The 57,671-nt window shown below is 55.6% G+C and carries 48 protein-coding genes and 1 pseudogene (2 of these 49 cut by a window edge); 24 read left to right on the forward strand and 25 right to left on the reverse strand.

The genetic code is table 11. The features are described from left to right. Positions 1-237, reverse strand: partial view of a heat-inducible transcriptional repressor HrcA gene (gene hrcA, locus JTM80_RS10160; RefSeq protein WP_172358215.1) — the 5' portion only. It extends 858 nt beyond the left edge of the window; 237 of the gene's 1,095 nt are visible here — the first part of the coding sequence; the start codon lies at positions 235-237; its stop codon lies beyond the left edge, outside the window. A 483-nt stretch (positions 238-720) separates the two neighbouring features. Between hrcA and puuE the strand changes: the two genes are divergently transcribed. The 5 genes from puuE to JTM80_RS10185 all read left to right on the forward strand — a co-directional run bounded on the left by puuE (position 721) and on the right by JTM80_RS10185 (position 5,220). Next, positions 721-1,650 (forward strand): allantoinase PuuE, encoded by a 930-nt coding sequence (puuE, locus tag JTM80_RS10165; protein WP_205371115.1) that lies wholly within the window; start codon positions 721-723, stop codon positions 1,648-1,650. 287 nt (positions 1,651-1,937) lie between these two features. After that, positions 1,938-2,237 (forward strand): ferredoxin, encoded by a 300-nt coding sequence (locus JTM80_RS10170; RefSeq protein ID WP_068507500.1) that lies wholly within the window; start codon positions 1,938-1,940, stop codon positions 2,235-2,237. Between the two features lie 632 nt (positions 2,238-2,869). Further along, positions 2,870-3,352, forward strand: coding sequence for a Dps family protein (locus JTM80_RS10175; protein WP_172358213.1), 483 nt, complete (start codon positions 2,870-2,872; stop codon positions 3,350-3,352). Positions 3,353-3,739: 387 nt separating this feature from the next. After that, the gene (locus JTM80_RS10180; RefSeq protein ID WP_172358212.1) at positions 3,740-4,234 is read left to right on the forward strand and encodes a hypothetical protein; all 495 of its coding nucleotides are present in this window, start codon (positions 3,740-3,742) and stop codon (positions 4,232-4,234) included. A 329-nt stretch (positions 4,235-4,563) separates the two neighbouring features. Then, a complete protein-coding gene (locus JTM80_RS10185) occupies positions 4,564-5,220 on the forward strand; it encodes a hypothetical protein (RefSeq protein WP_205371117.1) in 657 nt (218 codons plus the stop codon). A 37-nt stretch (positions 5,221-5,257) separates the two neighbouring features. Here JTM80_RS10185 and JTM80_RS10190 read toward each other — a convergent pair whose 3' ends face one another. Next, positions 5,258-6,784 (reverse strand): YifB family Mg chelatase-like AAA ATPase, encoded by a 1,527-nt coding sequence (locus JTM80_RS10190; protein ID WP_205371119.1) that lies wholly within the window; start codon positions 6,782-6,784, stop codon positions 5,258-5,260. 310 nt (positions 6,785-7,094) lie between these two features. Here JTM80_RS10190 and JTM80_RS10195 point away from each other — a divergent pair, with 310 nt between their 5' ends. Further along, entirely contained in the window at positions 7,095-8,648 is a 1,554-nt protein-coding gene (locus JTM80_RS10195; protein WP_172358209.1) for a phospholipid carrier-dependent glycosyltransferase, read from the forward strand. A 63-nt stretch (positions 8,649-8,711) separates the two neighbouring features. Here the strand turns inward: JTM80_RS10195 and trmB are convergent, their stop codons facing one another. After that, the gene (gene trmB, locus JTM80_RS10200; protein WP_205371121.1) at positions 8,712-9,356 is read right to left on the reverse strand and encodes a tRNA (guanosine(46)-N7)-methyltransferase TrmB; all 645 of its coding nucleotides are present in this window, start codon (positions 9,354-9,356) and stop codon (positions 8,712-8,714) included. A 99-nt stretch (positions 9,357-9,455) separates the two neighbouring features. Further along, the gene (gene chlG, locus JTM80_RS10205) at positions 9,456-10,514 is read right to left on the reverse strand and encodes a chlorophyll synthase ChlG (RefSeq protein WP_205371123.1); all 1,059 of its coding nucleotides are present in this window, start codon (positions 10,512-10,514) and stop codon (positions 9,456-9,458) included. A 290-nt stretch (positions 10,515-10,804) separates the two neighbouring features. On the opposite strand from chlG, the pseudogene JTM80_RS10210 reads away from it, so the two are divergent. Further along, positions 10,805-11,392: pseudogene (locus tag JTM80_RS10210) on the forward strand (Uma2 family endonuclease). 95 nt (positions 11,393-11,487) lie between these two features. Here JTM80_RS10210 and JTM80_RS10215 read toward each other — a convergent pair. The 9 genes from JTM80_RS10215 to JTM80_RS10255 all read right to left on the reverse strand — a co-directional run bounded on the left by JTM80_RS10215 (position 11,488) and on the right by JTM80_RS10255 (position 23,747). Further along, on the reverse strand, positions 11,488-12,246 hold the full coding sequence (locus JTM80_RS10215) for a HEPN domain-containing protein (protein ID WP_172358204.1): 759 nt from the start codon (positions 12,244-12,246) through the stop codon (positions 11,488-11,490). Continuing rightward, positions 12,230-13,300, reverse strand: coding sequence for a ParA family protein (locus JTM80_RS10220; protein WP_205371124.1), 1,071 nt, complete (start codon positions 13,298-13,300; stop codon positions 12,230-12,232). Before JTM80_RS10220 ends, JTM80_RS10215 begins: the two co-directional genes overlap by 17 nt. A 300-nt stretch (positions 13,301-13,600) precedes the next feature. Further along, positions 13,601-16,873: a glycoside hydrolase family 15 protein gene (locus tag JTM80_RS10225; RefSeq protein WP_172358202.1), complete on the reverse strand. Its 3,273-nt coding sequence runs from the start codon at positions 16,871-16,873 to the stop codon at positions 13,601-13,603. A 420-nt stretch (positions 16,874-17,293) separates the two neighbouring features. Continuing rightward, positions 17,294-17,503, reverse strand: coding sequence for a hypothetical protein (locus JTM80_RS10230; protein ID WP_172358201.1), 210 nt, complete (start codon positions 17,501-17,503; stop codon positions 17,294-17,296). Positions 17,504-17,670: 167 nt separating this feature from the next. Next, positions 17,671-19,080, reverse strand: a complete 1,410-nt coding sequence (gene rlmD, locus JTM80_RS10235; protein WP_172358200.1) for a 23S rRNA (uracil(1939)-C(5))-methyltransferase RlmD — start codon at positions 19,078-19,080, stop codon at positions 17,671-17,673. A gap of 19 nt (positions 19,081-19,099) precedes the next feature. Further along, complete coding sequence (locus JTM80_RS10240; protein WP_205371125.1) at positions 19,100-20,794, reverse strand: tetratricopeptide repeat protein; 1,695 nt, start codon at positions 20,792-20,794, stop codon at positions 19,100-19,102. 5 nt (positions 20,795-20,799) lie between these two features. Then, on the reverse strand, positions 20,800-22,230 hold the full coding sequence (locus tag JTM80_RS10245) for a hypothetical protein (protein ID WP_225906819.1): 1,431 nt from the start codon (positions 22,228-22,230) through the stop codon (positions 20,800-20,802). Between the two features lie 198 nt (positions 22,231-22,428). Continuing rightward, the gene (locus tag JTM80_RS10250; protein WP_172358199.1) at positions 22,429-22,857 is read right to left on the reverse strand and encodes a hypothetical protein; all 429 of its coding nucleotides are present in this window, start codon (positions 22,855-22,857) and stop codon (positions 22,429-22,431) included. 689 nt (positions 22,858-23,546) lie between these two features. Next, positions 23,547-23,747, reverse strand: coding sequence for a hypothetical protein (locus JTM80_RS10255; RefSeq protein ID WP_172353199.1), 201 nt, complete (start codon positions 23,745-23,747; stop codon positions 23,547-23,549). A 447-nt stretch (positions 23,748-24,194) separates the two neighbouring features. Here JTM80_RS10255 and JTM80_RS10260 point away from each other — a divergent pair, with 447 nt between their 5' ends. The 9 genes from JTM80_RS10260 to JTM80_RS10300 all read left to right on the forward strand — a co-directional run bounded on the left by JTM80_RS10260 (position 24,195) and on the right by JTM80_RS10300 (position 34,551). After that, positions 24,195-26,192: a phosphodiester glycosidase family protein gene (locus tag JTM80_RS10260; RefSeq protein WP_205371126.1), complete on the forward strand. Its 1,998-nt coding sequence runs from the start codon at positions 24,195-24,197 to the stop codon at positions 26,190-26,192. Positions 26,193-26,719: 527 nt separating this feature from the next. Further along, positions 26,720-27,079 carry a cupin domain-containing protein gene (locus JTM80_RS10265; protein ID WP_225906850.1) on the forward strand — a complete coding sequence of 120 codons (360 nt, stop codon included), beginning with the start codon at positions 26,720-26,722 and terminating at the stop codon, positions 27,077-27,079. Between the two features lie 247 nt (positions 27,080-27,326). Continuing rightward, complete coding sequence (locus tag JTM80_RS10270; RefSeq protein ID WP_172358197.1) at positions 27,327-27,659, forward strand: iron-sulfur cluster assembly accessory protein; 333 nt, start codon at positions 27,327-27,329, stop codon at positions 27,657-27,659. A gap of 117 nt (positions 27,660-27,776) precedes the next feature. Further along, positions 27,777-28,163 (forward strand): 30S ribosomal protein S12, encoded by a 387-nt coding sequence (gene rpsL, locus JTM80_RS10275; protein WP_068507464.1) that lies wholly within the window; start codon positions 27,777-27,779, stop codon positions 28,161-28,163. A 377-nt stretch (positions 28,164-28,540) separates the two neighbouring features. Beyond that, positions 28,541-29,011, forward strand: a complete 471-nt coding sequence (rpsG, locus tag JTM80_RS10280; protein WP_172358196.1) for a 30S ribosomal protein S7 — start codon at positions 28,541-28,543, stop codon at positions 29,009-29,011. A gap of 185 nt (positions 29,012-29,196) precedes the next feature. After that, entirely contained in the window at positions 29,197-31,317 is a 2,121-nt protein-coding gene (gene fusA / locus JTM80_RS10285; protein WP_172358195.1) for an elongation factor G, read from the forward strand. Between the two features lie 26 nt (positions 31,318-31,343). Continuing rightward, entirely contained in the window at positions 31,344-32,573 is a 1,230-nt protein-coding gene (gene tuf / locus JTM80_RS10290) for an elongation factor Tu (protein WP_172358194.1), read from the forward strand. 125 nt (positions 32,574-32,698) lie between these two features. After that, positions 32,699-33,016 (forward strand): 30S ribosomal protein S10, encoded by a 318-nt coding sequence (gene rpsJ / locus JTM80_RS10295; RefSeq protein ID WP_068507455.1) that lies wholly within the window; start codon positions 32,699-32,701, stop codon positions 33,014-33,016. A gap of 221 nt (positions 33,017-33,237) precedes the next feature. Then, positions 33,238-34,551 carry an NF041680 family putative transposase gene (locus tag JTM80_RS10300; protein ID WP_205369863.1) on the forward strand — a complete coding sequence of 438 codons (1,314 nt, stop codon included), beginning with the start codon at positions 33,238-33,240 and terminating at the stop codon, positions 34,549-34,551. 198 nt (positions 34,552-34,749) lie between these two features. Here the strand turns inward: JTM80_RS10300 and JTM80_RS10305 are convergent, their stop codons facing one another. The 5 genes from JTM80_RS10305 to JTM80_RS10325 all read right to left on the reverse strand — a co-directional run bounded on the left by JTM80_RS10305 (position 34,750) and on the right by JTM80_RS10325 (position 40,900). After that, positions 34,750-35,523, reverse strand: coding sequence for a glucose 1-dehydrogenase (locus tag JTM80_RS10305; protein WP_172358193.1), 774 nt, complete (start codon positions 35,521-35,523; stop codon positions 34,750-34,752). A 56-nt stretch (positions 35,524-35,579) separates the two neighbouring features. Then, the gene (locus JTM80_RS10310) at positions 35,580-36,284 is read right to left on the reverse strand and encodes a gamma-glutamyl-gamma-aminobutyrate hydrolase family protein (protein ID WP_172358192.1); all 705 of its coding nucleotides are present in this window, start codon (positions 36,282-36,284) and stop codon (positions 35,580-35,582) included. An 86-nt stretch (positions 36,285-36,370) separates the two neighbouring features. Further along, positions 36,371-38,311 (reverse strand): ATP-binding protein, encoded by a 1,941-nt coding sequence (locus JTM80_RS10315; RefSeq protein ID WP_205371127.1) that lies wholly within the window; start codon positions 38,309-38,311, stop codon positions 36,371-36,373. A gap of 293 nt (positions 38,312-38,604) precedes the next feature. Beyond that, the gene (locus JTM80_RS10320; RefSeq protein WP_172358190.1) at positions 38,605-40,239 is read right to left on the reverse strand and encodes an ATP-dependent DNA ligase; all 1,635 of its coding nucleotides are present in this window, start codon (positions 40,237-40,239) and stop codon (positions 38,605-38,607) included. Positions 40,240-40,246: 7 nt separating this feature from the next. Further along, positions 40,247-40,900: an HAD hydrolase-like protein gene (locus tag JTM80_RS10325; protein ID WP_172358189.1), complete on the reverse strand. Its 654-nt coding sequence runs from the start codon at positions 40,898-40,900 to the stop codon at positions 40,247-40,249. A 348-nt stretch (positions 40,901-41,248) separates the two neighbouring features. Here JTM80_RS10325 and JTM80_RS10330 point away from each other — a divergent pair, with 348 nt between their 5' ends. After that, positions 41,249-42,373 carry a site-2 protease family protein gene (locus JTM80_RS10330; protein ID WP_172358188.1) on the forward strand — a complete coding sequence of 375 codons (1,125 nt, stop codon included), beginning with the start codon at positions 41,249-41,251 and terminating at the stop codon, positions 42,371-42,373. Positions 42,374-42,594: 221 nt separating this feature from the next. Then, positions 42,595-43,449 carry a TIGR02281 family clan AA aspartic protease gene (locus JTM80_RS10335; protein WP_172358187.1) on the forward strand — a complete coding sequence of 285 codons (855 nt, stop codon included), beginning with the start codon at positions 42,595-42,597 and terminating at the stop codon, positions 43,447-43,449. Positions 43,450-43,456: 7 nt separating this feature from the next. Here the strand turns inward: JTM80_RS10335 and JTM80_RS10340 are convergent, their stop codons facing one another. Continuing rightward, on the reverse strand, positions 43,457-43,849 hold the full coding sequence (locus JTM80_RS10340) for an SH3 domain-containing protein (protein ID WP_205371128.1): 393 nt from the start codon (positions 43,847-43,849) through the stop codon (positions 43,457-43,459). A gap of 344 nt (positions 43,850-44,193) precedes the next feature. Next, the gene (hemL, locus tag JTM80_RS10345) at positions 44,194-45,495 is read right to left on the reverse strand and encodes a glutamate-1-semialdehyde 2,1-aminomutase (protein WP_172358185.1); all 1,302 of its coding nucleotides are present in this window, start codon (positions 45,493-45,495) and stop codon (positions 44,194-44,196) included. 148 nt (positions 45,496-45,643) lie between these two features. Here hemL and JTM80_RS10350 point away from each other — a divergent pair, with 148 nt between their 5' ends. Both JTM80_RS10350 and JTM80_RS10355 read left to right on the forward strand, forming a co-directional pair. Further along, the gene (locus JTM80_RS10350; protein WP_172358184.1) at positions 45,644-46,006 is read left to right on the forward strand and encodes a cupin domain-containing protein; all 363 of its coding nucleotides are present in this window, start codon (positions 45,644-45,646) and stop codon (positions 46,004-46,006) included. Positions 46,007-46,206: 200 nt separating this feature from the next. Beyond that, a complete protein-coding gene (locus JTM80_RS10355) occupies positions 46,207-46,764 on the forward strand; it encodes a glutathione S-transferase family protein (protein WP_172358183.1) in 558 nt (185 codons plus the stop codon). A gap of 30 nt (positions 46,765-46,794) precedes the next feature. On the opposite strand, the gene JTM80_RS10360 is transcribed toward JTM80_RS10355, so the two are convergent. After that, positions 46,795-47,235: a VOC family protein gene (locus tag JTM80_RS10360; RefSeq protein ID WP_172358182.1), complete on the reverse strand. Its 441-nt coding sequence runs from the start codon at positions 47,233-47,235 to the stop codon at positions 46,795-46,797. A 395-nt stretch (positions 47,236-47,630) separates the two neighbouring features. Here JTM80_RS10360 and metG point away from each other — a divergent pair, with 395 nt between their 5' ends. The 3 genes from metG to lptC all read left to right on the forward strand — a co-directional run bounded on the left by metG (position 47,631) and on the right by lptC (position 51,530). Then, a complete protein-coding gene (gene metG, locus JTM80_RS10365) occupies positions 47,631-49,232 on the forward strand; it encodes a methionine--tRNA ligase (protein ID WP_205371129.1) in 1,602 nt (533 codons plus the stop codon). A gap of 325 nt (positions 49,233-49,557) precedes the next feature. Beyond that, positions 49,558-50,166: an NYN domain-containing protein gene (locus JTM80_RS10370; RefSeq protein ID WP_172358180.1), complete on the forward strand. Its 609-nt coding sequence runs from the start codon at positions 49,558-49,560 to the stop codon at positions 50,164-50,166. 227 nt (positions 50,167-50,393) lie between these two features. Beyond that, entirely contained in the window at positions 50,394-51,530 is a 1,137-nt protein-coding gene (lptC, locus tag JTM80_RS10375) for an LPS export ABC transporter periplasmic protein LptC (RefSeq protein WP_172358179.1), read from the forward strand. A 73-nt stretch (positions 51,531-51,603) separates the two neighbouring features. On the opposite strand, the gene JTM80_RS10380 is transcribed toward lptC, so the two are convergent. Next, entirely contained in the window at positions 51,604-52,929 is a 1,326-nt protein-coding gene (locus tag JTM80_RS10380) for a D-alanyl-D-alanine carboxypeptidase (RefSeq protein ID WP_205371130.1), read from the reverse strand. A 385-nt stretch (positions 52,930-53,314) separates the two neighbouring features. On the opposite strand from JTM80_RS10380, the gene JTM80_RS10385 reads away from it, so the two are divergent. Then, positions 53,315-53,707, forward strand: a complete 393-nt coding sequence (locus JTM80_RS10385; RefSeq protein ID WP_172358177.1) for a hypothetical protein — start codon at positions 53,315-53,317, stop codon at positions 53,705-53,707. Between the two features lie 916 nt (positions 53,708-54,623). Here the strand turns inward: JTM80_RS10385 and JTM80_RS10390 are convergent. The 3 genes from JTM80_RS10390 to glmM all read right to left on the reverse strand — a co-directional run. After that, a complete protein-coding gene (locus JTM80_RS10390) occupies positions 54,624-55,178 on the reverse strand; it encodes a hypothetical protein (protein ID WP_172358176.1) in 555 nt (184 codons plus the stop codon). Positions 55,179-55,592: 414 nt separating this feature from the next. Next, positions 55,593-56,825, reverse strand: a complete 1,233-nt coding sequence (locus tag JTM80_RS10395; RefSeq protein WP_172358175.1) for a DUF445 domain-containing protein — start codon at positions 56,823-56,825, stop codon at positions 55,593-55,595. 425 nt (positions 56,826-57,250) lie between these two features. Then, positions 57,251-57,671: the end of a phosphoglucosamine mutase gene (glmM, locus tag JTM80_RS10400; protein WP_205371131.1), read on the reverse strand. Its footprint extends 1,034 nt past the window's final position; the window shows 421 of its 1,455 coding nt (coding positions 1,035-1,455); its start codon lies beyond the right edge, outside the window; its stop codon occupies positions 57,251-57,253.

A 57,671-nucleotide genomic window follows, 5' to 3' on the forward strand; every position in this document is an offset into this window, starting at 1 on the left:
ATACACCCGATAGCCCGAATCGGACGGCACGCGCCCCGCTGAGGTGTGGGGCTGATAGAGCAGACCCTCGCGCTCCAGATAGCCCATCACATTGCGAATCGTCGCCGAACTGACGCGGGGATTAAATTCTTCCACCAGCGCCTCAGAGCCAACGGGTCGAGCCGTGACAATATACTGACGCACCGTAGCGCTGAGTACCTGCTGCTGGCGATTATTAAGCTTGACTGGAGTAGCCATCTCAGCCTGATTTCTTATGGATTTCTTAACGTATTGATGTGATCGTAATTTAGCGCCTCCGAGATTGTCTATGCGTAGCCAGACATACTAAGCCAGAGATCCGCAGAAGAAAAGGCAGAAGCGGGAAGGAATCCCCAAAGATCTGACAAAAACAAAATTGCCTCTCGACGGTGTGGCACAATACCTGTCTAATTGGGCCCTAGAATCCATCTTTTAAAGCGCAATGTGCAACTTTCAAGCCCTCATCCCCCAACCCCTTCTCCCAGGTCGGGAGAAGGGGAGCAAGAGAGGCTTGAAGCCCCTCTCCCAGAGCGGGGGAGGGGCTGAGGCCTTCGGCATACCAGAAAAGGGTGAGGGGGATCGGTAAAGTTGCATATCCCGTTCTTTATCTCAAGGTTGCTGAGGCAGTCTGGGTCGGCCGATCTATTGCTTTGCGACTCCAAACCTCTTCTGAACTTCTTCCCAATATTGCTCTAAGTGCTTATGTCTACCCCTTATCCCCGCGACCTGATCGGCTATGGCCGCCACACGCCCGATCCACGCTGGCCCAATCAGGCCCGTGTGGCGGTGCAGTTTGTAATTAATTACGAAGAGGGCGGCGAAAACTGCATTCTGCACGGCGATGCGGCATCGGAAGCGTTCTTATCAGAAATTGTGGGTGCGTCGCCGCTGCTGGGGGTGCGCCACATGAATATGGAATCGATTTATGAATATGGCAGTCGGGCGGGTTTTTGGCGGCTGCATCGGCTGTTTACCCAGCGGCAACTGCCTGTGACGGTCTATGGCATTGCAATGGCGCTGGAACGTAATCCAGAGGCAGCGGCGGCAATGGTGGAAGCTGGATGGGAAATTGCCAGCCACGGCTATCGATGGATCGACTATCAATATGTCAGCGAAGAGGTGGAGCGGGAACACATCCAAAAGGCGATCGCCATCCAGACCCAGGTCACAGGCAGCCGGCCCCTCGGCTTTTACCAGGGGCGCATGAGTCCTAACACGCGGCGACTGGTGGTGGAAGAGGGGGGCTTTCTCTACGATGCCGACAGCTATGCCGACGATTTGCCCTATTGGGTGCATGACTATGGTCGCCCCCACTTGGTGATTCCCTATACCCTCGACAACAACGACATGCGGTTTGCCACTGCCCAGGGTTTTAACTCTGGCGACCAGTTTTTTGCCTACCTGCGCGATGCCTTCGATGTGCTGTATGCCGAGGGAGCCGACGCGCCCAAGATGATGAGCATTGGCCTGCACTGTCGGCTGGTGGGCCGCCCTGGACGCGCCGCCGCCCTGGCCCGCTTCCTTGACTATGTGATGCAGCATGATCGGGTGTGGGTCTGTCGCCGGATTGATATTGCGCGGCACTGGCACGAGCATCATGCGCCCGTCTCTCTGATAAACCGATCTCTGTAAACCGATCTCTGTAAACCGATCTCTATGTAAACCTGTTTCTGGATAAACCTGTTTCTGGGTAAAACGGTTGCAGAGTTAACAGCTTGTCTCCAGGTATAAGCAATTCCGGGTTGAAGTTGAGTTTTTCATTACGAATCCAATTCGACCTGAGGGGCGATCGCGGTTGCAGGGCAAAAGTTTTCCCGTAGTATCAGAAATAGGGTTAGCCCGTAGGCAATTATTGCTATCGGATTCTAGAACTGGGCGACCCCCTACTGCCGTTTCAAGTATTTTGAGAGGACTGTTGCATGGCAACCTACAAGGTTACGCTGATCAACGAAGCCGAAGGGCTGAATACCACGATCGAAGTGCCCGATGATGAATACATCCTCGATGCGGCGGAAGAGCAAGGCATCGACCTGCCCTACTCCTGCCGTGCGGGTGCTTGCTCGACCTGCGCTGGAAAAATCAAAGAAGGCACCGTAGACCAGTCTGACCAGTCTTTCCTGGACGACGACCAAATCGAAGCAGGCTACGTGCTGACCTGCGTTGCCTACCCCACGTCTGACGTAGTGATTCTGACCCATCAGGAAGAAGAGCTGTACTAAGCTGCTGGCTGTTTTTGAATTGGTTTTTGAACTTAAAACGGGCTGTCTTTTCGAGCAATTAGCTCTGTGAAAAGGCGGCCCTTTTGGTTTTAATTGGGCTGGGTTGGCGGTTTAACTTCGGAACAGGAGTTGTCAAAACGAACTCATAACGAGTATGATTTAGAAAGATTGTATCGAGAAGGTTGCATTCGGGATGGTTCAGGATCACTGGGTCAGGATCTCTGGGGGCGATCGCCCTTCCTAGACTGCCTGCCAGCAGCGACTACCTGCCAGTAACGACTGCCTGCCAGCAACGCAATGAAGCGGTTTCTGGTCGGTCAACTGACGCGAGGTAGAGCCGTAACCCCTGGCAAACGTCTCTTTGGAAGGATGAAGATCTCATGAAAGTGCTGGAAACTAGAATCAACTGAAGATTTTGGAGCAGTGCGGTTGGGTTGTGAGTGTGTTGGCTCTGGGGGGTTGATTTGTGAGGGGAGGGGTTCTTCATTGAGAAGATGCCTTTGTATCCCTGAGCCGCTGCCGGACTGCTCTGTGTCGCTCTATCAGTGACTAGCTAAGGGTTCTGGATCATTGCTTGAGTTGCTGAACGTTTGGACTGAATTTGGATAATCGTTAACTAGCGAGGTTTGCGTATGACAACGACACTAGAGGCTCGTCAAACTGCTTTGGTTAAGGCGCTGAATCGCGAGCAAGCGAATACGCTGGTCGCCTATTTGAACTACAAAAAGTATCACTGGATGACCTACGGGCCGCTGTTCCGTGACCTGCACTTGCTGTTTGAAGAACATGGCAACGAGATTTTTGCCATGCTAGACGAGCTAGCTGAGCGGAGCTTGATGCTGGATGGCACGCCGATTGCCGATCCCGCAGACTATCTGCCTGCGGCTACTGTGAAGCCGTCTAAGGGCAAGCTAAAGGTGCGGGAGATGGTGGAAGAGGCGATCGCCACTCACGAACATATCATCACGGAAATGCATGAAGATGCTGAACTAGCGGATGATGCGGGCGATATTGGCACTGCCGACTTGCTGACCCGTCTGGTGCAGGTTCACCAAAAGCATCGCTGGTTCCTGAAGGAGATCTTGAAGCAGGGCGATGGCCTGCTGGATAACTAGATCCGTATTTTGGGTTGACTTTTGATTGTTGACTTTTGATTAGTGCGATCGCCCAGATAGCTTGCCAAGCAGCAGGTTCGTCTGGGCGATCGCGCTTTTTTGCGAACCCTTGTGCGCCTTTTTCTCGCATTTCTACGGAGGGCGATCGGATCTTTTTTGAAAAAAGGGCGATCGCCTCCGAAATTCTACGAAGCCCTGGTGAAGTTAATCCCTGCGAGGCACGATAGCTTCGCAGCATACACAGCCGTTACGTTTTCGATACGCATACCTTACGCATACCTTACGCATATCTTACGCATGGGCTACGCATAAGCCGCGTACTGTCTACGCAACGTCAAACTTACCCATACAAAAGTACCCATACATAGGATAAGGAGTCTGCACCTTATGGTGACTATTCAAGAAAAGCGCGAATTGGTGAACCAAACCCGCGAAACCAACCGTGCCGTTCAGGTTTACGACTATGCCGACCTCAGTGGCGTGGCGATCAACCTGCCTTCTAGTCAGCGCGTGAAGCTGACGGGGATCGTCGGCGACGGACGGGCCCAAATCAAAGAGCCTGTGATTGGCTGGGTCAACGCGACTTTCCTCAGAGTCCCCACCGAGATCCGCAAGGGCGCACGCTATCGGGTTCGGATGACCAGCGCACCCAACGGGCTGCTGGCCTACTGGGAGCCGGGCAAAGCCCAAAACGACGGCCCCGCAGGTGGCGCAACGGTATTCCTGACGGAGCCGCAGGATAGCTACGTCGAGGGTGGCCGCAGGTTTGTTCGCGTGTTTTATACGGGCAAAGCCAATAATGAGCGCATTGGCTATGTCTCTCAGGGGCCCATCGGCAGCACCTTGGGACAGCCCAACAGCAACTTTGAGGGGCCGCTGTAGGCGCTCGCCTTTGCCCATCAAAGTTTGATCGGAAGTTCAACTGATTTAACTCATCCAGTTCGGTAGCGCCGTTGGGTCTTGCTCTCTCAGACTCCGACGGCGCTTTCTTTTGGAACTTATGCAGTTGGAAGAATCTCTCGCCCGATTAAACCTGAAATTTAATGAACTCGCGTCAATTTACGTGATGGATTCCTCACTTGTGGGAGATTCGGCGCTATAGTCAGGCGGGGGAGAATGGTATAGGGTTTAGATCAAATAGCATGGCACGCAAGCGAGTTAAGCCGCAAAGACGTTTTACTGCGTCGAGTAGGGCATGGGAGAAAAGCAATATGGACAACCAGACCGACACGAAAACCACCTCCACCCTGGAGCGAACCGACGCATCAGCACCGGACCCCGTGGCAGAAAAAGGCGCTGAGACGGCGAGTGCTGAGGCGGCGAGTGCTGAGATGGAGCGTGGGGCGATCGCCCCTGAACCTGCCCCGGAACCCGCCCCTGAACCTGCTCCCAATGCAGTGCCCGATCTGCAAGCTGCCCTGGAAGCCTCGCAGGCCAACGAAGCCATTCTCCAGCGCAAGATTGCAGCCCTAGAGACCGAGCTAGCCGCCCAGCAGGCTCAGATCGACCAGCTTAAAGCAGAAGCCGCTGCTGCCGCCCAACTCAAGACTGAACTGGATGAAACCAAGCGCGTCATCGTGCAACTGACAGAGCTAAACGCCAAACTCAGCGAAGAAGCCAAAGCTGCTGCCGCTCCCCAGCCCCTTGCCGCCGCCGCCGCCCAGCCCGCGCCTCAATCCGCGCCCAAACCTGCCGAACAATCTGCGCCTGCTCCTCCAGTCTCTGCCCCCCGCAAAGAGGTGCATCCGGGACACGAACCGTCGCAAACCTCCCAGCTAGAGCTACGGCGCACGCTGCAATCGCCCCCGCCGCTGCCTGGCCCCGTCGCTCCATCTATCAGCAATGACGAAATTGGCTGGGTGGACTAAAACCCATCGGTTGGTGACGAAGGCGGGTTGGCTTGCCCTACTGCATTCGGTCAATAGTGCGGTACTGAATTGCTTCGGCAACGTGAGCAGTTTGCAACCCCTCTTCGCCCGCCAGATCGGCAATCGTGCGGGCAACTTTTAGGATGCGATCGGTGGCGCGGGCCGACAGCCCCAGCTTGCGAATCGCCCCTTCCAGCAGGGCTTGCGTGGTATCGTCCAACTGACACCATTTCCGCAGGTGGCGGCTCTGCATCTCAGCATTGCAGCGCAGCCCTTCGCTTTGGAGCCGCGCCTGGGAGCGACTCCGCGCCTGCTGCACCCGCTGGCGCACCGTCTGAGAATCTTCGCCTTTAGGCTGCTGGATCATTTCCTCTGGCTTCAGTCGATTCACCGCCACTTGCAGGTCAATCCGATCCATCAGCGGCCCCGACAGCTTGGCCCAATACTGCTCGCGTCCGCGAGGAGAGCAAGTACAGGCCTGCACCGTGTCGCCAAAATAGCCGCAGGGGCAGGGGTTGGTGCTGGCGACCAGAGTGAACTGGGCAGGAAAAGCGACGGACTGGCGCGTGCGGGAGATGGTGACGCAGCCATCCTCAAGCGGCTGTCGCAGAAACTCTAGGACATCCCGCTTAAATTCTGTGAGTTCGTCCAAAAAAAGCACGCCTCTATGGGCAAGGGAGATTTCTCCGGGGCGAGGGAAACTGCCGCCGCCGACCAGCGACGGGCCCGAAGCAGAGTGGTGGGGACTGCGAAAGGGGCGATCGCACACCAGGCTGCCTCTTTCCTTCAGCAGGCCGGCGACGGAGTGGATTTGCGTCACCTCCAGCGCTTCCTCAAAGCTCAGCGGCGGCAAAATGCCGGGAAGCCGTCGGGCCAGCATGGTTTTGCCACTACCCGGCGGGCCCACGAATACCAGATTATGCCCCCCAGCGGCGGCGATTTCTAGGGCGCGGCGGGCCTGGGCCTGACCTTTCACGTCTTTGAGGTCTAGACCCGTAAAGGGCGATCGCGCGAGTTCTTCCGTCGCATTCACCTGGAGCGGCTGATAGCGATCGGGATGGTTTAGAAAATCTGCCACCTCCGACAAATGCTGGAAGCCGTATACGTCGATGCCCTGCACCAGGGCAGCTTCGCGGGCATTGTCGGCGGGCACCACGATGCCGCGCATTCCCAGTTGCTTGGCCGTAGCGGCGATCGCCAGCACCCCCGCCACAGCCCGCAGCGACCCATCCAGCGACACCTCCCCCAGCAGGATAAACTGCTCTAACAACTGCACATTCACTTGCTCTGATGCCGCCAAAATGCCCATGCTAATCGGCAAATCGAAGCTGGGCCCCTCTTTTCGCAAATCCGCCGGGGTCAGGTTAACCACCACCCGCCGCATCGGAAAAGCATAGCCTGCGTTCTTCAATGCCGCCTTAACGCGCTCTTTGGACTCCTGCACGGCTGTATCGGGTAGCCCCACCACCACGATCGCAGGTAGCCCCCCAGCGATATCCACCTCCACGCCTACCTTCATCGCGTTGATGCCGATCAGCGAAGCGCTCCAAACTCTTGCTAGCATGATCCACCCTGTTGTCTTCAGTCCTCAGAATTCCCGAAAGGGTAGGTCGGGGAACAGGGGTGATGACTCCGTAGCGCCAGCGCCAGAGAGGTTGGGGGTTGCCCAGCGCTGAGTCTTTTGGCTGGGGCGATCCTCTTCCTTCAGTCCCAACTTGCCAAGCCCACGATCCAGATGAAATCGCTGGAAGCCCTGCAGGCCATTGGACGCGGAATCCAAAATCGCCCATCTAAAATCCAAAATCGATCCAACGGTGGGTTGTTTATGATGGTTGAGACATGCCCTCTGAGAAATGCTTTCTCTCCGATTCCCTATGAGCCGCTCTGTTCGATTGTCCAAGCGTTTTCAATCCAAGCGTTTTCAATCCAAGCGTTTCCAACCTGCTGCGTCGTCCTCCTCGCTGCCGTGGTACGGGCTGGGGCTGGCGGGCATTTTTGGGGTGTCGCTGGCGCTGCGGCTGTGGGGGCTGGGGCGGTTCAATACGCTGGTGTTCGACGAGGTGTATTACGCCAAGTTTGCGGCGGCGTTTTTGCAGGGACAGCAGGAGTTTGGCGGCCACCCGCCCCTCAGCACGTACCTGATCGCGGGCGGCATCTGGCTGTCGGAGCGACTGGGCTGGGGCGGCCCAGAAACCTACAACGGCCTCAGCGGGCTGTATGTTTCAACCATTAGCTATCGCTGGCTGAACGCAGTGACCGGGGCGGTGATTCCGCTGGTGTTGGGGGCGATCGCCCACCTGCTGACGGGGCGAAAGGCGATCGCCCTGCTGACGGCGCTGTTGGCAGCCTGCGAAGGGTTCTTACTGGTCGAATCGCGCTATGCGTTGAATAATGTCTATCTAATCTTATTTGGGCTATTGGGCTGGTGGTGTTTGCTGCGATCGCTCCACAGGCTGCATTCCGCCAACAAACTCACCCCCGTTGTCTGGCTGAATCTGGTGCTGGCGGGCATAGGCTTCGGCGCGTCGGTGGGGATCAAGTGGAACGGCGTAGCGTTTCTGGCGGGGGCGTACCTGCTGTGGATAGTGGCATGGGGAATGCAGCGGTTGCAGCAGCACGGATTGCCCAGCCTGCCCTTTGCCCCGCCGCTGTCGAGCCTGTCTCACTTAAATGCGGGCGTGTGGGCGCTGAGCATGGCGGGAATTCCTTTTCTGACTTACTACCTGAGCTGGCTGCCCTATATTCAACTCGACCCCAGCACCAGCTTTGCAGGCTGGCAAAACCGCATTTTGGACTACCACAGCCGCGTCGGTGGCATGGACGCTCACCCCTACTGTTCGCCTTGGTATACCTGGCCGCTGATGCTGCGTCCGGTTGCCTACTTTTACAAAACAGCGGTGCCGGGCGATCCCGTCCCTGTGGTCGGGCCCGATGCGCCCACGGCGGCTGGAGACTTGATTTACGACGTTCACGCGATGGGCACGCCGACCCTGTGGTGGCTCTCGACGCTGGCTGTGGCGCTGCTGGCGGGTGCGGTGGGCTACTGGCTGTGGCACTGGGGGCGATCGCTCTGGGCTGCCCGGTCGGGCCAGACCGAACCACTCCTGCTGCCACCAGCGACGCAAGGATATCTCAGCGCTGCGGCGTTTGTGGTGGGCAACTGGGCCGTGCAGTGGCTGATGTGGATGCGGGTCACGCGCTGCACGTTTCTCTACCACTACATGAGCGCGGAACTGTTCACGGTGCTGGGGCTGGCGCTGGTGCTGGATCGCTGGCTGCGGAATGCTCAGTCTGGGTCGCGTTGGCTGGCGCGGGGGGCGATCGCCCTCGTGCTTCTCGGCTTTATCTTCTGGATGCCATTGTTTCTGGGACTGCCCCTCTCTGCGGACGGGCTACAGATGCGCCGCTGGCTGCCGTCATGGATTTGAAACTAAACGCTCTACCCCTCTTCCCTCTTCATTCTTCGTTCTTCGTTCTTCCCTCTTCCCTCTTCATTCTTCTTCTGCACCTCTGATAAACAGAGCGCGAAACACAGGCTCCCGTCGAGCAAGGGTGGACGACTCACGCTCGGTGGCAACGGGCAGCGGGTTGTCGGGGAGCCATTCGGCCGATTGGCGCTGAAATGCGGGATGTTCTTGGAAGCGATCGCACATTTCCGCCGCCACTGCTTCGACATCCGATTGCAGAAACACCACACCGCCGGAGGGCATATGGTTCGCCAGTGTTCGCACCATGCTGGGCTGCACAACGCGCCGCTTTTGGTGTCGCTTTTTGAACCAGGGGTCGGGAAACTGGATGCTGACGCGCTGGAGGCTGCTGGGTGGGAGCGATCGCAGCAGGGGTTCCAGCGAGTTGCTGGCGTTGCAAAAGAGATAGTGCAGGTTTCCCAACGCCTCCTCGTCGCGCCATTTCAGCGCTTGCTCGACCAGCGGCTCACGAATCTCCAGCCCCAGGAAATTCCAGTCTGGCTCGATTTGCGCCATTTTTAGCAAAAACACGCCCCGCCCACAGCCAATGTCCAGATGCAGCGGTCGAGCTGGGTGAGTGAAGACTTGCGACCAGTCTGGCGGCTGGATGGGCTGCTGGTACTTTTGGCTGAGCGGGTTGACGTGCTGGCGAACGCGGACAACGGGCATGGGAAAGGATGCCGATCTTGGATTTTGGGATTTTGGATTTTAGAGTTTGGGCGGCGGCAGGGTGAGGGATTGAGCAGGGATTGAGCAACGATATACGCCTTATACGCCTGCATGGCCGATGGCCAGCGCGGCGACCAGCATCCCCAACACCAAAAACGGCTGGGCGCTGGCTTGATATTTCACGTCGTTTTTCAGCGGGTCGCGCAGAAAGTACATATCCTGAAACACGATTTGCGGAATCACCAGCAAAATCAGCAGCACGGCGTAGAGATTTTGCCCGATGCTCATCAGGTACGCCGCGATGCCGCCCTGAAATACGTCAATCATCAGGACGCAAATCCACGCTGCTGTGCCGATACCAAACATCACGGGCAGCGACTTTAGACCAAGCTGGCGATCGCCCTCCACGCTTTTGAAATCGTTGACCACGGCGATGCCCAAGCCTGCCAGACTATAGAACAGCGTCAGCACCATCACCGTCGGCGACAGTCCTCCAAATAGCGCCTGGCCCGCCCACCAGGGTAGCGCGATATAGCTAGCCCCCAGCGCATAGTTGCCCAGCCAGCCGTTTTTCTTTAGCTTCAGCGGTGGCGCGGAGTAGATATAGCTGAGGAAGGAGCCAAAGAGGGCGATCGCCGTGATTTGCGGAAACTCGTGCCCGGCCCATTGGTCGAGTGCGTAGGCGAGCGCCAGCCCTGCAAACAGCAGCACCAGAATTTGCGCCTTTACCTGCGGCACCGAAATTGCGCCAGAGGGAATCGGACGGTAGGGTTCGTTAATCGCGTCGATGTCGCGGTCGTAGTAATCATTAATGGTTTGCGTGTAGCCTGCCAGCAGCGGCCCCGAAAGCAGCATACAGGCCGCCGAAATCAGCACATTCTCCAGCGTCCAGGTGTAGTTGCCCGACGCGGCCGCACCGCACACCACACCCCAGATCAGCGGAATCCAGGTAATCGGCTTCATCAACTGGAGGCGGATCTTCCAGATATTCGTCTCGCCCGACTTTGCGCCCTTCATGCCCAAAAGCTGACGCGCCGCCGAACCCGCCTCGCTAGCGACTTCTGATGCACCGTTCGATGCCCCATCTGCTGCTGCTTCCATCGGCGACATCGGGGCTTCAGATTCGGGAATCGAAGAAGGGGTTGTGGACTCGGACATAAGGGTTTATTGGGTTAGGGATTCAGAGGTCAGAATTCGGGAAGCGGGCTGCAAAACTGGCATCCTGCACCCGATACTTTACCCGACACTTCATAATATTGCGTTTAGATTGCGTTTAGTTCACCGATTGGGCGTTTTCAGGTAGCCCACTGTCTCCATCGTCTATTGTGAAGCTATCCCCGCCGCTTTGCCAGCGCTCGGCCGAAATTTTGCCTGCCGACTCTCATCTCTCAACCCCTCACCCCTCGACCCCTCAACCCATGCAGTCTGAACGTTCCACCCCAAGGGCGATCGCCCCTGCTGCGTTCACCGTCCACCTGCCCCCGTCGCTGCCCATGACCGACGAGCAGTTTTTTGAGTTTTGCCAGGTCAATCGCGACTTGCGAATCGAACAAAATGCAGATGGAGATCTAGTGATTATGTCGCCTGTTGGTTCTGGCACTGGCAATCGCGAAGCAGGCATTATTGGTCAGCTTTATGTTTGGAACGAGCAAACTGGGCAGGACGTTGTGTTTAGCTCCAGCGCGGGGTTCAAGCTGTCTACCGGGGCAAAGCGATCGCCCGATGCGGCGTGGATTCGGCTGGATCGGTGGAACGCGCTGACCCCAGAACAGCAGGAGCAATTTGCGCCGATTTGTCCCGATGTGGTGATTGAGCTGCGATCGCCCAGCGACAGCCTGGAAACCCTGTAAGCCAAAATGCGCGAATATCAGCAGGAACCGGGCTTTCAGTTGGGCTGGCTGCTGGATCGGGGCGATCGCCGCGCCTATATCTACCGCCCCAGTGAGTCGGTGCAGATTCTAGAAAACCCCGACTCCCTCAGCGGCGACCCCGTGCTGACAGGGTTCCGGCTGGACTTGAGCAAGGTTTGGGGATGAGCTGAACAATGCACAATAGTTAATAGTTAATGCGGCTAGAGAAGACCAGCCAAAGCTTTTTTCAGCCTTTCTCCAGACAGATCAAGCCAGTTTGTTTACTGTACTTGCAACGCTTTGTGAATACTCTCAACAAGCCTCTCAATAAAGTCAACCGCATCACCAACTAGCACCTCATCAATATTCCATCGACTGCCAATATTAAAAGTTGGGTCAATGTCAGCTTCATGAGCAATTTTATTTCTTCGATCAACGATCGAATTTAACTCTTGTTTGATATCTTTTGCAGGCTTACTCATTTGAATAGCTACTTCGTCCCACAATTTTTTATCTGAAATGTACCTGATAGCTTCAGCAATTTTGTCTGCTTGCTGAAAGCTTTGATATCCTAAACGCTCTCTAATTTCACTTTCTAGCCAAGACGTATTATTCAACTTATTAAGAATACTGCTTGATATTATGGGAATCAAATCTGAAATTGTATGAGACTTCTGGAGAAACTCATACCCCTGAATTTGCTGCATTTCAGCCTCAAGCCAAGAAGCAATATCAATTGCTGTCAATCGATCTTGACGCGCACCACCCAGCGAGACTTGAAAGCGTGAGAACGCTGATTGAGCAGTGTTTGCCGAAGGTGCTGGCTCAGAGCGATTTCCTCGATGAATTTCTAGCATTCCCAACGTCACAACTTCATGCACGTAGTAGTCTAATGCGCTTACAGCAAGAACGAGCGCAGCACGCAACATATCTGATATATCAAGTGCGCCAGTGGCTTGAGCCTTGATAGAGTTATGAAGCGCAATCAGGTCTCGAACGCGGTTAATGCTGATGCGAAACTGATCAAGCGCTGACTGCATACGTGAAGCTTTCGGAGCTTAGTGCAATAACTTTGTCTGCTAAATCTGAAAAGGTTTTCCTAAACTCTTCCTGCTTTTGCTGATTCTTCTCCAAGACCACACCTGTTTGTCTTAACTGCTCAGGGGTTAGGTCATAGACTGGAGTTCGATGTTCCTGGGATAGAGCAATTAGGCTATTAAAGTTAGAAATCTTTGCGAGAGAAAAGCTGTCTCCAAGACCCTGATCCCGATACACATAATCTGACAACATCATGTCGCTCTGTCTCAGAGTCGGAACCAGTTTTTCAGCAACAGACTTCTCAATCTTCTCAATCCAAGTTTGAAATGCAGCCGTCTCTTTACCTCGTATAATTCTATAGTTTTGCACAATTGTTCCTAGGAAGCGAAGCTTAACATTAGGAAAAGGGTAGTTAGCTTCTTTCAGAATCTGAAGCGAACTAGCTGACCTAGCCCAGGCATGCCATCTAGGCAAAACCTTAACTAGAGAGTCAATTGCCATTACAGAGAAAAAGTCAGCAGTAGTTGGCACTACGAAAAAATCGCTGATCATCAGTAAGTTCTGATTGATTGAGCCTAAGCTAGGACTCATGTCAATCAGAATATAATCTGCATTAAACTTAGCTGCCGTCTTCTCAAACAAATCATTGATGGAACCTGGCAAGTTTTTAAGAGCTTGAATCGAACCACTTAACTCTTGAGCAATACCAAGTGTCACTTCATACTCTGCAAAGCCAACATGACCAGGTAATAGAAATAAATCATCTCGACCTGATACTAGAATACAATCAACAGCTTCAATGGCTCTGGGTTGTGACTCAAATGCAGGAGCTAAACCTGTCTTTATGTTTGATTTTGTATTGTAGATTTCTTGAATCCGGGCCTCGTCATCTTCCGTTTCCTCGCCCAAGGCCATGCCTGTGAGATTACACTGTGGATCGCTATCAACAAGAATGACCCTTTTCCCTTTTGAGGCAAGCATCCAGCCTAAATTGAAGGTGGTTGTGGTTTTGCTAACTCCGCCTTTGTGGTTGAATAAAGCAATTTTTTGAACCATTGCATCAAACCCTTGTGTAAGATTGCGATCGCCAGTTGCTTGAAATTAAGACAGATGAGGACAGTACGCTTAGATTTCTGCCTCAGTATAGCTTGAGGCTTTCGGGTAAAAAGCTTGCCCCAAAAACCAGAAGTGTTGAATCTTGATGGTAAAACTTTACAAAAAGCACTCTCAAGAGGCGGATTATTGAGAATGGAAGCAATAAGTAGGTCATTACAGGCAGAATTATAGATCTTTTGTACTGGATTCAGCTATGAACTTGCCCTGCTAACATTGCGTTCAACACTTCTGCCCAAAAACCTACGCTGCTTGCGACTGTCCTAGCTCCGTCAGGAACTTTAGCGCCTTCACCATCGCGTCGGCGATGGCGGTCGGCGGCAGTTCATAGAAGGCTGGCCAGGCTTGACCTTTGCGCTCGTCGTAGCGGTTGGCATCTTCGGGATGCCGTTCTAGCCAGGCGATGCGGACAGCGTGCCCGATGAACACGTCCAGCACGATGTATTCCTCGAACTGGAGATCGGGGTTCTGTTCGGCGATCGCCGCCAGGGCCATCAGCGCCTCCACGTTCACCTGGCGATACTCCGGAGCCTGGATTTTGTTCAGCAGGTGTTCGACTCGGAGCGCAAAGTTTGTCTCGCCGGGGGTCATTTCCAGCAGCAGTTCACTTTCCAGGCGGTTGCGCCGATCCAGCTTGTCGCCGATGACCAGTCCCTTGCAGTGCTGCAACACGCGCCACACGCAGCGGTAAAAGTCTTTGGGAACCTTGGTCAGTGCGCCTTCCATGCGGCGCTTTTTGGCCCAGCCGCCGCTGGCAGAGTCGCTCGCCGCCGTCTCTTCGCCGCTGGGTTCCACCAGTTCAGGGGCCACGGGCACGGCTGCCCACTGAATATTTTGCTGCTGGCGGATGTGCAGAGACTCCTGCTGGAAGAGAATGTCATTGAGTTGTTCATATTCCAGCAAGACTTTGTAGAGGCGCGTTTTTACCTCAAACGGGCTGAGCTGCATCAAATGCTCGTAGGCTTCATCCTGCGTCACGTCTAGTTCTCGCGCCAGTTCGCTAGTAATCAGCAGGATTAGATAGCCGACGCGCAGTGTGAGCATGCCCTTAAACAGGTGCGGGTCGGTCTTAATCAGCATACTCAGGTAGACCAGGATTTCCTGAGTCAGGGGGCGATCGCGCACGTCCTGCCTTACAAACTCGCGGATCTTGTCCATGATTTCAAAGGTGGACATGGGGCTGGTCATCAGCGAGTCTTCGCTGTAGGACTTGCCGACCGCAATCTGCTTTTGCCGCACGAGGATATCCGTCACCGCGTCCGACAGGTTCACGTCCACCTTATCGAGCAGGCCCGCCGCCTGACGGATAATGCCCCACAGCCGCAGTTGGCTGGCCTTGGCATAAATCTCGTCGAGCAGATCGGCAACGGTGAGCGATCGCCCTGGCCCGCCAAAGCCCGTGTCAAACTCCAGCCCCTCTAGCCGATTCAGCGCCTCCAGCACTTCGATTTGCTCGTAGAGGTTTTCGGAATGGCGCAGGCGTTCTAGCAGAGCAGGCACATCCGTTTCACGCTCCAGGCGAAACTCTTCGGCGCTGCTGAGCGGCTGGTTGCGGTCGGGGCGCAGCGTCAGGAAATAGGGGGTGGGCAGGGCATCCTGCACGGGTGAGGTCTCAAACACAAATTCGTGGATGAAATCGAACCGCTCGGTGCCTGCGGTTCGCATGAGTTCCTGCAAGCGGCCCAGCGTGACGGGAATGCCGCCGCAGTGCCCGTCGCGTAGCTCGCTAAATAGCTCTAGCAGCGGCTCTTTGTCGCGCAGCATGTCGTGGGTCAGCAGCAGCGTCATGGTGGGGCGGCCGAGGCGATTCCAGTGTCGCCAGATGTAGGCCACCTCAGCGCGGATTTGGGACACCAAGATGTGGTAATCGAGCGTTAGATAAAACTGCTGCTGATCCAGAAACGACGGCAAAAACACCATCGTTTCGCCCTTGATCTTGAAAATGCGGGAGGTGGTAAGGCTCCGCAGGCGGCGGATAGGGCGACCGCTCAGGCCCAGTTTGTCGTTGCGCCCGATCTGGGTCAGCACATCCGAAAGCTGGCCCGAGGTTCGCACCTGGGTTGGGTCGATCTGGCTGGGCGTTTGCGTGGCCACCCCAAAGGCGGCCAGTTCTGCCTGGAGTGCCTCATCTTCGGCTAGCAGGGAAATTTGCACCAGGGGTCTGGGATGCTGACCCAGGCGCAGGTGTTGCCCCAGGGGGTCGAGGTCGCCGGGGGCAATCAGCCCTTCCTGCAGGAGCCGACCGAGGAGATAGAGGCTCTGGGCCCAGACGAGGGGCAGGTTATCGTTGGGCAAGCGGGTTTGGCTGCCGGGGTGTTCGCGTTCGGGGGCGATCGCCTCTTGTGGCACGTAGTAAAGCTCTGGCAGCAGCTTCACTCCATCTTTCTCCACGCGCACTGCGTCCAGCTTTTGGCGATAGTCTTCGGCTTGGATGGTGTCGCCGCGAAACAGCGCGTCCAGATACAAGTAGGTAAAGAACAGCGGCCACTCGCACTCAATATGCTCAAAAGCTTTCAGTTCCCACGGTTCATAGTGCAGCCGCGTTGGGTCTTCGATGACGGTCTGGTGGCCATCCCGCAGGAATCGCTTGCAGCCGTAGCGGCCCTGGAGTTTGGTCACGACGTTATTGCGAGTCCGTTCCACCAGGCTCAGGTCTTCGACCGCGAAGGCGGGATAGCCAATGACACTCAGCACCGCCGCGTCCACTTCTTTGGAAGCCGACTCGCGGGGCAGCAGCGATTCCAGCGTGTTGCGGGCGCGGGCGATTTCGTCGGGCAGGACGTGGATAATCGACGACTGGCTGCCGCGCACGCCAAACAGGTCGAGGCCGCTAATCGCCTCCAGCGCCGCCTTGGCCATGCCGACCGAGCTAGCGTTTAGCTCTGGGTTGCCGTGGTTAATTTTGTTGCCGCGCTCCCAGATGCCGTAGTCGGGGGTGCGATAGGCGCGGCCAATATAGTAGACGAGGTTTTGAATAAAGTTCACCTCGTCCAGCGTGAAAATAATTTGCAGCCCTGAAGCCGTCATCTGCGACAGCATCAGCAGGTAGATCGAGGTGGCATCGATTTGCAGGTGGCCCCAACCGTCGTCGCCGACCACTGTGTTGGTCGTTGCCAGGTCGTATTTGGCATGGAGAGCATCCAGTGGGTGCTGGGTTTGTTTGAACTTTTCAACCTTGTGCGCCTGCCGCATCATGGCAAACAGCAGCCCGCGCATCAGCTTGACGACGCTCTGCTCTAGCTCATAGCAGCGCCCCCGGTCTTCCCCAATGCGGCGATAGGCCAGCGCCAGCCCCCACACGCAGAGGATGCTGTATACGTTGTCGCGCACCCAGGCATCGGTGTAGTTGCCGTGGGAATTGATGGCGGTGCTGGCGGGGAGGAGTCCGGTGACCGGGTGCTGCCGCGCTAGGATAATCAGCTTTACCTCTTCGTAGTAGCGGTCAAGCTGGGACTGGAGGGTGCGAAGCGCATCGGAGGACGACAGACCCGACGGAGAAGAAGCTGGGGTGGACATAACCGCTGTGGCAGGGTTTAGGTTACTTGCCGCGTTTAATTATTGTAATTATTGAGCGTTTGCCGAATGGGAACCGCAGCACAGCTAGCAGAAACGAGCAGAAGGCGGTGCTGGGAAGGATAGAGCGATCGCCCTGTGGTTCAGGATATCGGTCTGGGGGCGATCGCCCGGATCAAAGCTAAATGAATCAAGCCAAAGGTTTATTAAAGACGGCAAATCGGGAAATTTTTCGTGAAGTGTTATGGGACTTGCGTACTCCTATTATTAAGCTTATTGAGCAATGTGCAAGCTTTCGCAGCAGCGCTGCAAAAGAGAATCGCTGCACAGCAGGCTGCACAACGACTTTGAGAGATTGAGTTGAAGGATTAAGTTGAGAGATTGAGCAGAAAGATTGAGCTGAGAAATCTCTCTGAGCAATCCTTAATAGCTGTCTTCTCCGGCGATCGCCCCGGCTTCGGCCGACTCCGCTGGGCTGGGGGAACCGCTCTGGGCGATCGCCGCTTCTCGAATGGCCTGCCAATGGCAGAACAAATCTAAACCGCTGAGATTGGCATTGAGATAGGTCTGAACGGCTTGGTCAAGCTCTTGCTGCGTTTGGGGAACAGGAATCTGGCACACAAAATCTGCCATGAAGACCTCCTTGGCGATGGGTCGCAAAACGTCAAAGCTGAGGCGATGTCTAGGTTCTCAGAAAACTTTTCAGAAAACTTTTCAGAAAACTGTCAGAACAGCCCATGTGCTTATTGTAGTCAGGGAATCTTGAAATAGTATCAAAAGATACAGTTTTTGAGACATTATTACAATTTCTCTAGAAACGCAACACATTCGACATGGGGCGTTTGCGGAAAGAAATCGACGGGCTGGGCGCGGGTGAGGCGATAGGTTCCGTTGGCACAGAGTCTCTTCAGGTCGCGGGCTAGGGTTGCCGGGTTGCAGCTCACGTAGGCAATGCGGTGCGGCAGTTGGCTGAGCAGCGTTTCCAGTACCAAGGCATCGCAGCCCTTGCGCGGCGGATCGAGCAGCACGACATCTGGCTGTTCGTCCAGCTTGGGCAGCAGTTCTTCGACCGTGCCCGCCTGGAACATCGCGTTAGCAATGTTGTTTTGATAGGCATTGGTCCAAGCTTGCTGAATCGACTCCGGATGTAGCTCGATGCCGATCGCCCGCTTGACCTGTCTAGCCAGGGGCAGGGTAAACGTGCCGATGCCGCAGTAGGCATCTACTAGGATTTCGTCGCCCTGGAGGTTGAGTTCGGAGGCGATCGCCCCTAGCAAGGCCTCCGCCTGCTCCGTGTTCACCTGAAAAAACGTCGTCGGTTGAATCTGAAACTCCAGCCCTGCAAAGATTTCCCGCAAATAGCTGCGCCCTGCAATGCAGCGCGTCTCTGGGCCAAAAATCACGTTCGTCTGCGCTGGGTTTAGGTTCAGCGCCACGCCTACCAGGTCGGGATAGCGCTGGAGCCACACCTCTGCCTGCTCCGCCAGCCCCACCAGCCCCACGTCGGTGCTCACCAGCGTCAGCAGCATTTCCCCGGTGTGTCGCCCAATCCGCAGCCCCAGATGGCGCAGCTTGCCCCGATGCAGCCGCTCGTCGTAGATGCTCCAGCCGCGGGTTTGAATATCCTGCTTCACCTCCGCCAGCAAAGGATTCAGCCGCGCATCCTGAATCGGGCACTGGTTTAGATTCACCAACTGGTGGCTGCCCTTCTGGTAATAGCCAGCGCGAACCTGGCCCGACTCGCCCCGGTCGAGGGGGTAGGTGGCTTTGTTGCGGTAGTTGAGGGAAAGCGCGGGGGAGGGGGAAAGGGGCAGAATGGGGGAGACTGGGGGATTGGCAAAGCCGCCGATGCGCTCTAGGTCTTGGGTGACGAGGTTTTGCTTGGCGACAAGCTGGGCGGCATAGCTGAGGTGTTGCCAGTGGCAGCCGCCGCACTTATCGGCCACAATGCAGGCGGGCCGGATGCGATCGCCCGATGGTTCCAATAGCTCATGCAGTTTGCCCTGGGCAAACTGTGGCTTGACGCGGATCAGTCGGGCCATGAGGCGATCGCCCACGGCCGTATCCGGCACAAACACCACCCGCCCGTCTACGCGCCCCACGCCGTCGCCGCTGTTGCTCAGGTCAGTAATCGTCAGTTCCACCAACTCGCCCTGCCGCCAGCGAGAGGGGGTATTGGGCTGGGCTGGTTGAGCGAGGGGGTCGGGCATGGGAGCGGGTCAAACCGGATTAGTTTGAAGGAGAGGGTTGATGCTGGAGACTCTCGGCAGGTGCGTGCAGGCTTGCCAAACTTCTCTGGACGGTGGCAGTTTCGGGGTGGGTCTTGCCGAGCCGCTGCTCCAGAATTTCGAGCGATCGCCGATAGAGCGTTTCTGCCTGCTCTGTTTGCTCCTGATCCTGATACAGGTTGGCCAGATTGTAGAGACTGGAGGCAACTTTGGGATGGTCGTCTCCAAGCTGCTGCATTCGGATTTCGAGCGATCGCCGATAGAGTTTTTCTGCCTCATCATAGCGGCCCTGCACCTTATACAGCAGCGCCAGGTTGTTAAGACTGGTGGCCACATCGGGATGATCGTCTCCAAGCTGCTGTCTGCGAATTTCGAGCGATCGCCGATACAGATCCGCTGCCTCCTCATAGCGGCCCTGCACGCGATAGAGCGTTGCTAGATTGTTCAGGCTGCGGGCGAGTTCTAGGGGGTCGATGCCCGGTTGCTCGCGGAGCTTGAGCGATCGCAGATAGAGCATCTCGGCTTCGTCGTAGCGGCCCTGATCCTGGTATAGCCCTGCCAAGCTGTGGAGGTCGGTGGCCACATCGGGATGCTCGACCCCGTAGAACCGTTCATCAATGGCGAGCGATCGCAGATAGAGCGCCTCGGCCTCGTCGTAGCGGCCCTGATCTTGATACAGCCCTGCTAGGTTGTGCAGATCGGTCGCCACTTCTAGATGGCGCGGGCCATAGACCTGCTCATCGAGGGCCAGCGCCCGCTGAAACAAAGGGTCCGCCTCGCAGTAGCGCCCCTCCGCCTGGTAGAGCAGCGCCAGGTTGTTGAGGGCGGTGGACACCTCAGGATGCGTCGGCCCCAGATGTTGTTCTCGCAACTGGAGCGATCGCCGAAATAACGGCTCTGCTTCGGCATAGCGCCCCTGCTTCTGGTAAATCGTGGCTAGGCGATCGAGGCTGCTGGCCAGATCTAGCGAATCGGCCTGCCGCAGTTGCCCCAAAAGTCCCTCAAACTCGGTCGTCAAATGCCGCAAGTCCTTCTGAGCATCGGCACTGGCCAGCACCTCCAGCGCGGGCAGCAGGTAAGTTTTGAGTAATTCCAGGTCGCTCATGCCATCCGCCCGCGCTGATCGAAACTGCTGCACCAGTTGCAGCGCCTGGAACCGGGCATCCTGAATTGGCGTGGTTGCGCCGTCCTCTTCGTCAGCGACATCCATAGAATCGCTCCACACCACCTCCGTCAGTGCCAGTCGGGGGCTAAACCAGCTATTCATATCCGGCATGGCGTGGATAGCAGTCTGAAAAAAGCTGGGAGTCATCCACCAGATCTGGCGCAGGGGAAGGCTGGCGTAGCGATCGCGGTGATAGTTGAGCAGTCGCAGCGCCTCTTCGAGCGGCACTTGGGGACTAAAGGCTCTGGCAAAGCCCGTAATCGAGACCACTCCGGGCGGCAACTGGCCAAGGCGCTCCAGCAGATCGGCTACGGCGATCGCTGGCGATTGGTTTGGCCGTAGCTCTAGGTCATACACCGGAATACCTCGCGGCTCCAGCGCAGCCCGCACCCGATTCATCACTTCCTGCCGCGAAAACTCCGAGCTATATTCCACCCGCGCCATGCCCGGCATCTCGCGCCCGCCCCACAGCACCAGTCGGGCGCTAATGTCGGCAATGCTGCCTGTTGATGGGGAAACCGGGTCTGCCATTGTCGCTAAATCGTGCCTCCGAGGAAACGACCCCGCCCATCGGCTTCTAGATGACCCTGCCGACCCAAAATATCCACGACCATTGGGTGTAGCCCAAACCAGCGCTGGCCGTTAAACTCCTGCACGGCCCGCGAGTTCAGCAGGGAATACATCACCGGGTCGGTCATTTGGGCTTCTTGGTCGCCTGCATAGATTCGCTTCATGCGATCCACCTTGTGGTCGTAGGTCACGACTTCTCGATCATAGGGGCTTTGTCCCAGTCGCCGCTCATAGTCGCTGCGGAGGTTGACGATTGCCGCATCTAGGTCTGTGGCGCTGATCTGAGCGGCGGCCCGCAACTGGGCCGTGTCGGCGGCGTAGTTGACCAGGGCGAACAGATCGCGCAGGTTGCCCCCAGAGGCGATCGCCACTCGCAGCCACTGGTTTTTTTCAAACAGGTTCAAATCCATCCGCGCCTGCAAGACTTTGCCCACAGCCAGGGAGCCAGGGCGATTCAGCTTGTGGTGGGGGTCGTAGACGGGCGTATCGGGAATCACAAAGCTGCAATCCATCGGGAAGGGCAGTCGCGGTGCAGCGGAGGAGTAGTACAACCCAATGGGCAGCGTAAAAATCAGATGCGTCCGCAAGTCCTGGAACAGGTTGGCATAGGTGACGAACAGTTCCTCGGTGCGCTCGGTGGGGATGCCTGCCCGGTCAAAGTCTTCGCCTACAAACAGCCACTCGTGGCCGCTGGACGATCGGAGGTGCTGGTTGCACTCATCCAGCAGGGCGTTGGCGATGTCGATCAGCTTGATCAGGCGGCTGATGCGATATTCCACCACTTCGACTTTGCGCGTGGCGGCAAACTTGATTTCGCTCTTGAGGTTGGCAAATAGCCCCAACACCTTGCCCCAGAGCGAGTCTGCCGGAAGTCCTGCGCCCGCTTCCAGTTGCATGGCGGCATCCTGGGCCTGCGATCGCATCTCGGTTTCTGTGGCAAACCAGTCCCAAATCTCCCGGAGCCGCTGGTCTGATGGGCGCTTGCCTGCGCCGCCTTGGTCTACAGGACGCGCCGTTCGCTCTGTTACCTCGGCCATCATCAACAGCAGCACATCCAGCGCCCGAAAATTGCCCGGATCGAGGGCCGTCATGGCGCTAAACCGGATGGCGCGAAACTGATCCCGGACGTGCGCCAGCAGCCGCGAAATCTCGGTCGATTTGCCCACGCCGCGATGCCCCATGACGCAGGCTTTGAAGGGAATTCCGTCGGCATAGGCCCGCCGCAAGCGCATCTGAATCCGCTGCATCCGGTCGCCACCCCGGACTTCGTTTAGCTCTTTGCGGTAGAAAGCTTTGAGTTCTTCAATGGTTTCCAGCGGCGCTTGCTGGAGCGTGCGATAGACCTCCGAGAGCGATCGCGCTGGGGTGTGTTGCAAAAGCCGGGGGCTGGGGGTCATAGCTGGGAAACCGTTGGGGAACCGCTAAAACTGCTAGGGGGGGACAGCTACAGTTGTCATCCTACTCTGGTTGTCACGCTCCGATGCGTCTGGATCGGCACGTTGGGGGTCGGCGGCTTGGGGCTGGACGTTGCGAGATTGCTTATCCAGTGGGGTTTAGGTGTGTCTAGTGGCGAACTGCACAAACAGTGTTTTGGCTCAGTCCAGCCGTTTGCGGATGGCTTTGACCTGCACGGCCCGTCCTGCCAGCGTTGCTGTATCTTTTTCAAGCTGCACGTATATTTTCCCCGACAGCGCTTTTTGCAGCCCCTCGCGCTCATAGACCCGAATCTCTTCTGAACCCTCGGTTTCTGGCGCATCCTCGCGGAGCCGATAGCCCAAGTCTGAGAGGATAGGGTCTAGCTGCTTCCAGAAGGTCTTTTTGCTTTTGAAGGGCAACTCGACGGACACCGAGCGGTTGAAGTAGGCCCCGATTAGCCCGCCCAGCAGGCCGCCCATTAGCCCGACCTGCTGCGGAACCCCTGCGATCGCCGTGTCCAGTGATAGCGCTGTGACCAGCGTAAACACAAGCGCAGTGCTGGCGAAGTAGTACAGAAATGTAGCGGTGAAACCGGGGCCAAACTGCATGGTGCGATCGCCTCAAGCGGAGTCTCTGGATGGGTTTAAATCTCCAGATCTAGACCTCCAGAAACTATCACGCTTGAGGCGTACAGTTCAACTTATTCACGCATGACTAAGAGCGGGTAAAGCCAAATTGAGTAAACCGCAGAGGACTGGAGGCATCTCGATTCATTTCTGCAAATTAATGGGCAAATAAATGGGCAAATGAATGAGGAAATCAACGAGTCAATGAATGGCGGATTTTGGAATGGCGGATTTTGATTCTCGGCTCATTGAGGCTTCAGGTAAAACACGCCCCGATAGCGCAACAAAAGTGCTGAATTAGGGACTTCCTGGGGTTTCGATAAATGTCCCTGAAAGGCGATCATACTGCCGCGATATTTTCCGAAAATGATCGATGATTGGGCGATCGCCTCAGCAGACTCAAACTCGGGCTGGGAGTTAGATGAAAAGGAATTCATGGGGGCTTCTCCTGATTTGAATAAAGACCTGAAGTGGCCTTTGGGGGTGCGTTTTGACCTATTTTGGAATTCAGCCTAATTCACCAAGATTCCAGGACGGTGCTTGTGTTTGCTGTCGCAATGGGGTGTGATTTCAATCACGATTGTTGGAGCGCGGCGAGATCGATGATTGCTCCAAGATTGCTTCAAAATGAGCAGCGTGCCATGTTCTTTAGTCCTTAAACTGGCTCATGCTCAGCCCATCCAAGCCGGGACAGAGGGCTGATGCAGAGTGGTGATCAGGTCGGAGGGTTGGGACTGGAGCGCCACCGGGCGCAGGTCAAACAGAAACTCGCCAAAGTCTGCCAGCGTGTCCAGCCCGGTCAGGTTCATCATCACTTCGACTACCAGCCAGCCAGCGGTTTTTTGAAGGAGGCGTTTCCAAGGGGTGTTCATAGCGTGATCCTCGGCAAGCGACTTTCCTGTGCCTACAAAGATTTATCGGCTGCGCCAGACGGAGTTATGCATCTTGGCAAGGATCGGGCTTCAGGCAGCGGTTCTGGCTTTGTGATCGAGGCTTTGTGAGCGATCTGGGAATGAACGTCGGGAAACGAAATTTGCAGCACGTTCGAGATAGGATTTTCGAGATTTGCGAACTATTTGCGAAATTTGCGAAACATTGAGAGGGGCTGCCGTTGCCCGCAGTCATCCTCTAGATTGGAGTCCACGAGTAGATTGGAGTCCACAAGCGATCGCCCCCAAATCGCAACAGCCCACCAGACAGAAACTCTGATCCCAGATGGCGCGTCAGGGATCTTGCGTTTGCAATGGGCTTAGCGATCGCCCCAGCAAGCGTTTCAGCAAGCGTTTCAGCAATCTTTCCAGCAATAGGGTTACGGTGCCGTGGTGAAATTCGACTTTCTGCGTCAGCAGCCTCGTAAACTGCCTGCTTCTCGTCGGTCTGCTGCGTTGCGTCGGCACGGGATACGCCAGCCGCGCCTGTGGCAGACTAGGTTGTTGGGCTGGCTGGCGTTGCCGCTGTTGGCAGGCGGGATCTATGGCACCCTGGCCAGCGACACCGCAGCCCAGTCCAAGCAGCCAGCCAGGATGCAGTCTGCGGCAATTGGGGCCGCCTGGACTCCCAACCTGGCGCAGGCAGCACCCGTGGGGGAACTGGTCACCCAGGGCAGGCAACTGGTGATCAACGGTCAAACTCTGCCGGGGGCGTGGACGGTCTGGCAGCGGCGGGTCGGTGTGGCGGATGTAGACCTGGCTCAGACGCTTGGTGTTCATTTGTTGAGCAATGCTGCGCCTCAGCAGCAGCCCGTACAGTGGTTTACAGAGCCGTTGCAACAGCCGCTTGTGTTAGGAAGCTGGCTGACCCCGCAGCATCGCTATGTGAATGTGACCGATCTGGCGCGATCGCTCGGCTGGAATGTCTCCGTCAACGGGCCATCGTTGCAAATCGTTACCCCGCGAGGGCAGATTAGTAATGTGCGACAAGGCAAGCAGGCCTGGGGCGATCGCCTGGTGGTAGATTTGAACCGGCCGATTCCCTGGCGTGTGGCCGAGGAGGCGACGAGTTTTACCGTGACGCTGGACGGGGCGATCGATCCCGCGATGGCCCAGCAGCTTGCTGAAACGCTCAACCGCGAACCGGGCAATGTCATCACGGGGCTGACGATTTCCACGGCGGGCGATCGCACGCAGATTCGAGCCAACCTCTCGGCGCGGTTGCGTCCCCGCATTTCTATGCTGCCCAACCCGGCGCGGCTGGTGATTGACGTGCGTTCGGACTCGATGCTGGAGCGCACGATCCACTGGGCACCGGGCATCACTTGGCGACAGCAATACGTTGCGGTGGGCGCGGCTCGGTTTCCGGTTTACCTGCTAGAACTAGATCTCCGCCAGCCGGGGATATCCCTGCGCCCCATCTGGACTGATCCGGAGACGGCCGTGGGCACTGCACCCCTGATTCGCACAGCCCAGCGCTGGCAGGTGGCAGCGGCGATCAATGCAGGGTTTTTTAACCGAAACAATCAGCTTCCATTGGGCGCGATTCGCACCGAAAATCGCTGGGTGTCTGGCCCGATTTTGGGACGGGGCGCGGTGGGCTGGTCTGGGGCGGGGGACTGGTTGATGAGCCGCCTGGTGCTGCGAGAGTCCGTGAGTCCGGTTGTGGCCGGAGCCGTGGGCGATCGCTTTCCCATCCTCTCGCTCAACAGCGGCCTAGTGGGAGCGGGTATCTGCCGCTATACCCGCGAGTGGGGCAGCACCTACACGCCCATCACCGATGGAGAGACGGTGGTGACCGTCCGCAACGATCAGGTGGTGGCTCGTCAAGTGGTGGCCAGCCAGGTTGCCAGCGCCCCCCAGACGGGTGATCCCTCACCGCCTGCCGATCTGCCCAGACCGACGTTTCCAATCCCGACGGATGGCTATTTGCTGGTATTGCGGGGCAACGATCTCCTAGTGAATGCCTTTGTCCCTGGCAGCAGCGTCCGCTACGAGTCGGCTACGCTACCCGCCGAATTTGACCGCTTTCCCAACATTCTGGGGGCTGGGCCGCTGCTGGTTCAAAATGGTCAAGTTGTTCTGGATGCTAGAGGAGAAGGGTTTTCGGACGCATTTATTCAGGAACTTGCGATCCGGAGTGCAATTGGCAGACGGGCAGAGGGCACTCTAATCTTGACAGCAGTCCATCCGCGAGTGGGTGGCCCTGGCCCGTCTCTGAGTGAGATGGCGCAGGTGATGCAGAGGCTTGGCTCTGTGGCCGCGCTCAACCTGGATGGTGGGAGTTCTAGCTCTCTCTATCTCGGCGGGCAGTTAATTAACCGCCCGGCCAACACGGCAGGTCGGGTTCACAATGCCATCGGTATATTCCTGCAAAACCCGCAATAAGTTGAGAAGAGCAAGTTGAAAAGAGCCAGAATGCCTCGCCGTCTAATGGTTTGCCTGCACAGTTTTGCCTGCACAGCCCTGCACAGATCAGCATTTCTTGGGATTCATTTTGCGGTGACATGCGCTTAGTTTAAAGATTAGACGAAGTTTTACCGCTGTCGTTCAAGGGGTTGATAAATCCTGCCTGGTTGGTGGAATAGACACTGGTAACCCCTGGAGAATGTTGGTATGGTTTTGCACAGGTGGGCGATCGCTCTTGGCTTGGGGTTCGGGCTTCCAGGCTTCGGGACTTTTATATCTTCTGCAAGTATTTCTTTAGGTGATCGGGTCTGGCGTGCCTATTGTCCTGATGCACATCCAAAGTTCTGAAGAGTCTTCAGGCGGCTAGCCTTTATCACGCCATTTCTGTCAACGCAGCTTTGAACGCAACTTTAGTTTCGAGCGATGTCGTTTTTAAGGAGTAAAAGACTGTGACTCAAGCAAAAGAAGTAGCGCCTTCTACCCTTCCCTCTTCACCTGCGTCCGCGCTGACGAAGGGCGTTGCAGCAACAGAACTGCGCCCCTGGGGATCGTTTACTGTGCTGGAAGAAGGTCGGGGCTACAAGATTAAGCGCATTGAGGTGAAACCAGGACATCGCCTCAGCCTTCAGATGCACCATCACCGCAGCGAGCATTGGATTGTGGTGTCTGGCACTGCCCGCGTCACCTGTGCTGAACAAGAAACCCTGTTATTTAGCAATCAGTCCACCTATGTTCCGCCCTGCACAGCCCACCGATTGGAAAATCCTGGCGTGATCCCGCTGGTGCTGATCGAGGTGCAAAACGGTGAATACCTGGGTGAAGACGACATTGTTCGCTATCAGGACGACTACGCCCGTACCCAATAGTTGCTGTGCTAAGTAGTTAATAGCATCCAACGATACCCAATAATCATTGCCAACCTGCTCAAAACGTTGAAGCAAGTTGGAGTTGTCAAAAGCCTGGAGTGGTCAGTGCGATCGCCCCAGGTTTTTGTTTTGAAACCATCTGCTCAAATTCGCGCTAGTATAGACAACGCAGTGTTGCCTATATGGCATCAGTGCGCCCGGTAACTTAGGTTTTGTTTTGTCTAAGCCTTGACGGTGCAGCAAGTCGATGGTGCAACTCAGTCCAGCCGCCGCCAGAGAAATTGAGCGGTTTCAAAGAACTCAGTCTGCTCCCACGGCGCTGTTTCGGCTAGGAGTTCAGCCGGGTGGCTGCATGGGAACAATGTATACCATCGGTTTGGCGGAAGTCTCCTCGCCGGGCGATCGCATTTACGAGTCTGAGCAAATCCGAATTGTCGTCGATGCCCAGAGCCTTCCCTATGTGGAAGGGGTTTTGCTGGACTACTCAGAAGACTTGATGGGTGGAGCGTTTCGCTTTCAGAACCCAAGGGCGATCGCCACCTGTGAGTGCGGACACTCCTTTGTTGTGGCAGATGTGTAGTCCGTATGAGCTAATCTCTTGGCTCTCTCAGCCAAATTTGACAGAACCTCGGAAAACTCGGTAAGATTGAAGACTGTGAAAACTTGACCCGTCTATCGGCAAAATACGCCAGAGTCCATGCCTACTATCCAACAACTCATTCGGAGCGAACGTCAGAAAGCAAGTTCAAAAACGAAGTCCCCGGCGCTCAAGAGCTGTCCCCAGCGCCGAGGGGTTTGCACTCGCGTCTACACAACAACTCCTAAGAAGCCCAATTCCGCCCTCCGCAAAGTGGCGCGGGTTCGCCTGACCTCTGGCTTTGAGGTGACTGCCTATATCCCTGGGATTGGCCACAACCTGCAAGAGCACTCGGTGGTGATGATTCGAGGAGGTCGGGTTAAGGATCTTCCGGGTGTCCGCTATCACATCATTCGCGGCACCCTGGACACAGCAGGTGTGAAGGATCGGAAGCAGGGCCGCTCGAAATACGGCGCGAAGCGTCCTAAGCCCGCGGCTGCTAAGTAGTGCTGCTTAGTAAGTAGTGCTGCTTAGGTTGGATCTAAGTTTTGAATTGGGCGATGCGCCAAGTCTTCTCTCGGCGGCTTCTCGAAGCTTAAGTCTGCTTGAATCTGTTGATTTAGAATAGCGTCTGACGATTTAGCTCTATTCTTCTTTACATCGGCTGCGTTAGAGCGTGTTAGGTTTTCGGAGTTTCGAGTCCGGTTCCCAGCACTTTGTATCCTGACGGGCTTACAGGCTCAAGTTGTAGGTTGCCCAAGTGCCTGTTTGCCTGGCGCTTTCATCAGGATTCTCTTCGGGTTTTGCCAGGTTTCTCTCAGTCGGTTCTATCTTTACTGTCCACTCTTCTTAAAGGTCTACAAAACACAAGGGCTACTAAAGTTATGTCTCGCCGTACCGTCATTCAAAAGCGTCCGGTTCCCCCAGACCCCAAGTACAATAGCCGCCTGGTTAGCATGATCGTTCGGCGAATCATGCGCTCAGGCAAGCGATCCCTGGCATACGGCATTGTCTATGACGCTTTTGATTTGATTCAAGAGCGAACTGGGTCTGATCCGCTCGAAACCTTCGAACGGGCAGTGAAAAATGCAACTCCTCTGGTTGAGGTGAAGGCTCGTCGGGTGGGCGGTGCGACCTATCAGGTTCCGATGGAAGTGCGATCGGATCGCGGTACGGCTCTGGCCCTGCGCTGGCTGATTCAGTTTTCTCGCTCTCGTTCTGGTCGAACAATGGCTGGGAAGTTGGCAAACGAGTTGATGGATGCTGCAAATGAGACGGGCAGTTCAATTCGTAAGCGCGAAGAAACGCACAAAATGGCTGAAGCGAACAAAGCATTTGCCCATTATCGCTACTGAGCAATCTGTTGGAACTCCTCTGGTTTTCCACTGTAGGTAGGGACTTTATCTTCTGAGGTGAAATCGCACCTTGTGATTTTCAAGGGGTGTGAACCGGGTGTGAAAGATAAAGTATAGAATCTTAACAGATGCATCACAGACGCAGTTATGCGAACATTTGGCGGCAAGCACTTAAGGAGGTAGCCGTGGCACGAAGTATCCCGCTAGAAAGAGTTAGAAACATTGGTATTGCAGCCCACATTGATGCGGGCAAAACTACCACCACCGAGCGTATCCTGTTCTACTCCGGTGTCGTCCACAAAATGGGCGAGGTTCATGAAGGAACCGCTGTCACCGACTGGATGGCTCAGGAGCGAGAACGCGGGATTACCATCACGGCAGCGGCTATCAGCACTGCTTGGACGCGCCGCGACCCGAAAGATCCCACCCAGCCGCTTGCTGGAGAGCCAGAGCATCGCATTAACATCATCGACACTCCCGGTCACGTAGACTTCACCATTGAGGTGGAACGCTCAATGCGTGTGCTGGATGGTGTGATTACGGTTCTGTGTTCGGTGGGAGGTGTACAGCCGCAGACCGAGACCGTTTGGCGGCAGGCCGATCGCTACAAAGTTCCCCGGATCGTCTTTGTTAACAAGATGGATCGCACGGGTGCGGATTTCTTCAAGGTTTATAACCAGGTGCGCGATCGCCTCCGGGCAAATGCCGTTCCGGCGCAGCTTCCCATCGGCAGTGAAGACAATCTGAAAGGGATTGTCGATCTGGTTCGGATGCGTGCTTATATCTACACCAACGATCTAGGTACAGACATCCAGGAAACGGAAATTCCCGAAGAAATTCGCGAACTGGCTGAGGAATATCGGGTCAAATTGGTTGAAGCCGCCGCCGAAACCGATGACGCGCTGACCGAAAAATACCTCGAAGGCGAAGAACTGACCGAAGACGAAATCCGGGCTGCCCTCCGCAAGGGCACGATTTCGGGTCAGATTGTCCCTATGTTCTGTGGTTCTGCTTTCAAGAACAAGGGTGTTCAACTGCTGCTGGATGCAGTGGTGGACTATCTGCCTTCTCCCCTGGAAGTTCCTCCTATTCAGGGCACTTTGCCTGACGGCAGCGTTGCGTCTCGTAATGCCGATGACGAAGAGCCTCTGGCTGCTCTAGCGTTCAAGATTATGGCTGATCCCTACGGCCGCCTGACCTTCATCCGGGTTTACTCCGGCGTGCTGACTAAGGGCAGCTACGTCTACAACGCAACTAAGGGCAAGAAGGAGCGGATTTCTCGTCTAATCGTTCTGAAGGCAGATGATCGCCAAGAAGTGGAAGAACTTCGGGCTGGCGACTTGGGTGCGGCTCTAGGTCTGAAAGATACCTTTACAGGTGACACAATCTGCGACGAGGCAAATCCAATTATTCTGGAATCTCTGTTTATTCCTGAGCCTGTGATCTCTGTCGCGGTGGAACCCAAAACCAAGCAGGACATGGAGAAGCTGTCCAAGGCTCTGCAAGCTTTGGCAGAAGAAGACCCCACCTTCAGAGTTCACGTTGATGCCGAAACGAACCAGACTGTGATTGCGGGCATGGGTGAGCTTCACCTCGACATTCTGGTGGATCGGATGAAGCGAGAATACAAGGTGGAAGCCAACGTTGGCGCGCCTCAGGTTGCCTACCGCGAGACGATCCGCAAGGCAGTTCGGGAAGAGGGCAAATTTGTTCGCCAGAGTGGTGGTAAGGGTCAGTACGGCCACGTTGTGATTGAAGTGGAGCCGGGTGAACCGGGTACTGGCTTTGAGTTTGTGTCCAAGATCGTCGGCGGTGCGGTTCCTAAGGAATACATTGGGCCCGCTGAGCAGGGCATGAAAGAAGCCTGCGAATCTGGGATTCTGGCAGGTTATCCGGTGATTGACCTAAAGGTCACGCTGGTGGATGGGTCATACCACGAGGTGGACTCTTCAGAAATGGCATTCAAGATTGCTGGATCAATGGCGGTCAAGAATGCTGTGCTGAAGGCAGCGCCTGTCCTGTTGGAACCTATGATGAAGGTTGAGGTTGAGGTTCCCGAAGATTTCATTGGGAGCGTCATTGGCGACCTCAACTCTCGTCGAGGCCAGATTGAGGGCCAGGACACCGAACAGGGTACTGCTAAGGTTACCTCTAAGGTGCCGCTAGCGGAAATGTTCGGTTATGCGACCGATATCCGGTCGAAAACCCAGGGTCGTGGCATATTCACGATGGAGTTTAGCCACTATGAGGAGGTGCCTCGCAATGTGGCTGAAACCATCATTGCCAAGAGCAAAGGGAACGCTTAACTCAGGAGAAAGGGACAAGTAAATTCATGGCACGCGCAAAATTTGAAAGAACCAAGCCTCACGTCAACATTGGTACGATTGGTCATGTGGATCACGGCAAAACGACTCTGACTGCCGCGATCACGATGACGCTGGCTGCTCTTGGGCAAGCTCAGGCTCGTAAGTATGATGAGATTGATGCTGCCCCTGAGGAGAAGGCTCGGGGCATCACGATCAATACGGCTCATGTGGAGTATGAGACTGAGAACCGTCACTATGCTCACGTGGACTGCCCTGGACACGCTGACTACGTGAAGAACATGATCACGGGTGCGGCGCAGATGGACGGCGCTATCCTGGTGGTGGCTGCTACTGATGGTGCGATGCCCCAGACCAAGGAACACATTCTGCTGGCTCGCCAGGTGGGTGTTCCCAGCATTGTGGTGTTCCTGAATAAGGTTGACCAACTGGATGACGAGGAACTGCTGGAACTGGTCGAACTGGAACTGCGTGAACTGCTCAGCGAGTACGAGTTTCCTGGTGACGACCTGCCCATCATCCGGGGTTCTGGTCTGATGGCGCTGGAAGCCATGATCAAAGATCCGAAGACTCAGCGGGGTCAAAACGAGTGGGTGGACAAGATCTACGAACTCATGGATGCTGTGGACGAATACATCCCGACTCCTGAGCGTGATATTGATAAACCTTTCTTGATGGCGGTGGAAGATGTGTTCACCATCACGGGCCGTGGCACTGTGGCAACTGGCCGGATTGAGCGTGGCAAGATCAAGGTCAACGAGGAGGTTGAGCTGGTGGGCCTGCGTGACACTCGGAAGACCACGGTGACGGGCATCGAGATGTTCAAGAAGAGCTTGGACGAGGGTTTGGCCGGCGATAACGCAGGTTTGTTGCTCCGAGGTCTCAAAAAAGAAGACATCGAGCGTGGGATGGTGATCGCCAAGCCGGGTACGATTACGCCTCATACTGAGTTTGAGGGTGAGGTGTACGTGCTGACTGAGAAGGAAGGCGGCCGCAAAACGCCCTTCTTTGCGGGCTACAAGCCTCAGTTCTATGTACGAACCACCGACGTGACGGGTACCATCAAGGCATTTACGGCTGATGATGGCAGCAATGCAGAGATGGTGATGCCGGGTGACCGCATTAAGGTGAACGTTGAACTGATCAATGCGATCGCCATTGAGCAGGGAATGCGCTTTGCGATCCGTGAAGGCGGCCGCACCATCGGTGCAGGCGTGGTCTCGAAGATCATCAAGTAGTTCCTTTTGAGCGCTACTCCGGCTTTTTCTGGATGTGAGGCCGGAGTAGTGCTTTTAGAGGGTCAATTTTTGATTCCTAGCCTTCGGTTACGTAACTCTGAACCTTGAAATTTGGATAGTTTTAGATGGCAACTCTTCAGCAGCAAAAAATTCGGATTCGCCTAAAGGCGTTTGACCGTCGTCTTTTGGATACCTCCTGCGAAAAAATTGTGGAAACGGCAAATCGCACGAACGCTACAGCGATTGGCCCTATTCCAATGCCCACCAAGCGGCGGATTTATTGTGTCCTGCGATCGCCCCACGTTGACAAAGACTCCCGCGAACACTTCGAGACACGCACTCACCGCCGGATTATCGATATTTATCAGCCTTCCTCCAAGACAATTGACGCGCTGATGAAGCTAGATTTGCCAGCAGGCGTGGATATCGAGGTCAAGCTGTAAAGTGTGGCTCAAAGCCTCAGCACTGGGCTTCCCCGCATTAACAGCCTTTTTTTTGAATGAGCTATGAAATATTTCTGGAGAGTGGTGTTTAGTAGCGCTTTCCAGAAATTTTTGCATTTGGTTTTTCCAAACTTTAGTTTGGACTAATGGTGAAGAGGAAGGCAGTCAATGAGAAGCACCGACTGCCGTAAGGTCAATGAAGTACAACCAACATTGACCCCATGATTTTCAACGAACTTCAGCAATTTCGCCAAACGTTGTATGCCAGCTTGGGAAACGCCAGAGATGCCCTGTTTGATCTGATGGATGCCGTGTTAGTGAGTGCGTGCATCGTGTCGTTTGTGAGGCTATCGCAGAGTCCTGTCTTTCGTCGCCAGTGGTCGAGCCCCTATGAAGCGTTGCGCGATAGCCGCCTACCCCGATCAAAGGTGCTGAAGCTGTTGGTGCAGCAGATACCGACTCAGCAGCAACCGTTGTTGGCAGGTGATGCGAGTCGGTGGAACCGTCCTGCTGCCAGGCGTTTGAAAGACCGCACCTTATCAGGCAGAACAGGACATGCCCCGATAGCCGGACAAAACTACAGTACCTTAGCCTGGATTGCTGAAGACAGGGGCAGTTGGGCATTACCATTGCGGCATGAGCGCATCACCAGCTTTGAAACACCCGCCAGTAAAGCGGCATTCCAACTCAAACAAGTGACTCGGCAGTTAGCGGTGCGTCCGTTGGCGATCTACGACCGAGGGTACGGCAATGCCAGTTTTGTCAACCAAACGGCAGGGATTGAGGCAGACTTGCTGCTGCGGGTTACATCCAATCGATGTGTCTATGGCGCGCCCCCAGCGTATCGAGGGCGAGGCGCACCTGCCAAGCATGGACATAAGATGAAACTCAATGACCCTGACACTTGGAGTGTCCCGGTCGAAACCGTTGAAGTCGATGATCCCAACTGGGGACGAGTGCGGGTCAGTCGTTGGAGTGCATACCATTTCCGCAAATCCCCCAAACGGGCAATGGAAGTGTTGCGCGTGGAGGTGCTGGAGACACAGAGCAGCACGCGACGCTTGGCTCCTTTGTGGTTAGTTTGGCTGGGTGAGCAGATGCCTCCGTTAGAAACCCTGTGGTTGCACTACCTCTGTCGCTTTGCCATTGAACACTGGTATCGCTTTGCCAAGCAGAGGCTATATTGGACACATCCCCAGTTCAGTTCTGTATCGGCAACCGAACAGTGGAGCAGCCTGATGCCGTTGCTCAGTTGGCAGTTGTGGTTAGCGCGAAAGGACTGTACTGACCACCCCTTGCCCTGGCAGGCACCGCAAGAAACGTTGACTCCGGGTCGGGTCGCACAAGCGTTTGCAGGCATTTTGGCAGCGATTGGCACCCCTGCTCCTGCGCCTAAACCTCGTGGTAAATCGCCAGGACGAGGCAAGGGGCACAAGCCAACTCCTCGTCCCTGCTATCCGATGGTCAAAAAACGAGCCTCGAAACGCAAGACATCCGAACAATCCCTGAACAGTCCGGTTGCAACAGCAGCTTAACTGCGAGCAGGATTGTATCCAATTCCTTAAGTTCAACTGTTATGAACGGTTGAGCAGATTCTTTATGGCATCCTGTTGAGCATTATTGTGATGCCAGTTAGTCCAAACTAAAGTTCCAAAGCGTGTCCTAGATTAAGCCCAGGGGCGCAAGGCAATGTGTTTTGCCGCCTGTCTCTGTACCTTTGTCCCTATCTATACCTATTCGGGGGTCACGTAGGCTGCTGTGATGCCGCCATCTACCGTGAAGGTCGCGCCGTTGACGAAGGACGATTCATCGCTGGCCAAGAAGAGGGCCGCCTGCGCCATTTCAACTGCCTTGGCAAAGCGTCCTGGGGGAATATGCACCAGGCGGCGCTGGCGACGGGCTGGATCTGCCAGTAGCTCTTGCAGCAGCGGCGTTTCTACCGGGCCGGGGCAGAGGGCGTTGGCGCGGATGTTTTGCCGGGCGAATTCGACGGAGATTTCTCGCGTCATCGACAACACGCCTCCCTTGCTGGCTGTGTAGGCGATTTGCGCGGTTGCTGCGCCCATCAGCGCCACAAACGATGCAGTGTTGATAATTGAGCCGCCGCCAGCCCGCAGCAGCGCTGGAATGCCGTACTTGCAGCCGAGAAACACGCCTTTGAGATTGATATCAATGGTCAGATCCCAGATGTCTTCTTCGGTTTCTAGCACTGAGCCGTCTGCCGCGTGAAAGATGCCTGCATTGTTAAACAGTACATTTAGCTTGCCGTAGGCTGCCTCAGCTGCCTCAATCATCGCCTTTGCGTCTGCCGCTTTGGAGACATCTGCCTGAATGGCGATCGCCTCTCCACCCGCTGCCTCAATTAGGCTAACCGTTTCCGTCGCCGTGGCCAGGTTTACATCACACACCGCCACCTGTGCGCCCTCTTTGGCAAAGAGAATCGCAGACTCGCGCCCGATGCCGCTTCCGGCTCCAGTAATCAGGGCAACTTTATTTGATAGACGCATGTTTAGGATTTAGGGGTTAGGGGTTAAAAGGAGAATACTGAGCGTTGCAGCCGGGGTCATGGTTTGGCTCTGGCGGCTTCTACGAGTGACTGAAACAATCGCTGGTGGTTGGGGTCGGCGGGCGACAGTTCTGGATGCCACTGGACGGTGAACAGCCACGGATGGTGCTTGTGCTCTAGCGCTTCAATCAGTCCGTCGGCAGCGTGGGCGACAGTCTGCCAGCAATCCGGCAAGGTTTTAATCGCCTGGTGATGCCAAGAGACGACCGTAAGATGCGTAGTGCCCAGCATCTGGGCCAGGCGGCTGCCGGGTTGCACCTGGGCGGGATGCTGCACCGGGCGACGGGGATGATCGAGCCGGTGGGTGACCGACTCGCCATAGACATCCGGCACATGGGTAATCAGCGTGGCTCCACTGGCGACACTGATGACCTGCATTCCCCGGCAGATACCCAGCGTCGGTACGTTCGCGGTCAAAGCTGCCTTTGCCAAAGCCAGCTCGAACTCGTCGCGCTCCTCGTCTACCAGGTAAATCGTGTGGTGCGGTTCGCCGCCATAGGCGCTGGGGTCGATATCGCCGCCGCCAGAAAAAATTAGCCCATCCAGAGTGTCTAATAGCGCGGTCGGGTCGGCTTGGACGGGCGGCAGCAGCACGGGAAACCCGCCCGCAAGCTGCACGGCATCGACGTAGGTGGCAGGCAGGGTAAACTCGCCTGCTTCGCTGCGGCTGTAGGTGGTGATTCCAATCAGGGGCGATCGCATTCGGTCAGGAAACGCACAGTGGGTAGATACACTTGATAGATATGGCAGATACGCTCTATCCGTCAATGCCGAGCCATCAGCATGGGCTAGATCGACGAGGACTCTGGGGAGGATTTGGGCATCATAGCAAGCGGCAGCCTCACGGTAAACGTTGTTTTTTGAAATGGGGTCGATTGACAGGTCAGAGTGCCCCTGTGGCGCTGCTCGACGATTTGACGGCAAATGGCCAGCCCCAGCCCAGTACCCTTGCCCGTGGGCTTGGTGGTAAAAAACGGCTCAAACAGGCGGGCCTGTCGTTCGGGCGAGATGCCAGGGCCATTGTCAGAAATATCAATCTGCACGTCGGTGTCGTTGGCTAAACTCACCTGCATCCAAATGGTGGGACAAAAATCATGTGCTGGACTGCTGTGTTTAGAATAGATGACTTGTTTAGAATAGGTGACTTGTTTAGAATGGATGCCCTCTTCAAGCGCATCAATCGCGTTCACCAGCAGATTCATAAACACCTGATTGAGCAGTCCTGGATAGCACTCGATTTCAGGAATTGCCTGATATTCTTTGATTAATTGAATCGGCGGGCGATCGCGCTTTGGCTTGAATCGATGACCGAGAATAACCAGAGTATTTTCTAGTTCTTGAACCAGATTTGTAGCCCGCCGAACAGACTCATCCATGCGAGAAAAGTTGCGAAGCTGCTGGGTGATTTCTAAAGCGCGATCGCCCCCCATTTTCATGGATCGAATCAGCTTCGGCAGGTCTTCTGCAATAAAGTCTAAATCGACGCTGGCGATCGCCTGCTGAATCTCTGCTGCTGGCTCTGGATAGTGTTTCTGATAAAGCCGCAGAATGCTGAGCAAGTCTTCGGTTTGGGCGCTGGCATGGCTGAGGTTCCCCACGACGAAATTGAGGGGATTGTTTACCTCATGGGCGACACCTGCCACCATTTGACCCAGCGTGGCCATCTTATCAGTCTGAATCAGGCTATGGGTGGCGATGGCGATCTCTGAGCGGGGCTTGACGATAAACACCTTCCAGTAGACTTTGGGAACTTGAAACAGCGAGGCGATCGCCATTTCTTGCAGCAGTTCATCTTGCTCTAGCTCAAACTTTTGCTGGAGATAATCCGTGCGATCGCTGCTATTTGATATCGTCAAAATCGTTGCCAACCGCTGCTCATCTTCGGGGCTGATTTCTTTACTTTCAGCGCTCAGCATGGGCATCGTCGCATTTGGCAAAGTGGGCAGACTTTGAAGTGGTTGAAAAGTCTGTTCATCTGCCAGTTGCGCTGCCTTGAGGAGTGGCAAGAAGAGCGGTTTTTTCTCGACCATTTCCTGCAAGGTGATAAACGTTTCGACGGCTTTTCCGCTGGCGTGAGTCTGCGTTTTTTTCACCCAATCTGGCTTGGGGAAGGCAATAAACTGATTGCCATAGTCCAGCACGATAATGTAGCCGCCTGTCTTTTTCTGCCACAGATTGACGGTCTCTTGCAGCCCTTCTAGCTTGAGATCAACCGTCACCACGCCTAAAAAAGCGCCCTGGCGATAGGCCGGGGCAGTGCAGGTAATCATCAGTTCGCCAGAGTGGGGGTCCATGTAGGCTTTGCTCCAGACGCACTGCCCAGGCTTGGCATACTTCCCTGCGAAGTACCATGCTTCCTGGTGATAGCCCACCTCGCACTGGTTATAGTCATCGAAAAACTGGAGCCGCCCATCGGCATCACGTCCCCAAAAGAAGCTCTGGCGCTCGCGATCGCCCGCGAAGGCATACGGCTCGAACCAGACCCCACCACCGGCGATCGCCCCGTCATTTTGAAAATTCAACAGCGGCGGGATCACCTGCTGCATCAGGGATTCTACGGTCGGTAGCGTTTCTGCCATCGTGGACATCGCGCGGGCTAGCGCCTCAATTTCACGAACCCGCGTATACAAATTCAGCACAAAGGCATTACCGATCTGGTCGGTAACTTGGGAGGATTCTCTCAAAAAGGTGCTGGCCGCAGTTCGCTCCGGAGGTTGTAAAAGAGCCATTCCAAATAAGCGTTGTAAGCGTTGATGGGTCGGATTGTTTACTCGAGTCTCGCAGCACCCCAATTTTGTTGAAATTTTGCCCAAAGGCTTATTGTAGGACTGTCTTCGTTGAAGTATCGTGTCTAATGTACCTGCTCAGCAAAATGTGCTGCCTGCGCCCCGAACGCCAAAGTCTAATGGACTGCGCCTTCTAACCTCTCAGCATGGCAAATCTTCTGCGAGTTGTCCAAGTGAAAATTCGGAGGAAATGTAAGGGGCTTATGAACTGAATCTGGGTTTCTGCACTGATTCCCCTACCGCTCTAGCAGCTTAAACGCGGCTTCTAGCGTGTCGGCTTCGGCGGCGGGCTTGTCGGTGCGCCAGCGCAGAATGCGGGGAAAGCGGACAGCAATGCCCGATTTGTGGCGAGTGGAGCGGAGGATGCCTTCAAAGCCAATCTCGAACACCTGCACAGGTTCGACCGATCGCACGGGTCCAAACTTTTCGATCGTGTGCTTGCGAATCCACTTGTCGAGGGCTTCGATTTCGGCGTTGTCCAACCCAGAATAGGCTTTCGCAAAGGAGACCAGCGTTCCCTCGTGCCACAGGGCAAAGGTGTAGTCGGTAAACAGGTTTGCCCGCTTGCCGCTGCCCGCTTGGGCGTAGATCAGCACCGCATCCAGCGTCATAGGTTCTACTTTGTATTTCCACCAGTAGCCGCGCTTTCGCCCAACCAGGTAGGGGCTGTTCGCCGACTTCAGCACCAATCCCTCTGCACCACATTCGCGAGAGCGTTCCCGGAGCGATCGCAATTCATCTATTGAACTGAACGATAGGCTGCTGGATAGTGTGACAAAAGTTGGATCGGCAGCTTGCAAGACAGATTCTAATAGGGTGCGGCGATCGCCCAGTTCTTTTTCGCGAATGTCTTCACCGTTGCATTCCAGCAGGTCGTAGGCGATGAAGTGAACCGGGTTCTCCTGCATTATCTTTTGCGTGACGCGCTTTCGTCCCAGTCGCTTTTGTAAATGGTTGAAGCCAAGGGGCTGACCATTCGCCCAGCACAGGATTTCACCGTCGAACACCAGTCCGTCGGGTAGCGTTAGAAAATAGGATGCCAGTTCAGGAAACTGATCGGTGACTAAATCTTCGCCGCGTGACCAGATGAAGACCTGTCCTGCACGGCGGATAATTTGCGCCCGGATGCCGTCCCATTTCCACTCGGCCCACCAGCGCGAAAAGTCTTCCGTGGCGAATCGGTCTTCTTCTAGCGGCGATGCCAGGAAAAACGGATAGGGGCGTGTCGGCGAACTGAGCGCTTCTGCGGCTTCAATCTGCGTCAGGTGTTGAAAAAACTCGACTGTCGGCTCAAAGTCGCCCATCAGCCGATGTGCCATCACGGGTTCGGGAATGTTAAACTCCTGGGCGATCGCCCGAATCACCAGCTTCTCGGACATGCCCATGCGAAACGCGCCCGTCAGCACCTTGTTCAGCACAAACACGCCCGCCGGAGTCAGGGCTGCCCACCACGACACTACCAGGTCTTTTAGGTCTTCTTCCGACTCGACCTGCTTTGCTTGAGGAATGATCTCCTCCATCCACAGGTGCAGGGGCAGGTTCTCAGCCGTCTGGGCCAGGGGTGTCGTTGGTGTCGCTAATTGCAGAGTGGCGTGGCTTTGCATCAGCAGCGCAATCACCTCAGCCGAGTCGCCGACCTGCGCGTAGCAGTCTTCAAACAGCCATTCGGGAATGTCGGAAATTTGCAGGAAAATATCCCGCAGCACCCGCGAGGTGATCAGCCGCTTGCGCGTTTTACCCAGCAGCAGGTACAGCGCCCAGACGGAATTTGCGGCATTTTCTTCGCGCAGATATCGCCGTAGCGCAGCAACCTTGGCGTTGGTCGAGGTCGTTGCGTCAATTTCCTGAAATAGCTGGGTAAACCGCTGCATCCACGGATTATGGCGTTTGCGATTCTTGCCGGTCAAGCTGGGCGATCGCCGTTACCAGTTCCCCCGGCTCCTGCACCAGGGCATCGGGGTGGCAGGCGGCCAGCGCAGCAGTGGAATTGAAGCCCCAGCCCACGGCAATAACTGGAATGGCGATCGCCTGGGCCGCCTCAATATCCCGCGTCTCGTCGCCCACATACACCAGCGAAGCCGGATCAATCTGATGTTGGCGAGCAATGCGGCGGATGCTGCGCCCTTTGCCAAACAGCGCGACACCCGGCTGAATGTAATCAAACAGTCCTTCCATTTGATGATTTCGCAAAAAGGCGACGACGTTATCGGCTGTGTTGGACGTAACAATGCCCAGGCGATGTCCCTGCTGCTGGAGCAGCACTAGCGCTGCCTGAATTCCGGCGATGGGCTGGAGATGGTTAATTTCCTGGCTCATTTCCAACTTTAGGCGGCGCAGCAGCAGCGGCAGCCGAAACATGGGGATGTTGGACTGGCGAATGATTTCTCGCGAACTCAGGTTTTGCAGCCGCTTGATCTCGCTGGGGCTGGCAGGTTCGTAGCCAAATTCGCGGGCGAGTCGATTGGTAATTTGCAGCACCGCATCGAAGGAATCTGCAATGGTGCCATCGAAATCAAACAGGATGGTTTTCACAAGAGCCGAATCGGGAGGGGTGGATATTACCGCCTGAGATGGGTGAATGGTCGGGCAATCTGTCGCTAGGATCGCAGTAAACCGGGATAGATTAGAAGTTTAAGCAAAAGCTTGGGCAGATCTGAGCGAGATCTGCGTGAGTTTAACAGCAACTTAAACTAGAAACTGAACCTTCATCATAAGCTGCGGGGTGAGCGATCGCCCGATGGCAAGGTTAAATCTCTAGAGAGTCAAAACTCTAGAGCGTCAAAACAGAGAGGCAAAACCGCAGATTCATAAGCCCTCATTAGCCCTCATCAACTCATTAGCCCTCATCAACTAGGTCCTTATTACATACGGTGATGCACGATGGAAAATAACCTGCGAGTCGGCAGTCTTTTTGGCATTCCTTTTTACATCAACCCGTCCTGGTTTTTGGTGCTGGCGCTGGTGACGTGGAACGACGGAAGCTGGCTGAGCTATCAGTTTCCCCAACTGGGGCCGCTGGCCTGGGTGCTGGGGCTGGTGACGGCGCTCCTGCTGTTTGCGTCAGTGCTGGCCCATGAATTGGGGCATAGCTGGGTGGCGCTGCGCCAGGGCACGGAGGTAAAATCCATCACGCTGTTTATCTTTGGCGGGCTGGCTAGCCTGGGCGAAGAATCGAAAACGCCGGGTGAGTCGTTTCGAGTGGCGATCGCCGGGCCCCTGGTGAGCCTGTTTCTGTTTGGCGTGCTGCACGCCATCGGCAGCTTCAGCGGTATTACTGGGCCGCTGGCGGCGATGGTGGCGCTGCTGTCCTATGTGAACCTGGCTCTGGCCATTTTCAACATGATTCCGGGGCTGCCGCTGGATGGGGGCAACGTGCTGAAGGCGATTGTCTGGAAGATTACGGGCAAACCCTATCGGGGTCTGGCCTTTGCCAGCCGTGTCGGTCAGGTGTTTGGCTGGCTGGGGATTGGGCTGGGGCTGGCAGCGACGCTGGGGCTGACGAATATTGGCAGCGTGTGGACGCTGCTGGTGGGCTTTTTCTTGCTGCAAAATGCGGGGCGATCGGCGCAGGCAGCCAGCGTGCAAGAACTCATGAGCGGCTTGACCGCTGCTGATGCAGTCATTCCCAATAGCCCGATTGTGCCGGCCCAAAGCTCTCTGCGCGAGTTTGCAAACAATCACATCATCGGCAATCCGGTGAGTTGGAAAAAATATCTGGTCACAGATGAAGCGGGTAAGCTGGCAGGCGAAATCTGGGTGGATGATATGAAGCAAGTGCCTACCAACGACTGGTGGGATGTGTCGGTGCAGTCGTTGGTGAAGGCTGCTGAAGGAGTTCAGACAGTGCCCGCGACTGCGCCGCTGCTGGAAGTCATCGACCTGCTGAGCGAGCAGGTTCCCGCGCTGGCGGTGGTGAAACCGGAAGATGGTTCGGTGCTGGGGCTGCTGGAAAAGTCGTCGATTTTGATGGCGCTTCAAAAGAAATCTGAAGCTCAGCCTGCCTAATTTGGGGATGATTGAGATAAGGGCTTCGGGAGTGCCTTGCAGAGATGCCTTGCAGAGATATTTTGCATTACATGGGTCGTAAAACCATGCAGAAATTTTATCGTCCGCCCCAGCACTGTTCCCAATCCTTTTGGCAACGACTTCGATTGATAGGTTGGGGATTGGCCGTAGCCGGATTGAGTGCAGGCTGTGCTTCCATCGCAGGCAACTCGGTGGAGCCTATGCCCAGTCCAGAACCCGTGGCGATCGCCCCTCCTACCCCTGTGCCCGCTGCATCCCCCGCTCCTGCTGCCCAACCCCCCATTGACCCCTATCCCCAGGCGCTGGAGCAGGCAGCGAATGCGGCCAATATCAGCCAAGCGGCCCAGTCTCAGGACGATTGGCGACTGGCCGTGAGCCGCTGGCAGCAGGCGATCCAACTGATGCAGCAGGTTCCTACCACCAGCCCCAACCACGCCAGCGCCCAGAGCAAACTGGGAGACTATCGCCGCAATTTGGCGATCGCCCAGCAGCAGGCCAGCCGCGGACCCGGAGCCGATGCCAGCGTGATTTTGAGAGCCTCACCGTCGCCCCGCTCGACAGGTGGCAACAACGCTCCCCCTGCGTTGGCTCAAAGTCCGGTGAGCGATCCCCCCAACTCGCCCAGCGCCAGCCAATCTCCAGAACCCCAAACCAGCGCGGCGATCGCCGATTCGCCTCCGGCCTCCGCCAGCTTCCGCACGCCGATTGTGCGCCGCGCCGGGGGAACGCCCGTGATCCGCGTGACGTTCAACGGCGGGCCGACGTTTGAGATGATCCTGGATACGGGAGCCAGCGGTACGCTAATCACGCAGCGCATGGCGGCGGCCCTGAACCTGCGCCCGACAGGTACAGCCACGGCTAATACCGCCAATGCCCGAAACGTCACGTTTCCCACCAGCACCATCGACTCGATGGAGGCAGGCGGCCTGGTGGCGAGGAACGTGTCAGTGGCGATCGCCGGCCCAGACCTCACCATCGGCCTTCTGGGCCACGACTTTTTCGGCAACCACGATGTCGTCATCCGCCAGGATGAAGTCGAGTTCCGCGCCCGATAGTGGCACTTTAGAGATTGTCGAGGGGGCCGGGAATCAGCTCAACGAAATCACTCCTGACCCAGCCGACAATCCCCGAACGAGTCAAGCGTACTTTGAACCAGCAAGAACCATCTGGAGCTACTCCCCAATCCAATAGCTGATCAATTTCATCTCCAATACGACCCTGATGCCTTACTAGATGGTGGGTTCCAGCACCAGCACGAACGTTTATACGAGAACCAAGATCGCGGCCAGTTAGAAAGCCGCCTGTACTTCCTGTTCCTGGCAAAAAACTCACACATCTCTCTTCTGCTGCTTGTTTGTCAGATAAATCTGCATTTGCAGCTTTTGGTGCTAAAGGCATAGAGGGAAGCAGGGTAGAAAGCAGCAGACTGGATGCGACCCAGAATGTGTGTTTCATAGCTCGACGTTATGCTTCATCACATCCGTTCCAATCTATGTGGCTGGACAGCAGGCCAGTAGCGTTGGACTACGGAAATGATTGCGGAGGGTAAAGCATGGGGTCGAGGATCTACGGAAAAGTCTGCGCCTCAGGGTTTTGGGGAGTTCCGGAGGGCAACAGGTGGCCGCTTCATGGCCTATCCACTGGGCCAGTCGCTTAACCAGTCGCTTAGATGGTAGCCACTGCAAATGATCAGGGGCGATGCTTCGAGTCGAGGCTCGGTCGGAACTTTCCGAGCGACCCCGCCCCAAGTTATCGCCCCTGCGAGAGGAATGTGTTGCTGCGTAAACTGCGACCGAAGGCTAGAGCGAACTCATCACCGTGCGGGCAGCCTGAATCGTCTGGTCGATGTCTTCGTCGGAATGGGCCAGAGACGTAAAGCCAGCCTCGAACTGGGACGGAGCCAGGTATACGCCCTGCTCCAGCATTCCCCGGTGGAAGCGACCAAACTTTTGCAGGTCAGACTTTTTGGCATCTTCGTAGTTATGCACCGGGCCAGCGGTAAAGAAGAAGCCAAACATGGCGCTGATGGAGCCACCGCAGGCCGCGTGTCCCGTGTCTTTTGCTGCCTGAAGCAGGCCGTCGGATAGTTTCTTGGTGATGCGCTCTAGGTATTCGTAGGTGCCCGGACGCTGAAGCAGTTCTAGCGTCTTGATGCCTGCCGTCATGGCTAGCGGGTTGCCCGACAGCGTGCCTGCCTGATACATCGGGCCGGCCGGGGCGACCATTTGCATGATGTCGCGCCGGCCGCCATATGCGCCCACAGGCAGCCCGCCGCCAATGACTTTGCCCAGGGTGGTCAGGTCGGGCGTAATGCCGAACTTCTGCTGTGCGCCGCCGTAGGAAATGCGGAAGCCCGTCATCACTTCGTCAAACGTCAGCAGTGCGCCATGTTCGCGGGTGATTTCTCGCAGCCCCGCCAAAAAGCCTGCGTCTGGGGGAATGAAGCCTGCATTGCCGACGACGGGTTCCAAAATTACTCCGGCGATTTCACCCGGATTTTCGGCAAACAGGGCTTTTACGGCTTCCAGATCGTTAAACGGAGCGGTGAGTGTATTTGCAGTGGTGGACTTGGGCACGCCGGGCGAGTCAGGCAGACCCAGCGTGGCCACACCGGAACCTGCTTTGACCAGGAACATATCGGCGTGGCCGTGATAGCAGCCCTCGAACTTGATCACCTTTTCGCGGCCGGTGAAGGCTCGCATTAGCCGCAGCACGGCCATGCAGGCTTCGGTGCCAGAGTTGACAAAGCGTACCATTTCGATGCTGGGCACCGCGTCAATCACCATTTCGGCTAGCACGTTTTCTAGGTAGCAGGGCGCGCCAAAGCTAGTGCCCTTTTCGGCGGCTTCCTGGATGGCTTTGATGACTTCGGGATGGGCATGACCGCAGATGGCTGGCCCCCAGGTGCCGATGTAGTCGATGTAGCGGTTGCCGTCTACGTCCCACATGTAGGCATCTTTAACACGATCGATCACAAGGGGTTGACCGCCGACGGACTTAAAGGCGCGAACTGGCGAATTTACCCCGCCAGGCATGAGCTTTTGGGCAGCGGCAAAGATTTCTTCTGAACGGGTTGTTTTTAAGCTGGTCGTACTGGTCAAGGGTTTCTCCTGTGTATCGTTATGGACGGATGTTGTAGGGGATTGCGCCGGTTGGCTTGAGGAGGAGAGGCGTTTGGCGCACTGCACATTTCATTATCCTACGTAGTGGAGTAGGGTTAAAGTTCAAGACAGGCGTTGAGGTGATGAGATGCTGGTTCGGAAGCTGATGAGCTGTGAGGCGTTTATCGCGGGCGATCGCACGTTGCTGCGAGAACTGCTGCATCCCGACAAGCAGCCCGTCGATCTGCGCTACAGCCTGGCCCACGCCACCGTTGCCCCCGGCGATACCTCCACGCCCCACGCGCTGCGAACTTCGGAGGTGTATTACATCCTCAGCGGCGTGGGGGAAATGCACATTGGCGACGAGGTGCAGCGAGTCGAACCGGGCGATGCGGTCTATATTCCGCCTAATGCGCGGCAGTTTATTCGCAATATCGGCTCGGAGGCACTGGTGTTTCTCTGTATTGTCGATCCGGCCTGGCGGGTTGAAGACGAGATCGTGTTTGAGTAATTGTTTGAGTGATATAGCGCTGCCCGGTTTTGCTGCCTAGTCTTTGAATGCCTAGTCTTTGAATACTGCCCAGCATTTACACCGCCCAGCCTTTATACAATGTTGCCAGTTGCCAGAAGTCTTCAGTCCGTGGTTATCGGTCTTGGAGACACGTTATACCCAACTGGATTGCGCTGAACTTACGTTTATCGGTGAACTCTATGGCTTTGAAACTCTATGGCGGGGCCCGCAGCCGCGCTTCGATTGTCAAGTGGTATCTAGAAGAGTTGGGGCTGCCCTACGAGTTTGTGCAGCTGGATATGCAGGCCGGGGAACATCGCCAGCCGACCTATCTTGCCATCAACCCCTTTGGCAAAGTACCGGCGATTGTGGAGGATGGCTTTGTACTGTGGGAGTCGGGCGCGATTTTGCTCTATCTGTCCGATCGGCACGATACCGGGCTGACGGCAGAGCAGCGGGCCTGGGTGGCGCAGTGGGTGCTGTTTGCCAATTCCACACTTAGCACGGGGCTGTTTGTAGAAACGGTGCGCGATGCCGAAACGCCGCGCCTGCTCAGCGGGTTGGAGAGCCAGCTTGCTACGCGGGAGTGGCTGGTGGGCGATCGCCTTACGGCCGCCGACATTGCTGTGGGGTCCATTCTGGGCTATGCCACGCTGATGCTGAAGCAAGACTATGCCGACTATCCGGCGATCGCCGCTTATCTCAAGCGTTTGGGCGATCGCCCCCCATTCCAGCGCACGATTATGGGGCGGGGGTAGTGCCGCTGTTGGCCCTGACCTTGCCGATTCCTACTGCGGGTCGCAGCGGATTTCGACCATAAATCCGTCTGGGTCATAGCAATAAATTCCGCGACCCGTTGGGCGAGAGACGGGGCCGTGGTCGATGGGCACTCCGTTGTCGCGCAGCACAGCGACCGCTTCATCAAACAACTCTGGCGCAATGTCAAAGGCCAGGTGATTTGCGCGGGTAAACTGTCGCTGAGGATCAGGGTTGGGCGGCGATAAATCGGGTTCATAAAACAGGTCGATTACCGTGCCGTCTGGTGTGACGAAGTTCGCCACTTTGCCTGCCGCCACTAGGTCGATCAGCGTAGCCGGAATGTCGCTGCCTTGCAGTTCACGGAGTCCTAAAATCGTGCCGTAGAAGTGTCGGGATGCCTCCATGCTGTGAACATTTAATGCGACATGATGAACTCGTCGGAGCGCAGACGGAGGCAGGGTTTTGGACATAGCGGTTGCTCAAGGTCTTCAGGACGACTTTTTCTCAAAATAGCGTTCCTGGGTGCTTTTGTGGATCAAAGCTATCTCTTCAACAAGATCGTCCAACGCCCTCTAGCGCTGCTGGCTGCCTGGGTTCAGACACCGCAAAAAATGAGTCCAAAATGCTAGCCTATGGATAGACTGTATATTTGTAAAAATTTGATGCAATGTGTTTGGCCGTGTTTCATCGATAATCGATTTCGCAATAATTCGGGTTTTCTGCGCCGCCTTGTTAGAGGACGGTTTAGATTATTACAATCACTATCTCCTCGAACCGTGATTCTGATAAACGGCTGAGCGATAAATTTAGCCAGTTCAAGCGTTGTGATTCAGTGCTACGGTTTTTGGGAATTTGGATTCTATACATGACCTCTTTTTCTAAAGAAAAAAACAAATTTGTTGTTACTACGCCGATCTACTACGTAAACGATCTGCCCCATATTGGGAGCGCTTACACTACGATCGCCGCAGATGTCCTGGCGCGGTTCCATCGTCTAAAGGGTGACTCGGTGCTGATGGTGACGGGCACGGATGAGCATGGTCAGAAAATCCAGCGGACGGCTGAGGCGTTGGGGCGATCGCCCCAGGCTCATTGCGACGAAATTGCTGCCGGGTTCGCTGCGCTCTGGAAACGCTTCAATATCCAGTACGACCGCTTTATCCGCACCACTGCTCCCCGACATGAAGCGATCGTCAAAGAGTTTTTTCAGCGGGTGTGGGATGCGGGCGATATTTATCTGGGGCAGCAGCAGGGTTGGTACTGCGTCTCCTGCGAAGAGTTCAAAGAAGAGCGCGATCTGCTGCCGGAGAAGCACTGTCCGCTGCATCCCAATAAACAGGTCGAGTGGCGCGACGAAAAGAACTATTTTTTCCGCCTGTCAAAATATCAGGACGCGCTGGAAAGGCTCTACGAATCTCAGCCCGACTTTATTCAGCCCGAAAGCCGCCGCAATGAGGTGCTGAGCTTTGTCAGCCAGGGATTACAGGATTTCTCCATTTCTCGCGTCAACCTGGCCTGGGGCATTCCGCTGCCCGTTGATCCCGACCATACCATCTACGTCTGGTTTGACGCGCTGCTGAACTATGTGACGGCCTCGGTCGAGCCAGACCAGGAGCCGACGCTGGCAAATGCGGTATGGTGGCCCGCCAGCCTACATCTAATTGGTAAAGATATCCTGCGGTTTCATGCGGTCTATTGGCCAGCCATGCTGATGTCCGCAGGATTGCCCCTGCCAGAGCGAGTATTCGGGCACGGCTTCTTGACCAAAGATGGTCAAAAAATGAGCAAGAGTCTCGGTAATATCATCGATCCGTTTGATTTGGTTCAGCGCTACAATTCCGATGCGATTCGCTACTATTTCCTCAAAGAAATTGAGTTTGGTCGCGATGGCGATTTCAGCGAAACTCGGTTTGTCAATATCCTGAATGCTGACCTGGCAAACGATTTGGGCAACCTGCTGAACCGTGTTTTGAAGCTTGCCCATAAGAACTGTGGGGGGAAGGTTCCGGGAGGAGGGGGCGATCGCCCGTTGCTCGACGAATCCCTTAAAGCAATTGGAAAAGACCTGGGGGAAGCCGTCACTCAAGCTTACGAAACCCTGGCCTTTGACCAAGCCTGTAATGCGGTGCTGTCTGTCGTGCGTGCCAGCAACAAGTACGTAGACGAGCAGGCACCCTGGACGCTTTTCAAGCAGGGCAATCAATCTGCCGCTGAGCGGGTCATCTACACCGTTCTTGAAACGGTTCGACTCTCTGCCTATTTGCTGTCGCCTATCGTGCCCAACTTGAGTAGTCGAATTTATCAGCAGTTGGGCTACGCGGTGGACTTTAACCAACTGGATGAGGCGTTCATCGCGGCTTCGATCCCATTTTCGGCTCACACCCGCTGGGGCACTCTGCCGTCGGGACAGTCGCTCGCTGCGCCGCAGCCTGTGTTTCAGCGTCTAGAGCTTCCGATAGCCTCCTAATAGCTTCCTGAAGACCGTTGACTCGATTCAATTCGCCTGGTTCGATCTGTCCGGTTCGATCTGCCCAATTCAAATTGCTCGACTCAAACTGCTCGATTCAAACTGCCCGATTTAAACTGATTCAAATTCAAATCTTGTCCGATGCAATTTTGATTGACGTTGCGCTTTGTTTTTGTTTACTTTTCAACTGACCGTTTCAATTGACCGTTCAAAGACTGTCTTTTCTTTTTGTTTCTAAGGATAAATCGTTTAATAAACCCTTCGGAACCTTTGAAAATACATCCCTTGGAAAAAATACACAGATAATTTTAAGAGGCTAAATGTGATGCTAAGCCACCATACAGAGAGCGATGCAGTGTTTACTCCAGAGCAGGTGCTAGAAAATCGCGGCCGTGTGGCCATTTTTATCGACGGGTCTAACCTGTTTTATGCCGCGCTACAACTCGGCATTGAAATTGACTATACTAAGCTGCTCTGCCGCCTTACATCTGGCTCACGGCTGCTGCGGTCGTTCTTCTACACTGGCGTAGACCGCACCAACGAGAAGCAGCAGGGCTTTTTACTGTGGATGCGGCGCAATGGCTATCGCGTGATTTCCAAAGACCTGGTGCAACTGCCGGATGGTTCCAAAAAAGCCAATTTGGACGTGGAAATTGCCGTAGATATGATGGCGCTGGTGGGGGCCTATGATACGGCGGTGCTGGTGAGCGGGGATGGCGACCTGGCCTATGCCGTAGATGCGGTGAGCTATCGGGGCGTGCGGGTGGAGGTGGTCAGCCTGCGCTCAATGACCAGCGATAGCCTGATTAACGTAGCCGATCGCTACATCGACCTGGATTCTATTAAAGAAGACATCCAGAAAACGCCCCGACACAACTACACCTATCGTCCGCTGTCGGGTATTGGGCTGTCGGATGAGCAAGAGTCAGAATAGCAAGAGTCAGAATAGACGTTTGAATGCAGCTAGGGGTTTGTCAGCAACCCTGGTGAATGGTGGAGATTGAACCAGCGGATCGCGCAAAATCTGTCTACCCGCAGGAGCAACAGCGGCCGTCCGTCGTCTAAGGTAGAGGCTGGGACAGATTCAGAACCCTGAAGCGGTACTCCTGGCTGGGCGATCGCCCCTCATGCTTCGAGTTGGGTAAAGATTGGGTGACTTTGATGCCTCGTTTTATCTCTATCTGGGCTTTGCTGACCGCAGGGTTGATGGTCGGGTTGACGGCTTGCCAGCCTAGAAACCGTGCCTCGGAGCGGCTGGCGCGGGATAGCGCTGCGGTTCAGCAAATTGATACCAACCTGACCTTCAACAACATTACGCTGGATCAGGCAGATGAACAGGGCAAAACGGTCTGGCGCATTACGGCTAAGCAGGCGACCTATAGCGAAGATAAGCAAATCGCCAGATTGACCCTGCCCGAAGGCGAACTCTATCAAGATGGAAAAGCGGCCTATCAGGTAAGGGCGCAGTCGGGTGAAATTCTGCAAAATGGCGAGAAGATTTTCCTGCGGGGCGACATCGAGGCAATTGACCTAGAAAGCAAGGCGGTGCTGAAGGCGCAGGAACTGGAGTGGATTCCGAATCGCAGTCTGTTGATTCTTCGCAAAGACCTGACGGGAACCCACCCGCAGATTCAGATCGCCGCAGACCAGGCGCAAATTTTCAACAAAGAACGCCGCATGGAACTGAGCGGGCAGGTCACTGCGACGACGACTGATCCCGTCCTGCAACTGAAGGCAGAGCGGCTCGTGTGGCTGATGCAGCGAGAACAGGTGGTGAGCGATCGCCCGCTGCAAGTGACCCGGTTCTTGAACCAGCAGGTGAGCGATGTGGCCCAGGGCAACCAGGGCAATCTGAACCTGCAAACCAACGTGCTGACCCTGACCAACAGCGCCCGCATTGTCACCAGCAACCCGCCGCTGCAAATTAGCAGCAATTCCCTAGTGTGGAATGTGCCGCAGGAGGTGCTGAGTACCGACCAGCCTGTGACGGTGATTCAGCGGCAGGAGCAAGTGACCTTAGCCGCAAATGCCGGACGGTTTAACCTGGGCCCGCAAACGGCAACGCTCACGGGGAACGTCCGCGCCGTGGGGCAGCGCAACCAGGCGCAACTCAATGCCAACCGACTGGACTGGAATATCCGCAGCCGTGAGGTCGTTGCCGAGGGGGATGTGGACTATCGCCAGACCGATCCACCCGTCACCATGCGAGGCCCCCGTGCTGTCGGCAAGCTAGAGCGGCAGACTGTGACCGTTAGTGGCGGGCGCGTAGTGACGGAGATTATTCCTGAAGGGCTTTGAGGTGGAGGGAAGGCGGGAAGAAAGAGGGAAGAACGAAGAGCAAAAAACGAAACTTCTTCTCTCAATAGGCGGCCTATAGCGGTACGTTTCGTGCTGGGTCGCCAAGCTGCTGTTGATAGATGGGCAGGCGATCGCTCGGCTGAATTTCTGCGGGAACGGGGGTTGCTTCTCCCCACTGGCTGACGAGGGCTTGCAAGAGGCGGTCTTGCTCGGCGCGGACGCTGCCCAGGTCGGCTGTGCCAATGTCGATAATGGCAAACCACACTACGCCGCGATCGCGCGTCGGTAGGGCCCCCGCCAGCGAACTGACCCGATCGAGCGTACCTGTTTTGACCGGCGTGCCGGCCGTAATGCGGCGATCGCCTAGGGTTCCCCGTTCGCGCCCGACGACGGGAAACAGGTCAGACACGCTGAGTCCCTCCGCCTGGAGCGATCGCTGGGTTGCCGTCAGCATCGCCACCACAGCGCGGGGAGAAATCTGGTTTTCTTCGCCCAGCCCGGAGCCGTTGATCAGCCGGACTTCTTCAGCGGGTATGTTTGCCGCCGCTGCTGCTGTTCGAGCCACCGCCGAGCCACCGCCAAGCTGTTGCGCCACTGAGTCGGCAATGAAGTTGTTGCTGAAAATATTCATTGCCTTCAATACCTGCACCAGGCTGAGGGAGCGGCGTTGCAGCACGGGCGTAAAGACAGGCGGCTGGGCTAGGCTAACCACTTCACCCGCGATCGCCACGCGGGGCTGGGGCGTACCGGGCGGAAGCTGGGTGTATTGGGTCTGCGCTTCGCCTGTCCACAGGTCAGCGTTGATCCCCTGTCGCAGGAGTGCCCCGGCCGTTTGGGGATCGCCTTTGAAGTTCATGGCAAAGTTGCCCGCGATCACCAGATTGCCCTCTACCCGCCGGATGCCCCGCTGTTCTAAGGCATTTCCCAGGGCGATCGCCTCCTCCCAGACAAACAGCGGATCGCCGCCGCCCTGAATCACCAGATCGCCGCGCACCACGCCATTTTTGATGGGCCCCGTCACGCCCACAGTGGTATTGAACGTATGCGACGTACCCCAGGTTTTAAGCGCTGCCAGCGTGGTCGGAATTTTGGTCAGCGAGGCCGCTGGAATCGGCTCCAGACCTTTGTGTTCACTCAAAATTTGGCTGCCCGACTGCACCCATATCCCCTGAGCGCTGGCGGGCATTCCCATCGCCTCCAGGGCCAGCAAGTGTTGACGAAGGGCGGCGATCGCCGTTGGATCTTGCACAAGCTGCGGCTGCACCAGCGCCTCCAGCCAACTGCTGTCTTTCCAGCCCGCCCAATCTACCACTTGCATCGGCTCAGCAGTTTCTTGCTCCGCTGCCAACAGTTCCATAGGAAACAGTCCAACACTCAAACAGCCCAGCAGTGCCGACATCCATCTAGCGCCATATCGAGCCTTCTGTCGGCCAGATCGCAGCCTACCCGAACAGTGGTTTTGACGATTTTGCAGACGCTCTCGCAGAATGCTGACCCGCACAGCCTACTCCCGTAAATCGCATTCGTGAACTATGGTTGAATGCCACTTCTGGCGGCACTCTTTAGTATCTTAAGCAATCCGAATCGAGTGCAATTCAATTCATCACAACTTGGGCAAGGCTAATTGGGTAAGACTGATGCGCTTGCGACAAGCTTTTTAAGCTTGGAATGATTTCTCGCAGCGAGTTCTGTCGGCAACTCATTTGGCGATTTCAGGCAGGTGTTGTAACGTGAGTGAAGCCGGGCCGATGCCGGATTATTGACTAAAACTCGGAACTGAACTCATGAACCCCGACGAAATTTTGCAAGGGATACAAAAAGGCTTTCGCGTCACCTTGGGAGCCGCCAGCACGCTGGCCGAAACGATTCAAGACAGCCAGCGGCGCGAAGAAACCCTGGCGCGGCTGCGGACTGACCCCAGCGGGCTGGCCGACGATCTGGCTGCCAAAGGCGAAGTGACGGAGCAAGAGGCCCGTGCCTTTTTAGATAACCTGATGGCGCAGCGTCCAGCAGGGGCTTCCTGGAGTGGCCCTGCTGGCTCCTCCAGCGGCCCAACCGCCTCGACTGGCGGTGTGCCCGTGGCCCCGCCTGATATTCAGGCAGACTTGAAAGACCTGACAGAGCAAATTTCTGCGATGCGGGCAGAGCTAGAGCGGCTTCGTCAGCAAGGCAGTTAGCCTGCGTCTCCACAGAATAATCGCAAAGCAGTCCTGAGGACTATCCTCAAGACTTTTCTGAGGACAAATCATTGCCAAGATTTGCTGGGAAGCTTCGTAGAAAAGTTTGCGGCATAACGTCTAGAAATACCACTATGTTCTCAGGACTGTCCTGCAAACAATCTTGCCATTGAGCTTCCCAGGAAAATTTTTAGAAAAGCGCTCCGAAACGATTTCAGGGAAGTCCTGTTGTCTTGGGGACTTTCCTAAGAACCATCTTGAGAACTGAACTGTGGGAAATCTTTCAGCAGGCGTTTACTATCTGTATATTCCTAAGGACAGTTCTCAGGACTCTCCTGAGGACAAAGCTGTGGCGAGCCTATGAGGAAAATCCTGAGGAAAGTCTTTAGGAAAGTTTTTAGGAAAGCCTCAAAAGTCCTCAGGACTGTCCTCAGGACATGTTATAGTTTTAATTGACAGCAGGACTTACGCAGTTGGGCGATCTCTTGCAGGCGCAGCCCGCGAGAAATCCTCCAAAACGCAGAAACTTATCGCAAGCGTGTAAGTTCTGTGACAGAAAAGGCTAAAGGGTTCAGGAAGACTAGCCCCCACTGGTGGGTCGAGCTTCCGCTGGCGGACAAATGCCAGAGCAACTGATAGCCCATCACCTTGGTCAAACCTCAGCCCAAAGCTGTGCCAAAAACTAAGGTGATGCCAGTGCGAACACTAACATCACCTAAGAAAAAGAAAGAACGAACAATCGAAAGAATCGAGTGTATCGAATACGTGAAATCTAGCCAGCTTAACCGCTGGCTTTTCTATTTTACAGGCTTCTACGTATGACGCAAAGGGGCCTGATGACTTTCATATTGGCTGTCACACAGCATATTAGCAGTCATATAGCTGTCTAATTTCTGTCCAATTTCGCTAGCCGTACTCAACTCCGCTCTTTCGAGACTTTCCAGGCGGTTTCTCCACCTGCTCGATATCCCGACTTGGTAAACGTAAATCCGGCTTCTGAAAAGCGATCGCCATAGTACTGCATTTCCGAAATTGACAAATCCAGTAGATCGGCGATCTCGGAGGTTCGCATCAGCCAGCCGTTTCGCGCTGCGTCTTCCAGCTTTTGGTAATAGGCGAGGGGGTCTTGGGGAGGTTGGAGGCGGTTGGCAAACTGGGCGGCGATCGCCGACACTAAATTAATCACATCAGGCTGTATATTGGACAGTCCTGAGGAATCTCCAGAAGAAGAGTTTTGTGCAGGCTGAATGCCCCGGCTTTCCAGAAATTCAGGCATCGTGCCGCCAGATTTGATGAACTGGTGCAAGTCGTCGAGTAGGCGCAACTGTTCTGCATTGACAAAGGACTTGTTGCCGACCTTTTGAGGGTCAATGCCCAGATCGTTCAGCCGTTTATAGACAGCGCTTTTGACCAGTCCATATCGCTGCATCAATTGATTGACCGGGATTCGGTCGATTTCGCCGCCGTTCATCTGCGTTCCTCTGGACAGTCCTGAAGACTATCCTCTCAGTATCGCGTATGATTCCGTCCTGTGAAAAGTCCTAAAGAAAGTCTGCTATGGCAAAGGACAGAGGGACAGGGCCGGGAGCAAAAGGCGAAATAATCAGCGTAATTTCAGCGTAATTCAGGTGAGTCAAGAATTCCAAAGGTCTAGAACCTGATCCTGAAGTCGTGCGTGAAGCGGGCCAAAGCTATGTCAAACTTTGTCCATTAATTTGTCCATTAATTTGTCCATTAATTTGTCCATTAATTTGTCCATTAATTTGTCCACTAGACAGTCCTGAGGAATGTAATTTGGTGGTGCATGTCTGTCCTCAGGACTATCCTGAAGACTGTTCTGAACTGGATAAATGGATTCCCGAAAAGCTTCCCGATTTGTTCCTGGCTAGCGCGTCAGCAGCACAAACACCGTCTGCATCAGCCCCACAACCACACCCAAAATGCCGCCCAGGTTCACGATGCCCTGGAGTTCACTTTTCACGATGCCCTGGATGGCGGCTTCCAGGTTTTGCGGCGAGGTCGCTTTGACGCGATCCATGATGACCTGCTCCAGGTTCAAGATGGGAATCGCCTGTTTTACGATCGCCTCTAGATCCCGCTCCAGATAGCGTTCCAAGACCAGAGCCAGTTCCTTGCTGACAGGCTCCAGCGAACTATTCACCGCTTCCGAGGCCCGCAGTCGGTTCACCAGCAATCCTGCCACCTTGTCCCAATCGACCGAATTGCTCAGCCCCATCAGCAACTCTTCGCCCTGGGTTTGCAAATAGTGGCGAAAGTTGTCGCGCAGCGTCCGGCGCAATTGTCGCACTGTAGACACGGGCAGGTTTTGCAGCGACAGATTTTGCAGCACTTCCCGCAGCCGATCCTGAATATTTAGCGTGCGGATGAGTTCCTTGATTACGGCGTTGCTGGCATCGGGTTCGTCTAGACAGTGGGTTCGCAGCCGCACCAGTGCATTTCGCACGCCAAACAGGTTTGCCACGACCCAGTAGGTGCCGCTGGTTTTTGACCGAAAGCTTTCGTCGATGACCTGAATGTTGCGATCGGTGAGGAAGTCGATCGCGCCCTGACGCAGCACGTCTGGGGGCAGCACTGCATCCAGCATCCATTTGGAAAGCTGCTCGGCCTGCGACTGAGAAAACTGAAACTCCAGCAATACTTGGTCAAATAGCTGATTGAGCTGGGCTTCTAGAAAATCTTCGCGCCGCGCCAGCACCTTGATTGTGCGGGGCAACGACTGTCCTACCAGATCGTGCAGAATGTTGGAGACAATTTTGACCGTGCGCTGCTCGTTGCCCTGCTGAATCTGGGTCAGGGTGAGCGAGAGGAGCCACTGAATTGCCGCCTGCACACGCTCCGGCTGCAAGAGCCGTCGGGCAATGTTTTGCAGTTCTTCTGGGGTCAGCAGCGATCCGAGAATGGCGTTAGAAATACGCTGGGCTAGTCGCTCTTGGTTTGCTGGAATTAGCCCCGGCGTAAAAGGCAGTCGCCGTCCGCCAAGGTGAATCGGCTTGTAGGGGCGAAAGAGCATTTTGATGGCGATGTCATTGGTGAAATAGCCAATGATCCCGCCAAGAATGGGGGGTGCAACAAGAATGATGAGAGACTGGAGGTTCAACGGATGCGGCGTGGCAGGATGAGGAGTGGTCTGCCCATTTCGACCATACCGCTTTCTAGGGATCAGGTGCCAGGTTTTGGGAGGGCAGCAGGCGAGGGCTGGGTTTCAAGCCCTTGAGTTTGTAGCCTATGTTGCTTAGAGGATGTTTGAAAAGTCCTACTGTTTGTAGCAAAGCGTGCAAGATCCCCCTAAATCCCCCTTAAAAAGGGGGACTTTCAGGCGGTTTCTCCCCTTGTTAAGGGGGGCTAAGGGGGGCTCTCTGAGTGCTTAACATTACAGGCGATACCTTTTCAAACACCCTCTTAGGGCCTTGTTGTGGAGCAGCGCTGCCGCCCCACAATCATATCTGTGCCCTGAAACATCTGCGCCCTAAGACATTTGTGCCCTAACTTCTTGTTTCCTGGAACTTGTCTCCTGATCCCAAATTAGCCCGCTAAGTGTGTTTCGACTACGGAGACGAGGTGCGTTGTCCAGTGGTCTACCAGATCAGCGTGGGCGGCTTCTACCATGACGCGAATGACAGGTTCGGTGCCCGATGCGCGGACGAGGATGCGGCCGCGATCGCCCATGTCGGATTCTGCCTGGGCGATCGCTCGTTGCAGGGGTTCGCAGGTGTGCCAGTTCAGGCGGCGATCGCGGTCTTCCACGCGCACGTTCCGCAACAGTTGGGGATAGGTCTGGAAGCTCTGATCGCGCAGGTCGGCCAGAGACACCCCAGACTGCTTGACCAGGGCCGCCAGGTGCAGCGCCGTCAGCATCCCGTCGCCGGACACCGCGTAATGCGGGCAGAGGATGTGGCCCGACTGTTCGCCGCCCAGCTTTGCGCCCCGCTTCACCATTTCGGCG

Source organism: Thermoleptolyngbya sp. PKUAC-SCTB121 (assembly GCF_016919485.1).
In the GTDB taxonomy this organism is placed as follows: domain Bacteria; phylum Cyanobacteriota; class Cyanobacteriia; order Elainellales; family Elainellaceae; genus Thermoleptolyngbya; species Thermoleptolyngbya sichuanensis.

Coding starts and splice junctions, on each gene's coding strand:
- puuE (WP_205371115.1), top strand. CDS start 721: ATGTCTACCCCTTATCCCCGCGACCTGATCGGCTATGGCCGCCACACG.
- JTM80_RS10170 (WP_068507500.1), top strand. CDS start 1,938: ATGGCAACCTACAAGGTTACGCTGATCAACGAAGCCGAAGGGCTGAAT.
- JTM80_RS10175 (WP_172358213.1), top strand. CDS start 2,870: ATGACAACGACACTAGAGGCTCGTCAAACTGCTTTGGTTAAGGCGCTG.
- JTM80_RS10180 (WP_172358212.1), top strand. CDS start 3,740: ATGGTGACTATTCAAGAAAAGCGCGAATTGGTGAACCAAACCCGCGAA.
- JTM80_RS10185 (WP_205371117.1), top strand. CDS start 4,564: ATGGACAACCAGACCGACACGAAAACCACCTCCACCCTGGAGCGAACC.
- JTM80_RS10190 (WP_205371119.1), bottom strand. CDS start 6,784: ATGCTAGCAAGAGTTTGGAGCGCTTCGCTGATCGGCATCAACGCGATG.
- JTM80_RS10195 (WP_172358209.1), top strand. CDS start 7,095: ATGAGCCGCTCTGTTCGATTGTCCAAGCGTTTTCAATCCAAGCGTTTT.
- trmB (WP_205371121.1), bottom strand. CDS start 9,356: ATGCCCGTTGTCCGCGTTCGCCAGCACGTCAACCCGCTCAGCCAAAAG.
- chlG (WP_205371123.1), bottom strand. CDS start 10,514: ATGTCCGAGTCCACAACCCCTTCTTCGATTCCCGAATCTGAAGCCCCG.
- JTM80_RS10215 (WP_172358204.1), bottom strand. CDS start 12,246: ATGCAGTCAGCGCTTGATCAGTTTCGCATCAGCATTAACCGCGTTCGA.
- JTM80_RS10220 (WP_205371124.1), bottom strand. CDS start 13,300: ATGGTTCAAAAAATTGCTTTATTCAACCACAAAGGCGGAGTTAGCAAA.
- JTM80_RS10225 (WP_172358202.1), bottom strand. CDS start 16,873: ATGTCCACCCCAGCTTCTTCTCCGTCGGGTCTGTCGTCCTCCGATGCG.
- JTM80_RS10230 (WP_172358201.1), bottom strand. CDS start 17,503: ATGGCAGATTTTGTGTGCCAGATTCCTGTTCCCCAAACGCAGCAAGAG.
- rlmD (WP_172358200.1), bottom strand. CDS start 19,080: ATGCCCGACCCCCTCGCTCAACCAGCCCAGCCCAATACCCCCTCTCGC.
- JTM80_RS10240 (WP_205371125.1), bottom strand. CDS start 20,794: ATGGCAGACCCGGTTTCCCCATCAACAGGCAGCATTGCCGACATTAGC.
- JTM80_RS10245 (WP_225906819.1), bottom strand. CDS start 22,230: ATGACCCCCAGCCCCCGGCTTTTGCAACACACCCCAGCGCGATCGCTC.
- JTM80_RS10250 (WP_172358199.1), bottom strand. CDS start 22,857: ATGCAGTTTGGCCCCGGTTTCACCGCTACATTTCTGTACTACTTCGCC.
- JTM80_RS10255 (WP_172353199.1), bottom strand. CDS start 23,747: ATGAACACCCCTTGGAAACGCCTCCTTCAAAAAACCGCTGGCTGGCTG.
- JTM80_RS10270 (WP_172358197.1), top strand. CDS start 27,327: ATGGTGCAACTCAGTCCAGCCGCCGCCAGAGAAATTGAGCGGTTTCAA.
- rpsL (WP_068507464.1), top strand. CDS start 27,777: ATGCCTACTATCCAACAACTCATTCGGAGCGAACGTCAGAAAGCAAGT.
- rpsG (WP_172358196.1), top strand. CDS start 28,541: ATGTCTCGCCGTACCGTCATTCAAAAGCGTCCGGTTCCCCCAGACCCC.
- tuf (WP_172358194.1), top strand. CDS start 31,344: ATGGCACGCGCAAAATTTGAAAGAACCAAGCCTCACGTCAACATTGGT.
- rpsJ (WP_068507455.1), top strand. CDS start 32,699: ATGGCAACTCTTCAGCAGCAAAAAATTCGGATTCGCCTAAAGGCGTTT.
- JTM80_RS10300 (WP_205369863.1), top strand. CDS start 33,238: ATGATTTTCAACGAACTTCAGCAATTTCGCCAAACGTTGTATGCCAGC.
- JTM80_RS10305 (WP_172358193.1), bottom strand. CDS start 35,523: ATGCGTCTATCAAATAAAGTTGCCCTGATTACTGGAGCCGGAAGCGGC.
- JTM80_RS10310 (WP_172358192.1), bottom strand. CDS start 36,284: ATGCGATCGCCCCTGATTGGAATCACCACCTACAGCCGCAGCGAAGCA.
- JTM80_RS10315 (WP_205371127.1), bottom strand. CDS start 38,311: ATGGCTCTTTTACAACCTCCGGAGCGAACTGCGGCCAGCACCTTTTTG.
- JTM80_RS10320 (WP_172358190.1), bottom strand. CDS start 40,239: ATGCAGCGGTTTACCCAGCTATTTCAGGAAATTGACGCAACGACCTCG.
- JTM80_RS10330 (WP_172358188.1), top strand. CDS start 41,249: ATGGAAAATAACCTGCGAGTCGGCAGTCTTTTTGGCATTCCTTTTTAC.
- JTM80_RS10335 (WP_172358187.1), top strand. CDS start 42,595: ATGCCCAGTCCAGAACCCGTGGCGATCGCCCCTCCTACCCCTGTGCCC.
- JTM80_RS10340 (WP_205371128.1), bottom strand. CDS start 43,849: ATGAAACACACATTCTGGGTCGCATCCAGTCTGCTGCTTTCTACCCTG.
- JTM80_RS10350 (WP_172358184.1), top strand. CDS start 45,644: ATGCTGGTTCGGAAGCTGATGAGCTGTGAGGCGTTTATCGCGGGCGAT.
- JTM80_RS10355 (WP_172358183.1), top strand. CDS start 46,207: ATGGCTTTGAAACTCTATGGCGGGGCCCGCAGCCGCGCTTCGATTGTC.
- JTM80_RS10360 (WP_172358182.1), bottom strand. CDS start 47,235: ATGTCCAAAACCCTGCCTCCGTCTGCGCTCCGACGAGTTCATCATGTC.
- metG (WP_205371129.1), top strand. CDS start 47,631: ATGACCTCTTTTTCTAAAGAAAAAAACAAATTTGTTGTTACTACGCCG.
- JTM80_RS10370 (WP_172358180.1), top strand. CDS start 49,558: ATGCTAAGCCACCATACAGAGAGCGATGCAGTGTTTACTCCAGAGCAG.
- lptC (WP_172358179.1), top strand. CDS start 50,394: ATGCCTCGTTTTATCTCTATCTGGGCTTTGCTGACCGCAGGGTTGATG.
- JTM80_RS10380 (WP_205371130.1), bottom strand. CDS start 52,929: ATGTCGGCACTGCTGGGCTGTTTGAGTGTTGGACTGTTTCCTATGGAA.
- JTM80_RS10385 (WP_172358177.1), top strand. CDS start 53,315: ATGAACCCCGACGAAATTTTGCAAGGGATACAAAAAGGCTTTCGCGTC.
- JTM80_RS10390 (WP_172358176.1), bottom strand. CDS start 55,178: ATGAACGGCGGCGAAATCGACCGAATCCCGGTCAATCAATTGATGCAG.